The sequence below is a fragment of the Achromobacter sp. 18P8.1.1 genome (assembly GCF_057799415.1).
Map to the genome: position 1 here is coordinate 1 of NZ_JBYOKH010000049.1, position 51,027 is coordinate 51,027.

A 51,027-nucleotide genomic window follows, 5' to 3' on the forward strand; every position below is an offset into this window, starting at 1 on the left:
TGGGGGCCGCATAATTGCGGGGGTTTGGTGGGGTGCCGAAAGGGGGGGGGGCGGGGGGCCCCCCCGCCGCCGACGTGCTGCCCAAGGGCATGGCGCGGCGCGCCAGCGGCGCGCTGGTGCTGCGCCGGCCCGGCAGCGTGACGCTGGCGGCGCCGTTGCGCGATACGGCGGGCGTCACGCAAGGCGCCGTAATCCTGTCCACGCAACGCAATACCGAAGCATCACGGACGCTGGTCCAGGACAATCTGCGCATGCTGGTGCTGGTGACGCTCGTCGCCGGCCTGGGCCTGGCGGTGGCGTCCCGGCGCATCTTCGCGCCGCCGGGGCCGGTGCGCGGACGGCGCGGCCGTTTCGCCGCGCCCTTGCTGGCCCTCATGATCGCCCAGGGCGTGTACGCCGGGTACACCATCCATACCTTTCGCGGCGCCTGGCTGGACGTGACCCGAGGCAATGCCCAGGATCTGGCCGAAGGCCTGCAGCGCGACCTGAACCGGGTGCTGGCCTTCGGTGTCGAGATCGACAGGCTACGCGGCGTCGAAGCGCCGTTCGACAGGCTGATCGCCACCTTCCCCACCATCGCCCGCGTCGAGCTGGCCGACGCGCACGGTCAGGTGCTGACGCGCAGCGGCGCGCCGGACGCGCAGCCCCCTGCCGGCGCACCCGCGCCGGCAGGCGAACTGACCATCACGCTGCCGCTGGGCGCGGTCAACGCGCCGCCGCAGTCGCGCGGCAGCCTGATCATCCAGCTCTCCCAGGCGGTGATTGCCTCCAGCGTGCTGGCCCGCGCCTTGGACGCGGCCACGGTGATCGCCGTGGCCATGGTCGCCGCGATCGAAATGCTGCTCCTCCTATCGCTGCTGGCCGGACGCGGCCCCACGGCCAACGCCATCATGCAGGATGGCCGCGACGTGGGCCGCGCGACGCGGCCCGTCATGTTCGGCTTCCTGTTCGCCTGGGCGCTGCCGCTGGGATTCCTCCCCCTGTTCGCGCGCTCGCTGCCGGCCGATGGTTTGTCGCTGCCTCCCAACATCATGATCGCGCTGCCCATCTCTGCGGAAATGGCCTGCGGCCTGGTCGCCGCGCTGTGCGCGGGCCGCCTGAGCGACCTGAAAAGCTGGCGCGTGCCGGTATTGATCGGACTGGCGTTGAGCTGCGCGGGCATGCTCGCCTGCCTGACCGCCGCGACCTTGCCGCAGTTCATCCTGGCCCGCGGCCTGATCGGCCTGGGGTACGGACTGACCTGGATGGGATTGCAGGGCCTGGTGATGTCCCGCAGTCCGGCGGACTGCCGCGGCCGCAACATGACGGGCTTGGTCGCCGGGCTGTTCGCGGGGCATCTCTCCGGCGCCGCCGTCGGCGCGATGCTGATGGAGCAGCTGGGCCCGCATGCTGTGTTCGTTGCAGGAGCGGGCATGCTGCTCCCGCCCCTGGCGGGCGTGCTGCTGCTTCTGCGCCCGTACAACGGCCGCGCCTATCCCGCCCCCACGCTGGGCGCCAGCATGATCGCCACGACCGCGCGCGAACACCTGCGCCGGACCGCCCGCCTGCTGGGCAGCCGGGATTTCGCCCTGCTGCTGATCGCCAGCGTGACGCCGTTCTCGATGTCCCAGGTCGGCCTGCTTTCCTACGCGCTGCCGCTGTACCTGGAAGCGGAGGGCGTGGCCGCATCCAGCATCGGCCGGGTGCTGATGGTGTACGGCCTGGGCGTGATCTACCTGGGGCCGCTCATGGGCCAGCTGCTGGACCGGACCAGCGCCAAGAAGCGCTGGATCGTCCTGGGCGGCCTGATCGGCAGCGCCGGCATGCTGGGCCTGTACTTCAACAGCGGCCTGATCGCCGCGACGGTCGCCGTGCTGACGCTGGCCCTGGCCAGCTGCTGCCTGGGCGCGTCCCAGGCGCCCTACATGCTGGCCCTGCCGCAAGTGCAGGGCTACGGCACCGCCGGCGCGCTGGGCCTGATGCGCGCGTCGGACAAGCTGGGCCAGATGGCCGGTCCGCTGATCGTGGGCGCCGCGACCAGCACGCTTGGGCTGCACGGCGCGCTGGCGCTGCTGGGTGCGATCTATCTCGTGCTCACGGTGCTGTTCCAATGCTTCGCCCGCTGCGGTGCCAGGCCGCGCGCCAAGCAGTCCTCCCGCCAACTTCACAGGAGCCACTCATGAGCCAACAGGCCTATACCGAACTACTGAGCGCATTCTGCGAGCACGTACAGGCGGCGAACCCCGCCGATATCCTCGAGCACGGCAACCTGCACATCGGCGAAGTCGCCTTCACCCTGATCCATGACGACAGCCTCGGCCGCGACGACGTCCTCATCTATTGCGACTTCGGCCCGCTGCCGCAGGACGACCCGGCCAGGGAATACCTGGACCTGCTGCACACCAATCTTCAGCTCTATAGCGGATCGATCGGCAGCAGCTTCGCGGTCAATCCGGAGTCCGGCAACGTCCTGTTGCTGGCCTATCAACGGATGACGGATGCCACGCCGGAACGGCTCGCATCCCATCTTGCCATCCTGGCGGAACTGGCGCTGCTGTGGCGCCGTGGAGAAACCGTGCTGACGCGACTGGCGGTCCCCAGGCCCGATCCGCTGATGGATCCGCGCATGCACTCCTGATCCCGAAACATCATGGGAGGTACATCATGGTCAATATCACCGACAGCATCAACTGGGTAAGAGCGCAAATACAGGAACCTCACAGGTATGCGGTGCGCGCCAAGGAAGTCGTTGGCGCGGCCTGCTCGGGCGCGGTCTTCGGCGCCGTGAGCAAGGCGGTCAAGGACTACGTCAACTCACCGCAGGCCCAGTGCGGCGCGCTGAGCCGCGCGGCGTACTCCACGGCGGCCATCGGCGGGGCTGCGGCCCTCGTCGTCGGCGGCATGGCGGGCTACAGGATCGTGGAAAAGTATGCCGACGCGCAGACTGTCGGGAAATGGAAGGTCCTGGGCGGGTTGGGCGGCGCGCTGCTGCTTGGCGCCGGCTCCATGATTGCCGCGATACCGTTCCTCAAGCCCTCGGCATGCTCGACGGAACAGCTGGCGGAACAGCTGGCGCAACGGCTGGCGCCGTATCTGTCGAACGTTGCGGGCGCGGTGTCATCGAAGATCGTGCAGTCCTTTATCACCAACGTCAACAAGCGCGAATCCACGCGATGGCAGCCAGAAAACAACAAGCAGCAGATCACGGCGGACGCGCTGCAGATCGCCCGCTGCCTTTTCGACAGCCTGCCGAGGATGTCACTGTTGTCCATATCCGCGCTGACGGCCAGCTATGCCGCCGCCATCGGCTCGCACGCAAGCCTGGGCGCCGGGGGCAGTCTGCTCGGAAATTTGTATGACTGGGCCCGCAGCACGGAGTGTTATCGGAATCTCACCCACGATCAGGGCTATGCCGAGGGCAACCGCCACGTCGTGCCCGAGCCCTGCAAACAGCTAGGCATGAAGATTGCCCTCAGCCTGGCCGTCGCCTGGGCCGCGTCCAGCATCGCCCCGGGACTCATCGATGCGACGAACGCATCGACCGAAATGAAGCTGGTGACCTTCGCCCTGGTGGGCTGCGCCGTCAACGCCCTGTTCGCCGATCCCGCGAAAGGGCTGATCCGAACGCCCGCCGGGGGCGGGGCGGCGCAGCAGAACCTGGTCGCGGGGCCGCCCCCCCAGCAGAACGCAGGAAACGTGGCGCCACAGGTAAATCCGCCGCAGAACGATCAACAACCGCCGCAACTCGCCCTTGCCGGCGACCAGGACGACCAGGGCGGCCAGGGCGGCAACCCGCCAGAGCATAACGGGAACGCCATCGAATTGATGGGAATCAACAACAACAACGACAACAACAACAACAACGCAAGGCAAGCCTAGCCTATCGGCGGGCACGAACAAGGAGGAAATGGCGCAATGCCAACGCGCCATTCCTGAACGGATACCTCTCGCGGAGCATGCACCATGACGATCGGAAGAATCCCCACGGTTGATCCCGGCGCCACGCCACCGCAAGGCCGCCAACCTTCCCGTCCCGCCGACAAGCCTGCGGCCCGCCACGCCGCGCCCGCAGACCGCGCCACCAATCCGACTTCAAAGGGCAATCATGGGCATCGCCCTCAGCGCCTTTCTCTCCGTGCCATCGCAACACGCCCGCCTTGTCCTGGTAGACAACGCAAAGGGCGACCCAGCCATCGCCGGCGCCCGCCAGCCTGTGCTGCTCGTCAGGCTGCTCAGCTGCGTGCCGCTATTGAAGAATTTTCCAGCGCCCAGGCGCTACCGGATGGAAAACGCCCGCGCGACCGGGATGTTCCTGCACGCCCTGTCCTGCGAATACGGCGCGCAGGCCACATCCGGCATGCTGCGGCGCGTGAGGATATGCCCGGATGGCGCGCTGACGCCCAGGGTGATCTCGCGGGCCAGGAGCGATCTCGAACGGAACCGGCAAGGCCTGCCTCCAGCCGGCGTTCACGATCAGCCACCGCCCGGCTCTCACGCGAAATCCCTGTCCAGCCAAGGCCGCGACGCGTCGCGCGCCGCGCGCAACGGCAAGGAGCCGCCCTTGCCCCCTCTGCCCGGCCTGCCGAATCTGGGCAGCACCTGCTACGCCAACGCCGCGCTGAAGTTCGTCCTGAGCGCGTACGGCCCGCGGGCGATGCAACGCGCCCCCGACTCACCGCCGCTGCCGGCCAGCGCGACCGCGTCGCATCGGGCCATCGCGGACTTCATGGACGCGCTGACGACCCGATCCGATTCGCTGGAACCGGATCTGCGCCGACTCTTCGCCATGTTGCAGAACGCCCCTGAATTTGTGCTGTTCCGCAACGCATCGCCTTACATGCAGCACGATGCGACGGACTTCGCGGAAGGCCTGATCACGGCGATGGAACTGGACAACCTGCCCTCGCATCGGCTGCGGCTCTGCCGGATCCCTGGCGCCGGCCTGCCGACCGAACCCTATGGCCTGCCGACCAGCCTGATCAACGTCAGACTGGAACGCCATGACGGCGGCCTCGACCTGCAGGCGATCCTGAACAAATCCCTGCGCGACATTCCACCAGACTCGCCTGAGTCAGGCCCGTCCTGCGCCCACGGCCTGGCGGTGCGCAACATCGATGAGCTGCGGGGATTCAACCTGCGTATCGGATTTCCCACGGATGTCATCGACATACCCGCCATGCCCTTCCGCTACGACGGCACGGTCAGCCTGCGTATCATGGATCTGGAGGTGGAGCAGGAATACCTGGTCACGCTGGAACCCGTCGCCGTGGTCATGCACGATGGCGTGGCGAGCGCGAACCCTCTTGACGAGGAAACAAACGTCGGCCACTACTGGATGTACCGCAAGACGGCCGCTGGCTGGGAGCGCCACGACGATAGCGTCGTCCGCCCGGTACGGGAAGTTCCGTCCGGCGAGCAGCCGGTGCTGATCGGCTTTCGCGTGGTGGAGCGGAGCTGGCTGGAGCCCATCGCCATTTGAGCGGAAGGCGGAAATCCGGGCGGGCGCGTCCGGGGCGCGAGCCCGCTCTTCGCATGCGTCCAGGAGATCGAAAAGGTTCAGCCGGTCGCCTCGCGCGGCATCGTGCCGTTGCTGCCCAGCAGGTCCACGATCCATTCGGCGTCCTGCGCCGATTGCTGCGCCAGGCCGGCATTCAACAACAGGCGGGAAGCCATGACGGTGTCGGGCGGCTGTGGTGAATCCAGCGTGTGCGCGTAGTGGCTGGCGCTGCCCAATACCTTGCCGGCGGCCGACGCCATCATCGACCGGGCCGCCTGCATATTGCCGACGTAGGTCTGCGGGAAGCCCTGCCGCCGCAGGGAGCGCGCGCATGACGCCAGCTCCCTGCCGATGCGTTCTTCGTAGCAGCCGCGCAGGGCGCCGCGCATGAAATGGCTCAAGGGTTGTCCCGGTTCTTGGGTAAGAAAGAACCTGCTGGGCGCCACGTCGAACTTCCGTTGGCCGCAGCGCAGCCTGGTGACCAGCTCCAGCTTGTCTAGTTCCTGCGGAGTCAAGGCCTTGAAACCGGTCATCGCCGCCCGCGTCACCTCCGACGCATGACTGGCCGGGTAGCGTCCGGATTGATAATGCCAGGACAGGTTCTCCACCGTCTCCACCAGGCGCACATCGGGCGGATCCAGCGTCAGGTGGCCCGCCAAATCCAGGTCCGGCGCCTCATAGGCAAAGCCCGAGGCGGACCGCAGCGCCTGTTCGACATAGGGATTGTCGCCCGTGGAACGCGCACCATCCGCCGTGACGTCAGCCATGCTTGCCTGGACCTTGCGGGCCAGCAGCAGGAAGAAGAACGCCTCGGCATGGCCATAGCCCATGTTCCAGATAATGGTGGACAGCAGCGCCTGGGCCTTGGCGCGCAATGCGGGCGGCAGCGCGTTCAGCGCCTTCGCGGCCGCGTCCGGATGCCGGCGCAGATGGCTTAGCGCGGACTCGGCGAACGAATCGGAGTCCGGCAAGTGGAAGTCGCGGCACCGGTCCATCGCCTTCTCTATCGCGGCATCCAGCGTCCGCGCGAACGCCGGGTGATCCGCTTGCGGCCCCTCGACGGCCCGGCACAGTCCCCGGACCACGGCGTCCAGATTGCCTTCGTCGGCGGCCGGCTGTTCCAGAGCCGCGTACAGCTGCTCCATCGTCTCGCGCTGGTGTGCCACGGGGTCGATCCGCGTTTGCGCCGCCAGCGCCGTCCGGGGCGAGGTCGGCGCCGCATCCGGGCGCTGGGCAGCCCCGCCCGCCTGCGCCCGGATGCGCGGCGAAAAGCATGCCTTGATGCTCGCCCACAACCCGGCCAGGCCGGAATGGAAACGGCTGGCATATGACCGGCCGGCCCCCGAGGGCAACACGACAGCGAGCAGGCCCTGGATCCGGCCCGACGTGGGCCGCGCGGCCTCCTGGGCCGACTTGCTCGCGACGAGCGGGCCTGAAGGCGGCTTGATGTTGTCGCGGTTGATGGTCATCCCGTTCTCCCTGTGCATCCATGACGCCGCGTCGGCGGACGCGGTACGTTGATGGGCAGGTGCCATGAGCCAGGGAGGCAGGCGCCACCGCGCGCCCGCAGCCAGTTCATGAACCGCCATCCTTTGCAGGGATTGAGTGTGCGGCGCGGCCTCAACGGTTCCCGGCGGCGGAGCCGCTAGCCAGCGGGATGCTGCCGCTTAGTCCGGATATCGACGATGGGCTGGTAGACCAGATGGAACTCCCTGTCCCGTATCGCCCGGCGCAGCAGCTGAGACAGGTCGCGGGCCCGTCTCTCGCGCCACAGGATCACGCCGTGCAGCATCACGCCGGCGATCGCGGCGACCGCCCCCTCTGGGCGTTATGGAAGTGCTCCAACTCCTGCGCGTTCCGACCGGAATTTGCAGGCACGCTCAGCTTCGGCTTTGTTGTCCCATATGTTGTCCCATAAGCCGAGCAAAGAAAAAGGGTTAGCTCACCAGAAGTAAGCCAACCCTTTGATTTTATTGGTCGGGGCGGTGGGATTCGAACTCACGACCCTCTGCTCCCAAAGCAGATGCGCTACCAGGCTGCGCTACGCCCCGAAGGGTGGCAACTATACCAGAATCCCACCCGCGCTGGGAGCCGTCACCGCCCATCGGCCCCATCCAGCCTGCCTTCCGGCAATCCCCTGATTGACACCTATATAGTTCAAGCCTAAATTAATTGCCGCTTCTGGCGCATGACCAGAAGCCGCCTTCGGGCAAAAACACGCATAGACATCCATCGGGAAACACATGGCAAACGCCTCCGCTCCATCCGACTGGGCCGCGCCCCGGCGGACCACCTATACCGTGCTGTTCGTCTGCTGGCTGGCCATCCTTTTCGAGGGCTACGACGTGGGCGTGATGGGGGCGGTGCTGCCGGCATTGGCCGACGACAAGAACTGGAACCTGTCTTCGATACAGCTGGGCATGCTGGGCAGCTACGCGTTGGCGGGCATGTTCTTGGGCTCGTTCGCGGTCGGTACGCTGAGCGACCTGCTGGGGCGCCGCCGCATGCTGCTGGCCTGCGTCAGCCTGTTTTCGCTGACGATGATCGGCGCGGCCTGGGCGCCCACGCCCGCCTGGTTCGCGACGTTCCGCTTCATCGGCGGACTCGGCCTGGGCGGCGTGATCCCGGTGGCTGCCGCACTGACCATCGAATATTCTCCACCCGCCAAACGCGGTTTCAACTATGGCGTGATGTACTCAGGTTATTCGCTGGGCATCCTGTGCGCGGCCGCGGTGGCGATGGCTCTGCTCAGTCATTGGGGCTGGCGTTCGGTCATCGCCGTGGGCGCGCTGCCCTTGCTGCTGGTGCCGGTGCTGGCCAAGCTGTTGCCGGAATCGCTGGAGTACCTGCTGGCCAAGGGCGACGAAGCCGGCGCGCGCGCGCAAGCGCAGCGCCTGGGCATCGTGTCGCTGGATCCGTTCCGCCCCCGCGAGGTCACGGGCGACAAAGCCACGTGGCGCGACGTGATGGCGGCAGTGTTCTCGCCGCGCCACTTGCGCGCCACCCTGTGCTTCTGGGGCGCCCTGTTCCTGGGCATGATGCTGGTCTATGGCCTGAACACGTGGCTGCCGCAGATCATGCGCAAGAACGGCTACGACCTTGGCTCCAGCCTGTCCTTCCTGCTGGTGTTCAGCCTGGCGTCCGCCATCGGCGGCCTGGTGCTGGGCCAGTTCGCCGACAAGACCGAGCCGCGCAAGATCGTCGCCCTGTTCTTCCTGGTGGGCGCCGTGGGCATCTATTGCCTGACCTACAACAATCCGTTGGTCGTGAACTACCTGTGGGTGGCGCTGGCTGGCGTGGGCAGCATTTCCTCGTCGCTGATCCTGACGGGTTATCTGGCGGGCTACTACCCGGCGCACGCCCGGGGGGCGGCAACGGGCTGGGCGCTGTCGTTCGCCCGCATCGGCGCCATGAGCGGCCCGATCGTCGGCGGCTACCTGGCCGGACTGCAGTTGCCGCTGGCCTGGAACTTCATCGCATTCTCGTGCGCGGCCGTGCTGGCGGCGGTGTTCGTGGTCTTGATCCCCGCCCGCTACGCCGGCAATCCGCGGGCGGAATCCCCCCGCCAGGGCGCCAAGGCAGCCTTGCAGCGTTCCTGATTCCACCCTGCCCCCAATGCAAAACGGCGCGCCCATCAGGCGCGCCGTTTTGCATCTGGAACCGATCCGAAACGCGATCAGCCGAAACGGCCCGTGATGTAGTCTTCGGTTTCCTTGCGCGAAGGCTTCACGAAGATCTGGTCGGTCTGGCCGAATTCCATCAACTCGCCCAGGTACATGTAGGCGGTGTAGTCCGAGCAGCGGGCCGCCTGCTGCATGTTGTGCGTCACGATCACGACCGTGTAGTCGTTCTTCAGTTCGGCGATCAGCTCTTCGATCTTGGCGGTGGAGATCGGGTCAAGCGCCGAGCACGGCTCGTCCAGCAGCAGCACTTCCGGCTTGATGGCCACGCCGCGCGCGATGCACAGGCGCTGTTGCTGGCCGCCCGACAGGCTGTTGCCGCTTTGATGCAGCTTGTCCTTCACTTCGTTCCACAGCGCGGCCTTGCTCAGCGCCCATTCCACGCGCTCGTCCATCTCGCCCTTGGACAGGCGTTCGAACAGGCGCACGCCGAAGGCGATGTTGTCGTAGATGCTCATCGGGAACGGCGTGGGCTTCTGGAACACCATGCCGACCTTGGCGCGGATCAGCGAAATATCGGTCTTGGTGGTCAGCAGGTTTTCGCCGTCCAGCATGATTTCGCCTTCGGCACGCTGGCCCGGGTAGAGCTCGAACATGCGGTTGAACGTGCGCAGAAGCGTCGACTTGCCGCAGCCCGACGGGCCGATGAAGGCCGTGACCTTCTTCTCCTGGATCGACATGTTCACATTGCGGATCGCATGGAACTTGCCGTAGTAGAAGTTCAGGTTCTTGACCTCGATCTTGTTCTTGACGGCGGTAGCGGTGTTTTCCATTTCTTTTCCCTTGGCTCCGGCGCGCCACGCGCGCCGGCAAAGCGATCTTTACTTGCGGAACATGTTGCGGGCAATGATGTTGATGCCCAGCACCAGCAACGTAATCAGCGTGGCCCCTGCCCAGGCCAGGTCGTTCCAGTCCTTGAAGGGGCTGGCGGCGTATTGGTAGATCACGACCGGCAGGTTGGCCATCGGCGCATTCATGTTGAACGACATGAACTGGTTGGACAGCGCGGTGAACAGCAGCGGCGCGGTCTCGCCGGAGATCCGGGCAATGGCCAGCAACACGCCGGTGATGATGCCGGTCTTGGCGGCGCGATAGCACACCAGCGTGATCATGCGCCACTTGGGGCAACCCAGCGCCGCCGCGGCTTCGCGCAGGCTGTTGGGCACCAGCAGCAGCATGTTGTCGGTCGTGCGCACCACCACCGGAATCACCAGGATGGACAGCGCAAGCGCCCCCGCCCAGCCGGAGTAGTGCCCCACCTGCGCCACGTACACGGCGTAGATGAACAGGCCGATGATGATGGACGGCGCCGACAGCAGCACGTCGTTCAAGAAGCGCGTCGCGGGGGCCAGCCAGCCGCGCTGGCCGTATTCCGCCAGGTAGGTGCCGGCCAGGATGCCGACCGGCGTGCCGATCAGCGTGCCCACGCCCGCCATGACCACGCTGCCGAAGATCGCGTTGATCAGGCCGCCGGTTTGCCCCGGCGGCGGCGTGATCTCGGTGAACAGCGTGTACGACAGCGCGGGCGCGCCCTTGGTCAGCAGCGTCAGAATGATCCAGAACAGCCAGAACAGGCCAAACCCCAGGGTTCCGAGGGACACCGCCAGCATGATGCGGTTGACCACGCGGCGCCGGCGGTAGATGCCATTCTGCATATTGAGTACGGAGACAGCCATGATCTTTTCCTTGTGCTCGCGTCGGGTCAGGTCTTCTTGCCTTCGCCGGCAGACAGGCGAACCAGCAGCACCTTGGCCAGGGCCAGCACGATCGTCGTGATCAGGAACAGGATCAGGCCCAGTTCCAGCAACGCCGACTTCTGGATGCCGCCCGCTTCATTGAATTCGTTGGCCAAGGCCGACGCGATCGAGTTGCCCGGAGAGAACAGCGAACCGGACCACTTGAAGGCGTTGCCGATCACGAATGTGACGGCCATCGTCTCGCCAAGCGCGCGGCCCAGGCCCAGCATGATGCCGCCGATGACGCCCGACTTGGTGAAGGGCAGTACCACGCGCCACATCACTTCCCAGGTGGTGCTGCCCAGGCCGTAGGCCGATTCCTTCAGCATCGCCGGCACCAGTTCGAACACGTCGCGCATCACCGCGGCGATGAACGGGATGATCATGATCGACAAGATCAGGCCAGCCGTGAAGATGCCGATGCCGAACGGCGGGCCCGCGAAGATGCCCCCGATGACGGGCACGCTGCCCAGGGTGGCGATCAGGAAAGGCTGCACGTACTGCTGGAACACCGGCACGAAGACGAACAGGCCCCACATGCCGTAGATGATCGACGGGATCGCGGCCAGCATTTCCACGGCGGTGCCCAGCGGGCGGCGCAGCCAGGTCGGCGAAAGCTCGGTCAGGAAAATGGCGATGCCGAACGAGACGGGCACCGCGATGATCAGCGCAATGGCCGAGGTCAGCAGCGTGCCGATGATCGGCACCACGGCGCCGTAGTTCTGATTGACGGGATCCCAGTCGTTCAGCCACAGGAACGACAGGCCATATTTGGCCAGCGATTCGCGGCTGCCGTAGATCAGGGATACGAGAATCGCCGCCAGCAGGATGAACACCAGGAAGGCGAACAGGCGGGTCAGATTCTTGAAAAGCGCATCCATCAGCGCATTTTTATTTTGCTTCATAGGCGAAGGCGTGCCGGTAGTCACGGAGTCCGCCACGCTGGGCGAAAGCGGCACACTATTATCCATTACCGCGCTCATGGATGGACTTTCCTTAGGTAACCTGGGGGAACAACGGGAGGTCTTGCGGCAGACCGCCCCTTTTCTTCTGCTGGCAGAGTGCTAGGGGCGGCTGCTTGATGGGTTGCGCGCGAGGAGAGATCTGCGTTCTTGCCAGAGCTCTCGCGCGCTACACCCATCCTACTTCCAGACGGCCTTGCCGTCGGCAGCCTTCACTTCGCCCCAAGCGGCGCGGATTTCCTTGGTGACCGCTTCCGGCAGCGGCACGTAGTCCATCGTTTCAGCCGACTTGGCGCCGTTCTTGAACGCCCAGTCGAAGAACTCCAGCACGGCCTTGCCCTGAGCCGGCTTGTCTTGCGACTTGTGGATCAGGATGAAGGTGGCGGCGGTGACGGGCCACGAATCGGCACCCGGTTCGTCGGTCAGGACCACGCCCATGCCCGGCGCGCTCTTCCAGTCGGCGTTGGCGGCCGCAGCGGCGAATGCCTTCTGCTCCGGCTGAACGAACTTGCCTTCCTTGTTCTGCAGCTGCGTCCAGGCCAGCTTGTTCTGCTTGGCATAGGCGTATTCCACGTAGCCGATCGAGTTCTTCAGCTGGCCGACGTAGGCGGCGACGCCTTCGTTGCCCTTGCCGCCTTGACCGGTGGGCCACTTGACGGCCTTGCCTTCACCGACTTGCGACTTCCAGTCAGCCGACACCTTGGACAGGTAGTTGGTCCAGCCGAAGGTGGTGCCCGAGCCGTCCGAACGGTGCACGACGATGATGTCGGCCGAGGGCAGCTTGACGTCGGGGTTCAGGGCCTTGATGGCGCTGTCGTCCCACTTCTTGATCTTGCCCAGGAAGATGTCGGCCAGCACGGGGCCCGACAGCTTCAGCTTGCCCGGCTCGACGCCGTCGACGTTGACCACAGCCACGGTACCGCCGATCACGGCCGGGAATTGCAGCAGGCCGTTCTTTTCCAGGTCAGCCGCCTTCATGGGATCGTCCGAAGCGCCGAAATCGACGGTCTTGGCGATAATCTGCTGCTGGCCGCCGCCCGAACCGATCGACTGGTAGTTGACCGCGTTGTTGGTGGCAGCCTTGTAGTCGGAAGCCCACTTGGCGTAGATGGGGTACGGGAACGATGCGCCGGCGCCGGTCACATCGGCAGCCTGGACGGCGAAAACGGCGGCGCTCAGCGCGACGCCCAGGGAAACTTGTTTGAAGACACGTTTGAACATCAGGGTTCCTTCTGTGCTCGTTGGAGGAGTCTGGTCAGGCTTTTTCGGTGCCTGTCTTTCAGCGACCCTCGCATCTTAGAAGCCCAACGTGACAAGATAGTGACAGTCACATACGCTTCATGCGACACCATTTCCACCCCCGAAAAACACCGCGGCCGCCCTGAAAAACGGGGCGGCCGCGATATTCAGGGACGATTCCCCGTGTGACAGCTTGGTCGGTTACACGCCCAGTTTCTGCATCAGGTACAGATGCAGGTTGAAAGGTTCGCGGCGGCTCTTGACCCGGGCGTAATCGCCATCGGGCTGCTGCTGCCAGGCTAGCTGGTTGTCGCGCAGCGCATACGTGAACGCCTCGTCGACCACGCGCTTCTTCAAGGTCTTGTCATAGATCGGGAAAGCGATTTCCACACGACGGAAGAAATTGCGGTCCATCCAGTCCGCCGACGACAGGTAAACCGTTTCCTCGCCGTCCGCATAGAAATAGAACACCCGCGAATGCTCCAGGAAGCGCCCTACGATGGAGCGCACCCGGATGTTCTCGGACAGCCCCGGCACGCCGGCCCGCAGCGCGCAGACGCCGCGCACGATCAAGTCGATCTTCACGCCAGCCTGGCTGGCCTTGTAGAGCTCTTCGATGATCTGCTCTTCCAGCAGCGAATTCATCTTGGCCATGATGCGCGAACGCTTGCCCGCCTTGGCCGCGCGGGCCTCGGCGCGGATCAGCGCCACCATCCCGTCGTGCATGGTGAAAGGCGACTGCATCAGCGCCTTGAGCGAACGACGCGCGCCCAGCCCGGTCAATTGCGCGAAAACCTTGTCCATGTCCTCGCACAGCTTCGGGTCCGCGGTCAGCAGCCCGAAGTCGGTGTACAGCCGGGCCGTGCGCGGGTGGTAATTGCCGGTGCCCAAGTGCGCGTAGCGGCGCAGTCGGCCATTTTCGCGGCGCAGCACCACCGCCATCTTGGCGTGGGTCTTGTGCGCCACGACGCCGTACACCACGTGCGCGCCCACCTCTTCCAGCTTGGACGCCCAGTTGATGTTGGTCTGCTCGTCAAAGCGCGCCATCAGTTCCACCACCACGGTCACTTCCTTGCCGGCGCGCGCGGCGGCCAGCAGGATCTTCATCAGTTCGGAATCCTCGCCGGTGCGGTAGATGGTCTGCTTGATCGCCATCACGTCCGGATCCAGCGCGGCCGCCGTCAGGAAGTCGATGACGGGCTGGAAGGACTGGTAGGGGTGGTGCAGCAGGCGATCCTGCTCGGCCACGGCTTCGAACAGCTCGGACGGCTTGTCGCCCACCCGGTCGAAGGGGGCCGGCACCGGCGCACGGTAGTCCGGGAACAGCAGATCGGGCCGCAGATCCGAATTGCACAGCTGCATCAGGCGCGACAGGTTCACCGGCCCCGGCACGCGGTACGTGTCCTGGGCCGTCAGCGAAAACTCGCGTTGCAGGAAGGTTTCCAGCTCGACGGGCGTCAGCTTGTCGATTTCCAGCCGCACGGCGGCGCCGAAGTTTCGCTGCGACAGCTCGCCCTGCAGCGCATGGCGCAGGTTGGTGACTTCTTCCTCGTCCACGAACAGGTCGCTGTTGCGCGTGACCCGCCACTGGTAGCAGCCCAGCATCTCCAGCCCCGGGAACAGCTCGCCCACGAAGGCGCGCAGCAAGGAGGTCAGCAGGATGAAACCTTCGGGGTGGCCGGACAGCGCCGGCGGCATCTTGATCAGGCGCGGCAGCGCGCGCGGCGCCTGCACCACGGCAATCGATGCCTGGCGGCCGAAGGCATCGGCCCCGGCCAGCGACACGATGAAATTCAGGCTCTTGTTGTAGACGCGGGGAAACGGATGCGCTGGGTCCAGCCCAATCGGGGTCAAGAGCGGCATCACGTCGCGGTTGAACACGTCGCGCGCCCACTCCTGCTGCTCGGCGTTCCATTCGGACGCGTGATGCAGGGTGATGCCCTCGGCCTGCATGGCCGGCAGGATCTCGTCGTTCAACAGGTTGTACTGGCGCGCAACCAGGGCGTGCACCGCCTGCTGGACGTTTTCGAACGCCTGGTCGGGCGTCATGCCATCAGGGCCGACCATATTGGGCGACTGGCGCTGCTGCTCTTTCAGGCTGGAGATCCGGATCTCGAAGAACTCATCCAGATTCGAACTGACGATACACACGTACCGCAGGCGTTCCAGCAAAGGCGTCTTGGGATTTTCCGCCATCGCCAGCACACGGTCGTTGAATTTGAGCAGCGACAACTCGCGATTCATGAGCAAGGGCTCGCCAGGCGGGCGTGTGGGCATACCGGATTCCATACGTAGAGGGAGCGTGGAGTTTTACTGCAAATAAGTGACGGTTCTATGACACGACGCCAAATGCGTAGCGTACGCCAAAATCGGGACGTATAGCGCACGCCCAGTTTCCGCCAAGCCCCTGTTCCATAAGCGAAAACCCGTAGCTCAGGGCACTGTCATATGGGGTCTCTATAATCAGGCCACCTCAAAGCCTATATTACGAGCCGCATGGATCAACTTCTGGCCGCGGTGGACCTCGGGTCCAACAGCTTCCGCCTCTCCATCGGACGCATCGTTCAACAGGACGGTACGCCCCAGATCTATCAGATCGATCGTCTCAAGGAAACCGTCCGGCTTGCCGCCGGCCTGGATGCCGAAAAGCGCCTTGGCGACGACGCCATCGAACGCGCCATCGCCGTCCTGGAACGTTTTGGCGACCGCCTGCGCAGTTTCCACCCCAATCGCGTCCGCGCGGTTGCCACCAACACCTTCCGAGTCGCCCGCAACACGCGGGACTTCCTGCCGCGCGCCGAAGCCGCCCTGGGCTTTCCCATCGAAGTCATCGCCGGCCGCGAAGAGGCCCGCCTGATCTTCTCGGGCGTGGTCCACACCCTGCCCCCCTCGCCCAACAAGCGGCTGGTCATCGACATCGGCGGCGGTTCAACCGAAGTCATCATCGGCAAGGGACACGAACCCGGTCTGATGTCCTCGCTGTACATGGGCTGCGTCAGCTACAGCCGCCAGTTCTTCTCGGACGGCGTGGTGGATGCGCACCAGATGAAGCAGGCCGAACTGGCCGCCCGGCGCGAAATCGAAGTCATTGCCAAGCAGTACCGCAAGATGGGCTGGAAAGAGGCCTATGGCTCTTCCGGCACTGCCAAGGCGCTATTCGCGATCCTGACCGAAAGCCGCTTCTCCGACCGCGGCATCACCCGCGCGGGCCTGGCCAAGCTGAAAGACCGCATCGTGCGTTCGGGCCGGGTCATCCCGTCCGAACTGCCGGGCATCAAGATCGAACGCTCCGACGTGCTGCCTGGCGGGCTGGCCATCATGAGCGCACTGTTCGATGAACTGGGCATCGAGGTCATGCACACGGGCGACGGCGCGCTGCGCCTGGGCGTGCTGTATGACCTGCTGGGCCGCGACGACGAACACGACAAGCGCGACGAATCGGTGCGCCAGTTCATGAAGCGCTACCACGTCGACGTGAACCAGGCCCGCCGCGTGCGCCACGCTGCATTGACGCTGTTCGACGCCATGTTCCCCGAAGGCCCCGAACGCGCCGAGCTGCGCCCGGCCCTGGGATGGGCCGCGGACCTGCACGAGGTGGGCCTGTCCATCGCGCACAACGCGTACCACAAGCACACGGCGTACGTGCTGGAAAACGCCGACATGCCGGGCTTCTCTCGCGCCGACCAGCAGTTGCTGGCCCTGTTGGCCCTGGGCCATCAAGGCAAACTGACCAAGCTGGAACCGCTGATCCGCACGCGGCCGCAGTGGAAAGCCATCCTGAGCCTGCGCCTGGCCGTCCTGCTGTTCCGCCGCCGCGGCGAAATCGAACCGCTGCCGCTGACCGCCTCGGTCCGCGACAACTCCATCGTGGTGCGCGTCAACCGCGAATGGCTGGCCCAGCACCCGTTAAGCGACTTCACGCTGCGTGCGGAAGAAGCGGAATGGAACAAGGTGGGATTTTCGTTCGAATTGCTGGAATTCTGATGGGCTAGCGTCAAGCCGGCGAAAAGGCGGCTTGACGGTAAAAACAAAACGGGCGATGGCTGCAAAGCCATCGCCCGTTTTTTCTTCAGAACGGCGACAGATCCGTCTGGCGATGGAGCTGCTTGAGCTCCATGCGCAAGGGCCGCGTGGCCCGCCGTATCAATCTGATCTTCATACGACGGATCAGGCGGCGCATGATGATCAGCGCTGGCCGTTCACGGCCGCGGGTTGGTCCAGACCGAAGTGGCGGCGGTAACGCTCGTCCATGCGGTCCATTTTCAGCAATACCGGGAAGTCCGCGGCATTGAAATCCGGGTCCCAGGCGGGTTCGCCGCAAACCTTGGCACCCAGCTTCAGGTAACCCTTGATCAGCGGCGGCACCCGGGCCGGCAACGAGCTGTTCAGCTTTTCCACCGGATACCGGTGCAGCGGCATGACTCGCGGCTCGTTGTCCAGCGGCAGCTGCTTGGAAATCGTGCGCCAGACTTCCGCCGCGGTCACGCCATCGTCGCGCAGGCTGACGCTTGCGCAACCCAGCACGTATTCGTAACCGCCACGGCGCAGGTATTCAGCCAGGCCGGACCACAGCAGCATGATGACGGCGCCGTTGCGGTAGTCGGCGTGCGTACACGACCGGCCGACTTCGACCAGGTTGTCGCGGATCGAACCCAGGCCGGATAGATCGAATTCGGATTGCGAGTAGTACCCGCCCGCCTCCCGCGCCTTTTCAGGCGTCAGGATCCGGTACGTGCCGACGATGCGGCCCGTGTCCATTTCGCGGACCATCAGGTGTTCGCAGAAGGGATCGAAACGATCGTGTTCGATACCGTCCTGGGCGTCGGGAAATACCACGCCCATATCCTCAGTGAAGACCTCGTAGCGCAGACGCTGAATCTGCTCGATTTCTTCAGCTGTGCGCGCCAGGCCGACCGCCAGCACCTTCGGGGCGGCGCCCGTGAATGGTTCGGCGGGATTACGGCTTGGGTTGATGCGTGCTAGTTCCAGCATTGCGCGAAGCTCCTAGAGAGTCCAGTCAGTGTGGACGCCCTGTATGTCAAAGACTTGACCAATATGTTACGTGACTATGAAGTTTAATTCGGGGGAGATAGGTCAACTTTAGGCAAATCTCGACAAAACTTTACAATTAAATACCGGCCTTGAATGCACAAAAGCCACCCCCGCTGACGGTGGGTGGCTTTCGTCCAAATAGGCCTATCGCGCTTACCCCAGGCTGGCGGCAAGCTTCTCGGCGCACGACACGGCAAGGGATTCATCCTCGGCTTCGACCATCAGCCGCAACTTCGGTTCCGTCCCCGACGCGCGGATCAGGATGCGGCCCCGGCCGCCCAATTCGGCCTCGACCGCCTTGCGCGCAGCGGTCAGGCCGGCATGCGTCTTCCAGTCCTGGCCGGGGGCAAGCGGCACGTTGATCATCTTCTGCGGATACATGCGCAGATCGCCGACCCATTGCGCCATCGACACGTTGTTGCGGCGCAGGGCCGTCAGCACCTGCAGCGCGGCGATGATGCCGTCGCCTGTCGAATGGCAATCCAGGCAGAGCAGATGGCCGGAGCTTTCGCCGCCGTACAGCCAACCGCGCGACTGCATCTGCTCCAGCACGTAGCGGTCGCCCACGTTGGCGCGCTCGAAGCCCACGCCCAGGCGCTCCATCTCACGCTCGAAACCGAAGTTGGTCATCAGCGTGCCAACCACGCCATCCACCTTGTTGCGCTGCATGCGTTCACGCACGATCGCGTACAGGAGTTCGTCGCCGTTATAGATGCGGCCGTCGCCATCCACTACCTGCAGGCGATCGGCGTCGCCGTCCAGCGCGATACCCAGCTGGGCGCCACGGGCCTTCACTTCCTGGGCCAGCATTTCGGGGTGCAAGGCACCCACGCCCTTGTTGATGTTGAAGCCGTCGGGATGCACGCCGATGGCATGCACCTCGGCGCCCAACTCCCGGAACACGTGCGGTGCGATGTTGTAGGCAGCGCCGTGCGCGGCGTCCACCACGATCGTCATGCCGTTCAAGTCAAGATCGTTGGGGAACGTGCTCTTGCAGAATTCGATGTAGCGGCCCTGCGAATCGGCCATGCGGCGCGCGCGGCCCAGGCCCTCGGAGGAGACGCAGCCCAGCGGCTCGTCCAACGCGGCTTCGATGTCGGCTTCGATCTCGTCGGGCAGCTTCATGCCCTGCGCCGAGAAGAACTTGATGCCGTTGTCCTGGTACGGGTTGTGCGACGCGCTGATGACGATACCCGCCACCAGGCGCAGCGCCCGGGTCAGGTAGGCCACGGCGGGCGTCGGGATCGGCCCGGCCAGCAACACATCGATGCCCGCGGCCGACAAGCCGGCTTCCAGGGCGGATTCCAGCATGTAGCCCGAAATGCGGGTGTCCTTGCCAATCACGACCTGCGGACGGCTACCGCCGCGCGCCGCGTGTTCGCGCGCCAGCACGCGGCCAGCCGCGTAGCCCAGGCGCAGGGCGAATTCGGCGTTGATCACCGGACCGCCGACTTCGCCACGTACTCCATCCGTACCAAAATACTTGCGTCGAATCATGAACTGATTGCTCCTTGTTCAGCCGCGTGCCATACCTTAAGGGCATCCACGGTGGCGGCGACATCGTGCACACGCACGATGGAAGCCCCCCGGGACACACAGGCAAGCGCAGCGGCAATGCTGCCGGACAACCTGTCGCCAACGGGCCGGCCAGTGGCCTGGCCGATCATGTTTTTACGCGACAGGCCGATCAGCAATGGATAACCCGTGCTGCGCAGGCTCGATAGCCGGCGCAATAATTGAAAATTCTGGTCCGCCGTCTTGCCGAAACCGAAGCCCGGATCCAGCACGATACGGCGGGGATCGATCCAGGCCGCACGCAGCTTTTGCGCCCGCGCGCCCAGGAATAGACCGATTTCGCCGATCAGGTCTGTGTATTCGGGCGGGCTGGCCTGCATCGTGCGGGGCTCGCCCTTCATGTGCATCACGCATAGCCCGCAGCGCGATTGCGCCACGGCCTCGATGGCGCCAGGCTGCCTGAACCCGTAGATGTCGTTGATCATGTCCGCGCCTGCATCCAGCGTGGCGCGCATGACTTCCGGCTTGAAGGTGTCGATGGACAACGGCACGCCGCAATCGCGCAGCGCTTCGATCACCGGCAGCAGCCGATCCAGTTCGTCCGCCACCGAGACCGGGTCTGCGCCCGGGCGCGTGGACTCGCCGCCCAGATCCAGGATGTGCGCGCCTTCTTCGATCAACTGGCGCGCATGCGCCACTGCGGAATCCGTATCGTCGTGCTGGCCGCCGTCGGAAAAGGAATCCGGCGTGACATTGACGATACCCATGACAAGCGGGCGCTCGAGATCAAACTCGAAGCGCCCGCAAAGAAAGTTATTTGCCATAACTCAGGACAAAAAACCTCAGACAGCTGCTGCCGTGCTACCGCCAGCTGCCAGGCCGGTGGTCGGCGGCGTGTCGGTCGAATCCGACGGGCCTTGCGGCGTCTTCGGGGGACGCGGCGGACGGCCTTCGATGATGTCGTTGATCTGGTCTGCGTCGATGGTTTCCCATTCCAGCAGGGCCGACGTCATCACTTCGACCTTGTCGCGGTTCTCTTCCAGGATCTTGCGCGCAACACCGTACTGCTCGTCGATGATGCGGCGGATCTCGGTGTCCACCTTCTGCATGGTGGCTTCGGACATGTGCGTCGTCTTGGTGACGCTGCGGCCCAGGAACACTTCGCCTTCGTTCTCGGCGTAGACCATGGGGCCCAGTTCGTCGGTCATGCCGTAGCGCGTGACGATGTCGCGGGCGATGGCGGTGGCGCGTTCGAAGTCGTTCGAGGCGCCCGTCGTCATCTGGTCCATGAAGAGCTCTTCAGCGATGCGGCCGCCGAACAGCACAGCGATGGTGGACAGCAAGCGGCCCTTGTCCATGCTGTAGCGGTCGGTTTCGGGCAACTGCATCGTCACGCCCAGCGCACGGCCGCGCGGGATGATCGTAACCTTGTGGACCGGGTCGGTCTTGGGCAGCAGGCGGGCAACGATCGCGTGGCCGGATTCGTGGTACGCGGTGTTCTTGCGTTCCTCTTCGGGCATCACGATGGAGCGGCGCTCGGCGCCCATGATGATCTTGTCCTTGGCCTTTTCGAAGTCGGACATATCCACGGTGCGGCCATTGCGGCGCGCGGCGAACAGAGCGGCTTCGTTGACCAGGTTGGCCAGGTCGGCGCCCGAGAAACCGGGGCAGCCGCGTGCCAGGATGGTCGCGTCGACGTTAGGCGACAGCGGAACCTTGCGCATGTGGACCTTCAGGATCTGCTCGCGGCCACGGATATCGGGCAGCGGCACAACCACTTGGCGGTCGAAACGGCCCGGACGCAGCAAGGCCGGGTCCAGCACGTCGGGACGGTTGGTGGCAGCGATCACGATGACGCCCTGGCCGGATTCGAACCCGTCCATTTCCACCAGCATCTGGTTCAGGGTCTGTTCGCGTTCGTCGTTGCCGCCACCCAGGCCGGCGCCACGCTGACGGCCCACCGCATCGATTTCGTCGATGAAGATGATGCAGGGAGCGTGCTTCTTGGCGTTTTCGAACATGTCGCGCACACGGGCAGCGCCCACGCCGACGAACATTTCAACGAAATCGGAACCCGAGATGCTGAAGAACGGAACCTTGGCTTCGCCGGCGATGGCCTTGGCCAGCAGCGTCTTACCGGTACCGGGCGAGCCGACCATCAGCACGCCGCGCGGAATACGGCCGCCCAGCTTCTGGAACTTGCTGGGGTCGCGCAGGAAGTCGACCAGTTCCTGGACGTCTTCCTTGGCTTCATCGCAGCCGGCAACGTCAGCGAACGTGATCTGGTTGGTGTTTTCGTCAAGCATGCGGGCGCGGGACTTGCCGAAGCTGAACGCGCCGCCCCTGCCGCCCCCTTGCATCTGTCGCATGAAGAACACCCAGACGCCGATCAACAGCAGCATGGGGAACCACGACACGAAGATGCTCATCAGCAGCGATTGCTCTTCGCGCGGCTTGCCCGACACCTGCACGCCGTACTTCAGCAGATCGGAGACCATCCAGAGGTCGCCCGGCGAAGTCAGCGTATAGGCGCGGCCCGCGTCCGGGGTGACGTACAGCACGTCGCCCTGAACGTCGACCTTGCGGATACGTCCCGCCTTGGCGTCGTCCATGAACTGCGTGTAGGTCACGCCGTCCTGGGTCTGAGCGCGTCCGTCGAACTGTTTGAAGACGGTAAATAGCACGAGGGCTATCACCATCCAGACAGCGACTTTCGAAAATGAATTATTCAAGGTCGATCTCCTGCTTTCGATTCCGACCGGCGACCGCGCACCCGCATATGGCACAGTCACAAGTATGTCAATAGCCCATTCTACCCTGTTGGACCCGATTGCGTCCTGGGATCCCTGGGGCCCGTGTATTTACGTCTGATTCGTGATTTGTTAGGTCGTTGTCTCGCCAAGCAGGTAGCGTTTTTTTTGGGTTCCGGAGCAACAGGCCCCGGACCGGGGTTACTTCAGATCGCGGGCAACCAGAAAGGTTTCAGAGGACTTCGCCCTCGACGCCTTCGGCTTGCGCTCGACCACCCGCTTGAAGTGCTGCTTGAAGCTTTGCACGATCTGCGAAAAACCGCTGCCGTGGAAAGCTTTGACGATCAGCACCCCGTCGGGCTTGAGGTGAGCGCGGGAAAACTCCATCGCCAAGTCGCAAACATGCTGGATGCGCGCGGCGTCGGCAATCCCCACGCCTGACAAGTTGGGGGCCATGTCTGAAATAACAAGGTCCACCGCGTGCGATCCGACCATGTCTTCCAATTGTTTCAGGACTTCATCTTCGCGGAAGTCGCCCTGGATGAATTCCACGCCCGCAATGGGTTCCATGGGAAGCATGTCCAGCGCAATAATACGTCCGTCCACGACCCCGCCCGGCCCCGTCAGGCGCTCTCGCACCACTTGGGACCAGCTGCCGGGCGATGAACCCAGGTCCACGACCAGGTCGCCCCGGCGCAGCAGCTTTTCATTGTCCAGAAGCTCGATCAGCTTGAACGCGCCACGGGCTCGATAGCCCTTCTGTTGCGCCAGCTTCACATAGGGATCATTGATGTGCTGGTGAATCCAGTCTTTAGAGAATTTATTCTTGGCCATTACCGTACAATTCCACGCATGCCTATATTAGAACTTACCTCTCGTGAGCGCAGCGACCTTCGGTCCGCCGCCCACCCCCTGCGCCCCGTCGTCCTGATTGGCGACAATGGCCTGACCGAAGCCGTGCTCAAGGAAATCGACCTGGCACTGTCTTCGCACGGCCTTATCAAGGTACGCGCCGGTGGCGACGACCGCGAGGCCCGCGACACCATGTTGTCGACGATTTGCGACACTCTGTCCTGCGCCCCGGTGCATCACCTGGGCAAGACCCTGATTCTTTTCCGCCCGCTGGCCGGCAACGTCAAGCCTGCCGCGCTGGCCGCCAGGGAGCCCGAAGCCCCTGCCAAGCGCCGCGCCTCCGAGCCCTACACGCCCAAGAAGCTGGCCGCCGAAGGCAAGACCCTGGGCAAGCGTCCGCGCCGCAGCGAGTCCGAAGAGCCCAAGCCGGCCAAAACCCGCTTCGTGCCGCAGGACCAGCTCAATAAGAACGGCAAGCCCATGCGTCCCAGCAACAAACGCGCTACTGACAGCGGCCACGGCATTCCCCGTCGCGCCGGCAGCGCACTCAGCCTTCGGGCCGGGGCACGCAGCGGCACCAGCCGCAAGACGTCGAAAAGGTAAGGCTGGGCACAAAAACGGGCGCTTTACGCGCCCGGTCCACCATAGCGATCCGCGAATGTACCGCGGAATCCAGACGAACGCAGGGTTCGGACTATGGTGTTTTGACAGCTACCTGCTTGGGTGCATGCGTTAGATGTAACGCACGCCCAGAACTTCATACTCGCGAACGCCAGCCGGGGCCTTGACCTCGACCACATCGCCTTCGCTCTTGCCGATCAGCGCGCGCGCCACCGGGCTCGACACGGAAATCAGGTTCGACTTGATGTCGGCTTCGACGTCGCCGACGATTTGGTACGTCACGCGGTCGCCCGAATCCAGGTCTTCGATATCGACGGTGGCGCCAAACACGGCGCGGCCTTCGGCTTCCAGGGAAGACGGATCGATCAGATGGGCGTTGGAAAGCGTGCCTTCGAGTTCGGCAATCCGACCCTCGATGAAACCTTGGCGCTCGCGAGCGGCATCGTATTCGGCATTTTCCGACAGATCACCCTGCGCACGCGCCTCGGCGATCGCGTTAATCACGGCAGGACGTTCCACGGTTTTCAGCCGGTGGAGCTCTTCTTGCAAGCGCTCGGCCCCGCGCACGGTCAAAGGAATGGCAGACATGTCGTTTCCCAAACAAAAGTAGAAAAACGCCCCGAAGGAGCGTTCTCGGTGAAGGTCGTTACCCAGGCGCGCGCATGGGGTCTGTTGCCTTGTGGGCAGGACCTGCGGCGCGGACGACCAAAACAAAACCCCGGCTCGGGTCGGAACCGGGGCAATCAAGGTCATATTGTGGTCAAAGTCCACCGGAATTGCAAGCCGGGGCAGAAAACGTGCTTTTCGGCGCAATTCACCGCCGTAACCCGCTAAAACAGGCGGTTTTCCCAAAAATCCTTGCATGCGGCCCGTGACGCCGCCTGCACGCCCGCACCCACGCGTTGCATAAAAGATACTTGTCGATAGTTTTTTGTATTCCCAATAGTGGGTTTACAAAAAAACCCGCCCGACTACGTCGATAACGACGGTATAAATAACAAGTAGAAAGACTAATAACAATTAAATACAAAAAGCGGTAACCGGCGCTTCTCCTTATTTCAAGTGTTGCGGGCAACGCGGCAGATGCTGCCGCGCGAACGATGGATTGTGCGTGCTTGCAAGTTTCAGGCGGACGCATCGCAGTCATCCGGCTCGACGTCCGCCCCTTCAGCCGCAGGGCCGGTGGGCAACGCCTGCCTGCGCGCAGAGGATCGCGTTCATGAAAGAGGAGCTCTCATGCTGGAAAAATTGAAAGTCCGTACGGGCATGCTGCTGGTGCTGGCGTGCTTTGTCATCGCGCTGGCGCTGGCCTGCGGGTTGAGCTGGATGAATGCGGACAATAGCGTCCGCGAGATCGAAGACCTGAATACCGTGGCGGTGCACCAGGTCGATCCCCTATACGAAGCCAATGGCGCCCTGCTGCGCACGCGGTTGGCGCTGGACGACGCGCTGGCGGGCATCCTGGCCGGCAACGCCGAACAGGCCAGCACGGCCGAACAGGAGGCCGGGCGGGAACTGGCGCAGGCCCGCGAACGTTTCGCGCTATACATGGAAGTGCCCAAGAGCGAACGCGGCCAGGCGCTGGCGGTGATCCTGCAGGGCCGTTTCACGGAATATGCATCGCTGTTGGACACGCTAAGCGCGGCCATCAAGGAACGCGCGCCGGCCAAATACCAGCAGGACGTCGGCAAGACCCGCCAGGCCGACGCCAATTTCGTCAGGGACATGAAGACCTTCCTGGCCCGTGTGCAAGAGCGTAGCGACGGCGTGCTGGCCAGTTCGCAAGCCACCTATTCCAATGCCCGGATCTCGGCGATCGCCCTGCTGACGGTTGCGTTGCTGCTGACCGCCCTGTGCTGGACCTTCATCCGGCGCGGCGTGCTGCAGCCGCTGCAGGAGGCTGGCCGGCACTTCGACCGCATCGCCGGCGGCGACCTGACCACCCGGGTCGAAACCCGCTCCAACAACGAGATCGGCGCCTTGTTCGCCGCGTTGAAGCGCATGCAGGAGGGCCTGACGCGCACGGTGGTGTCCGTGCGCCAAGGCGTCGAGGAAATCAATGTGGGTGCGGCGGAGATCGCTGCCGGCAATGCCAACCTGTCGACGCGCACCGAGGAGCAGGCCGCAGCCCTGGAAGAAACCGCCGCGACGATGGAAGAGCTTGCCGCCACCGTCAAGCAGAACGCCGAAAACGCCGCCCAGGCGAACCAGCTGGCCGCGGTCAGCATGCAGGTCGCGCAGCGCGGCGGCGACAACGTGGGCCAGGTGGTCGCCACCATGCAGGGGATTTCGGAGAGTTCGCGCAAGATTTCCGACATCGTGTCGGTCATCGACAGCATCGCCTTCCAGACCAACATCCTGGCGTTGAACGCCGCCGTGGAAGCCGCCCGCGCCGGCGAGCAGGGCAAGGGCTTCGCCGTCGTGGCGGGCGAGGTGCGCACGCTGGCGCAGCGCGCCGCGCAGGCGGCCAAGGAGATCAAGGGCCTGATCGAAGCGTCCGTGGACACTGTCAAGGCCGGCTCGGCCCAAGTATCCGCCGCCGGCCAAACCATGCAGGAGATCGTGGCGTCGGTGCAGCGCGTGACGGACATCATGGGCGAAATCTCGGCCGCGTCGACCGAGCAGGCAGGCGGGATCGATCAGGTCACGATGGCCGTATCGCAAATGGACGAGGTGACGCAGCAGAACGCCGCGCTGGTGGAAGAGGCGTCGGCCGCCGCTTCCGCGATGGAGGAACAGGCGCGGCGCCTGTCGGAGGCCACCGCGGTGTTCAAGACACAATCAGGTCAGGTGATCGAGGCCGCGCCGGCCCGGGTGTCCGGGGTGAAGCAGGCGGCGCGGCTGTCCAGGTCCTGACCGCCGCGGCCGCCGTGCGCGGGGCTTGCGCCCGCGCCGGGGTCAGCCCGCCGCCGGCTTCCTGCGGCGCAGCAAGGCGTACAGGATGATGGCGCCGAAGGTGGCGGTGCCGATGCCGCCCAGCATGAAGTCGCCCAGCTTGATCGTGAAATCGCCCGCGCCCAGCACTAGTGTGACGGCGGCCACGATCAGGTTGCGGTTGTCGCTGAAATCCACCTGGTTGACCACCCAGATACGGGCGCCGGCGATGGCGATCAAGCCGAACACCACCACCGACATGCCGCCCAAGACCGGGCCCGGGATGGTCTGGATCAGCGCGCCGAATTTGGGCGAAAACCCCAGTACGACGGCAATCAGGGCCGCCACCACGAACACCAGCGTGGAATAGATGCGGGTTACCGCCATCACGCCGATGTTCTCGGCGTAGGTGGTGACGCCGGTGCCGCCCACGGCGCCCGAGACCATGGTGGCCACGCCGTCGCCGACGAAGGCACGGCCCAGGTAGCGGTCCAGGTCCTGGCCCGTCATGGCGCTGACCGCCTTCACGTGCCCCAGGTTTTCGGCCACCAGGATGATGGCCACCGGCACGATCAGCCCCATCGCCTCGGCCTTGAAGACCGGCGCGGCGAAATGCGGCAGGCCGATCCAGGCCGCGGCCGCCACCCCCGAGAAGTCGATGGGCTTGCCCATGCCCATGCCATTGGCCAGCACGGCGTACACCACGCAAGCCAGGATCAGTCCGACCAGGATCAAGAGGCGCTGGACCATGCCCTTCGTGTAGACGGCGATGCCGCCCACGCAGACGATGGTGACCAGGGCCATGAAGGTGTCGAAGCCCGAGGCGCCCATGGCGCCCTTGGCGGCAATCGGCGCCAGGTTCAGGCCGATCACGGCAACCACGGCGCCCGTCACGACGGGCGGCATGAGCGTATCGATCCAATTGGCGCCGCCACCGGCGCGCGCATTGACGATCCAGACGATGACGCCGATCAGCGTGTAGGCCAGGCCGCAGGCAATGATGGCGCCCAGCGCCACGCCGATATTGGCGTTGGCCCCGCCGCCGGCATACCCGGTGACCGCGATCACCCCACCGATGAAGGCAAAGCTGGACCCCAGATAGCTGGGCACGCGGCCGCCGACGAACAGGAAGAAGATCAGCGTGCCGATACCGGACATCAGGATGGCGACGTTGGGGTCGAAACCCATCAGCAGCGGCGCCAGCACGGTCGAGCCGAACATGGCCACCACGTGCTGCGCGCCCATGGCAACGTTCTTGGGCCAGGACAGGCGTTCGTCGGGCGCGATGATGACGCCCGGCTCGGCGTCGTCCGCCAGGCGCCAGCGCGGAAAATAAGAATTGGACATGGGTTTCCCAAAATAGGTGTTGGGTATGAGCGGGCGCCAGTGTAAAGGGGGCCGCGAACAGGCGGCAACGTTTAAGTTTGCCGCCAGAATGCCGTACTAGTGGAAACCCCGAAATCCAAACCGGCAGCAGGAGCAACCATGGCGACCACCCCCATCAACGGCATCTCCCGGAACAACTCGCTGGCCGACCTGTGGGCCGAGCGGATCCAGGCCAACAAGGAAGCCAAGCCGGCCACGGATGGCGAGGCGACCTCGCTGACCGCGGACGGCAAGATCCGCGTCAATACGCCGGGTGGGATGAACGTGGCCAGCACGAACGCCAGCGAAGAAACCGACAATGACGACGAATACACCCGTCAGATCAAGGAACTGCAAAAGCAGCTCAAGCGGGTCATGGACCAGATCGCCAGGGTCAAGGCCAGCGGGATGTCCGATGAAATGAAGGCGCAGCAGCTCATGTCGCTGAATGCGCAGGCCGTGCAGATCCAAGGCCAGATCGCGCAAGTGATGGCGCAGCAGGCGCGCGCCGCGCAAGGCGGCATCTCGACGACCGCCTGACCCGCAACGGCGGGTAACGGGCGCATCATCCAGGCGCCCGCGCTGATGAGGCGCATCAAAATTTCTGATTGGACGCATAGCAGGTCAGACATTACTGTCTCCGGACAAATCAAAAACTACGGAGACAAACCATGCATGCAATGCGCACAGCCCTTGCAGGAGCCCTGCTGGCCGCCTGCGCGGCACCGGCCCTGGCCGGCACCGTCACGGTCATCACGTCGTTTCCCAAAGACCTGACCCAGGCCTACAAGAGCGCCTTTGAAAAGGCCAATCCCGGCATCACGCTGGAAATCCTGAACAAGAATACGGTGTCGGGCATAGCCTATGTGCGCGAAACGCCCGCCGGCCAGCGTCCGGAAGTGTTCTGGGCCAGCGCCCCGGACGCCTTCGAAGTGCTGGGCCGCGACAAGCTGCTGGCCAAATCGTCCGACATGGCGAACAAAGACGTGCCGGACAAGATCGGCAACTACCCCATCAACGACCCGGGCGGCATGTACCTGGGGCAGGCGCTGGCGGGCTACGGCATCGTCTACAACACACGCTATATCGCGGCGCACAAGATTCCGGCCCCCGTGGAATGGAAGGACCTGTTGTCGCCGCAGTGGTTCGGCCATGTCGGCATCACCTCGCCGTCTCGCTCGGGCACGATGCACCTGACCGTGGAGACCATTCTGCAGGGCGAAGGCTGGGATGAGGGCTGGAGCACCTTGCTGCGCATGTCCGGCAACAGCAGCGCCGTCACCGAGCGGTCGTTCGGCGTACCGGACGGGGTGAACAACGGCCAGTTCGGCGCCGGCCCGGTCATCGACTTCTTCGGCCTGTCCAGCAAGTATTCAAAGTTCCCAGTCGAATTCGTCTACCCCTCCGAAACCGCCATCGTGCCCGCCAACATCGCGTTGATCGAAGGCGCGAAGAACACCGAGGAAGGCAAGAAGTTCATTGCCTTCACGCTTAGCCAGGCCGGCCAGGAACTGCTGCTTGAACCGAAGATCTCGCGGCTGCCGGTGCTGCCGTATTCGGCGCTGGCCGGCAAGGTGCCGGCGGGCTATCCCGACCCGGCCGAGATTGCCAAGCGCAGCAAGGTGCAGTTCAACGCCGACCTGTCGCAGACGCGCTACTACGTTGTGCAATCGCTGTACGACCAGACCGTCACGTTCCGCCTGAAGGAACTGCAGGCCGCCACCAAGGCGATCTACGACGCCGAAGCCAAGCTGGGCGACAAGGCCAAAAGCGGCCGCGCCGCCGAGCTGCTGGCGCAGGCGCGCAAGCTGACCTGGGCCCCGCTGGTCGACGGAAAGAAAGCTGCCGACCCGGCCTTCCTGGCGATCTTCGCCGGCAACAAGAAGGACGCGGCCGTGAACCAGCAGATCACCCAGCTGGAAGGCGAGTGGAACGGCAAGTCCAAGGCGAACTACGAAGAAGCCGTCAAGCTGGCCAAACAGGCCGCAGCGCTCTAACCCGCATGACGCGCGCGGCAGCGCACGGGACAGTTCCCGTGCGCTGCGCCGCGGTCCCCTGGCAACGATTTCGGGAATCTCGATGAATTCTTCGGGCCACTCACGCCTGCCCGCCGGCCCCGTATTGACGGCGCTGCTGGTGTTCGGCTTTCTGCTGCTTTTCCTGGCCGTACCCGTGGGCACGGTGTTCTACAGCGCCTTCGTGAACGCCGACGGCAGCCTCACGATGGGCCACTTCGGTGCGTTCTTCAACCAGCCGCTGATGAAGGAAGCCTTTTTCAACAGCCTGTACGTCGCGGGCTGGTCGGCGCTGCTGGCGTCGTTGATCGCCGTTCCGCTGGCGTACTTCACCGTGCGCTTCGAATTCCGCGGCGCGCTGATCATCCAGACGCTCGGCGTGCTGCCGCTGATCATGCCGCCCTTCGTGGGCGCGGTTGCGATGCAGCTGATCTTCGGCCGCTCGGGCAGCGTCAACCTGCTGCTGAACGACTGGTTCGGCTTCACGATCCCGTTCATGGAAGGGCTGAACGGCGTCATCTTCGTTGAGGCCCTGCACTACTTCCCGTTCATCCTGATGAACCTGGTGGTGGCGCTGCGCAACATCGACGGCGCCATGGAGGAAGCCGCCTTCAACCTGGGATCGCGCGGGTTCCGCCTGTTCCGTCGCGTGATCTTCCCGCTGGCGTTGCCGGGCTATGTGGCAGGTACATCGCTGGTGTTCGTCAAAGTGTTCGATGACCTGGGTACGCCACTGGTGCTGGGCACGACCAACATGCTGGCCCCGCAGGCCTATCTGCGCATCACGCAGGTGGGGCTGGAAGACCCGCTGGGGTATGTGATCAGCGTGATCATGATCGCATTCTCGATCCTGGCGCTGTGGCTGTCGGCGCGCGTGCTCAAGGGCCGCGACTACTCCACCCTGCAAAAGGGCGGCAACTCCATCCAGAAGCGCAAGCTGCGCCCGGTGGAAAGCGTGCTGGCCTATGGGTGGATCATCCTGGTGCTGATGTTGGTGCTGTCGCCGCACATGGGCGTGCTGCTGTTGTCGCTGGCCAGCGTCTGGAGCTTCGCGCCGCTGCCTGACGGCTATACGCTGGCTCATTACTCGGCGGTGTTCTCCGAATCCCAGGGCATGATCGCCAACACCCTGCTCTATTGCGGCCTGGCGGCGGGGGTGGACGTCATCCTGGGCACTGCCATCGCCTACCTGATGCTGCGCACCCGCCTGCCGGCGCGCCAATGGCTGGACTTCATGGCATCGGCGGCGCTGGCGATTCCCGGCATCGTGCTGGCGATCGGGTTTTTGCGCACGTTCCGCGGCATCGAGCTGCCCGGTACCGGCACCTTGCTGACTTCGTCGTGGATCATCATCATGATCGCGTACTCGGTCAGGCGGCTGCCCTACGCGCTGCGGTCATGCGTGGCGTCCCTGCAGCAGATCAACGTCTCGCTGGAAGAGGCGGCGCAATCGCTGGGCGCCACCCGCATGAGCACGATACGGCGCGTGGTGGTGCCCTTGATGGCCGGCGGCATGCTGGCAGGCTTCGTGACCAGCTTCGTGACGGCCGCGGTAGAACTGTCGGCCACCATCATGCTGGTCACGAAAGACAGCCAGGCGCCCATGAGCTACGGCATCTATCTGTATATGCAAAGCGCGGCGGGCCGGGGTCCGGGCGCCGCACTCGGCGTGCTGGCGGTGGCCGCGGTGGCCATCGGCACGTATGTATCGCACTTGCTGGTGGAGCGCGCGCAGTCGCGCCAGCGTCCGGCACGCAATGAAGGGGAATCCGCATGAAGAAAGTCAGCGTCGAATGCCGCAACATCCGCCTGTCGTATGGCAAGACGGAAGTGCTCAAGGATGTGAACATCAACATCGAGCCCGGCGAGTTCTTCGCCCTGCTGGGGCCGTCGGGGTCGGGCAAGTCCACGCTGCTGCGGCTGATCGCCGGCTTCAACCGGCATAGCGCGGGGCAGTTGCTGGTGGACGGCAAGGACATCAGCGGCACGCCGCCCTGGGACCGCAACATCGGCATGGTGTTCCAGAACTACGCGCTGTGGCCGCACATGACGGTGTGGGACAACGTGGCCTTCGGCCTTGTCGAACGCAAGCTGCCAAAGGCGGAGATCCGCGCCAAGGTGGAAGCAGCGCTTGAGCTCGTGGGCCTGTCGCAATACGGCAAGCGCCGCCCCAACCAGTTGTCGGGCGGGCAACAGCAGCGCGTGGCGCTGGCCCGCACCATCGTCATCGAGCCGCAGGTGCTGCTGCTGGACGAGCCCCTATCAAACCTGGACAAGAAGCTGCGCGTGCAGATGCGCCAGGACTTGCTTAGTTTGCAGCGGCGGCTGGGCATCACCACCATCTTCGTCACGCACGACCAGGAAGAGGCGATGACCACTGCCGACCGCATGGCCGTGCTGGACCACGGCGTGGTGCAGCAGATCGGCGCGCCCAGCACGCTGTTCGACTATCCGGTGAACCGCTTCGTCGCCAACTTCGTGGGCACGATGAACGTGCTGGAAGGCGATGTGCGCGAGCGCACGAGCGGCAGCGTGGTGCTGGCGGTGGAAGGCATTGGCGACCTGCACTTGCCGCTGACCGCCGAGGCGCCGGCGGCCTCCCGGCTGGCGGCCAGCTTCCGGCCCCACACGGTGCAGATCGAAATGGCCGACGGCCTGGGCGACGCACGCTACGTCTGGCTGCCGGGCGTTGTCGAAAGCAGCGAATTCCTGGGCGAATTCACGCGCTATCAGGTGCTGATCGGCGAACAGCGGCTGACCGCGGACCAGTCGCACCTGGCCGGGCTGTCGCCCTTCCCTGCCGGCGCGCCGGTTTCGATCGGGTTGGAACCTACCCAAGTCCGGCTGCTCGCGGCCTAAACTTGCGGCCATGGAAATCTATCAGATCCGCGCCTTCGTCACGGTCGCCCGGCTGGGCAACCTGACGAAGGCGGCCGAAGCGCTGTCGCTGACCCAGCCTGCGGTCACCGCGCAGATCAAGGCGCTGGAGCAGAGCCTGGGCGTGGCGCTGTTCGACCGCAGTGGCGGGCGGCTGGCGCTGGCCAAGGCGGGCGAAGTGTTGTTGCCCACGGCGGAATCCCTGCTGGTGCTGGGCGCGCAACTCAAATCCGAAGCGCAGCAACTGCAAGGCAGCCTGCACGGGGTGGTGGAACTGGGCGTGCCCAGCGAAATGCCGGATTTCCTGCGCCTGGGCGAATTGGCCTCCGCCGTGAACCAGCGGCTGCCGCTGGTGGAACTGAAGACCCAGACGCTACCTGCCGCCACGCTGGCCGAACAGGTCAGCACGGGCCGCCTTCCCGCCGCGCTGACGATTGCCGCCAACCCGCCGCGGGGTGTGCTGTGGCTGCCGTTGCGCAGCGTGCGTTACCGCATCGCCATGCCGAAGGAACATGCCGCGGTGCTCAAGCGCGGCGGCTGGCGGGAAGTGGCGCAACTGCCCTGGCTGGACGGACCGTCCGGCTGCCACACCCATCTGTTGCTGCGCGACATGTTCGAACGCCACGGCCTGTCGCCGCGCATCATCATGCAGCATGACGACCAGGCCAACCTGGATGCGCTGGTGCGCGCCGGCGCAGGCTGCGCGCTGCTGCGCGAGGAAACCGCCCTGGCCGGCGCCGCGTCCAACGATTTCATCGTATGGGGCCAGGCCCGCGTGGACGCCATGCTAGGCTTCATCCTGCCCTATGAGCGCGCTAGCGAGCCCGCGCTGGTCGCGTTAAGCTCGATCATTCAAACCATCTGGAAGCCGCGCGCGGCGATCACGCCGGCCCAGCTTTAAGCCTTACTCCGCATCACGATCCCAATGACTGAAATCTGGTTCATCCGCCATGGCGAAACCGACTGGAACCGCCAGCGCCGCCTGCAAGGCTGGCAAGACATCCCCCTGAACGAATTCGGCGTCAACCAGGCCAGCCTGCTGGCCGCGCGCCTGCGCGAAGAGGCCCGCCACACGCCGATTCACGCCATCTACAGCAGCGACCTGCAACGCGCCCACGCGACCGCCGTGCCCGTGTCCGAACAGCTGGGCCTGCGCGTGCGCGTGGAGCCCGGCATCCGCGAGCGCGGCTTCGGCGTGCTGGAAGGCCTGGACCACGACCGTATCGACGTGCAGGCCCCCGAGGCCGCGGCCGCCTGGAAAAGCCGTGACCCGTTGCGCCCGCTGGATGGCGGTGAAACGCTGGGCCAGTTCCAGTCGCGCGTGATCTCCACCGTGGACGACATCGCCAGCCGCCACGACGGCGAACGCATCCTGCTGTTCACGCACGGCGGCGTGCTGGACATCATCTGGCGCCATGCGTCGGGCGTGCCGCTGAACGCGCCGCGAGATGCCGCGTTGCTTAACGTCAGCATCAATCGCGTCGGCGTGCAGGGCCGCAAATGGGAAGTGCTGGACTGGGGCGATGTGGGGCATGTGGCCGATGAAGTCGGCGACGACGTAGTGCCGTAACGGGCAAGCGCCCGAAGCGTAAAGCGGGGCTTATCCCGCCTTACGCGGCTTGCGCGGCGCGTTGCGCGCCAGCTTGTCATACACGGCGTTGGGCAGCAGGCGCATCAGCTTGGCCACCACGCCCATCTGCCACGGAATCACCTTATACGATGTGCCACGCTCGATCGCCGCATGCGCGCGTTGCGCAAAGGCGTCGGCTTCCATCAGGAAGGGCATCGAATACGGGTTCTTCGCCGTCATGGCGGTCTTGATGTAGCCGGGGGCGATCGTCACGACCCGGATGCCGTCCGCCGCCAACTCCAGCCGCAGGCTTTCGCAGTAGGTCACCACCGCGGACTTGGACGCGCTGTACGCGCCCGCGCCCGGCAGGCCGCGCACGCCGGCCACACTGGCGATGCCCACCAGCCGGCCGGCACCCGCCACCCGCATGGCGCCCACGAACGGCTCGAAGGTCGCAACCGTAGCCAGCAGATTGGTGTCGACGATGGCTTTGAACACGTCATAGTCTTCGCCGTGCTCGGTCAGCGTGCCCGCGCTGATGCCGGCGCTGGCGATGACCACGTCCACCCTGCCCTGGCAGAACGCGATGAAATCCGCCGCCGCCGCGTGCAACGCGGCGCGGTCGCGCACGTCCACCGCGTAGCAGCGATGTTCGCCCGGCAGGCTGTCCGCCAATTCGCGCAGCGCGTCTTCGCGCCGGCCCAGCAAGCCCAGCGTGGCGCCCGCTGCGGCGTACTGCTGCGCCAAGGCGCGGCCCAGGCCACTGCTGGCGCCGGTAATGAAGACTCGGTTCATGGATCGTCGTAAGCAGAGATGAAAAAGGGGCGACCCTCTTTAACAAGGGCCGCCCCGGCATCCTACATCAAGCGTGCGCGGCTGGCTTCAAGCCGCGCGCCCGCTTTTCGCTTTAGTTCTTCAACAGAGATGCGTGCAGATCCTGCAACGGATACACCTGCAGGCCCAGGCCCTGGCGCAGATACTGCATGCCCTCGACCGCGGCGCGGGCGCCGGCGATGGTGGTGAAGAAGGTGACGCGAGCCGCCAGCGACTGGGTACGGATGGTGCGCGAGTCAACGATGGCGTTGCGACGCTCTTCGACCGTGTTGATGACCAGCGCGATTTCGCCGTTCTTCACCATGTCGACGATGTGCGGACGGCCTTCGGTGACCTTGTTGACCACTTGCACCGGAATGCCGGCCGCTTCGATCTCGGCGGCCGTGCCGCGCGTGGCGACCAGCTTGAAGCCCAGTGCGTGCAGGCCGCGCGCCACTTCCACGGCGCGGGGCTTGTCCTGGTTCTTCACGCTGATGAACACCGTGCCGGAATCCGGCAGGCGCACGCCAGCAGCCAGCTGCGACTTCACGAAGGCTTCGCCGAAGCTCATGCCCACGCCCATCACTTCGCCGGTCGACTTCATTTCCGGACCCAGGATGGTGTCCACGCCCGGGAACTTCACGAACGGGAACACGGCTTCCTTGACCGAGAAGTAAGGCGGCACGACTTCCTTCGTGATGCCTTGCGCCGCCAGTGTCTGGCCGGCCATGGCGCGCGCGGCGATCTTGGCCAGTTGCAGGCCGGTGGCCTTGGACACGTACGGCACCGTGCGCGATGCGCGCGGGTTCACTTCCAGCACGTAGACGTCGCCGCCCTGGATCGCGAACTGCACGTTCATCAGGCCGCTGACGTTCAAGGCCTTGGCCATCATCGTGGTCTGGCGCTTGATCTCGGCGATGACTTCCGCCGACAGCGAGTACGGGGGCAGGCTGCAAGCCGAGTCGCCCGAGTGCACGCCGGCCTGTTCGATGTGTTCCATGACGCCGCCGATGAAGACGGTTTCGCCGTCGGCCAGACAGTCCACGTCCACTTCGGTGGCGTTGTTCAGGAAGCGATCCAGCAGCACGGGCGAGTCATTGCTGACCTTCACGGCCTCGCGCATATAGCGCTCGAGGTCTTGCTGCTCGTGCACGATTTCCATGGCGCGGCCGCCCAGCACGTAGCTGGGGCGAACGACGAGGGGATAGCCGATTTCGGTGGCGTGGGCCAAGGCCTCGCCTTCGGTGCGGGCGGTGCGGTTGGGCGGCTGGCGCAGGCCAAGCTTGTTCAACAGCTTCTGGAAACGCTCGCGGTCTTCGGCGACGTCGATGGATTCCGGGCTGGTGCCGATAATCGGCACGCCGTTGGCTTCCAGGGCGCGCGCCAGCTTCAACGGGGTCTGGCCGCCGTACTGGACGATCATGCCGACCGGGTTTTCCTTGTGGACGATTTCCAGCACGTCTTCCAGCGTCAGCGGCTCGAAGTACAAACGGTCGGAGGTGTCGTAGTCGGTGGACACGGTTTCCGGATTGCAGTTGACCATGATGGTCTCGTACCCGTCTTCGCGCAGCGCCAGCGCGGCATGCACGCAGCAATAGTCGAATTCGATGCCCTGGCCGATCCGGTTCGGTCCGCCGCCCAGCACCACGATCTTCTTGCGATCGGTGGGCGCGGATTCGCACTCTTCCTCGTACGTGGAGTACATGTAGGCGGTGCGGGTGGCGAATTCGGCGGCGCAGGTGTCGACGCGCTTGTAGACCGGGCGCACGTTCAGCTGGTGACGCAGCTTGCGCACTTCGGATTCAGCTGAGTCCAGCAGGAAAGCCAGGCGACGGTCGGAGAAACCGCGGCGCTTCAGTTCCCACAGGGTGGCGTAGTCCAGGTCGGCCAGCGTCTTTTGTTCCAGCGCCAGTTCGATGTCGACGATTTCCTTGATCTGCGACAGGAACCACGGGTCGATGTGCGTGATGTTGTGCACTTCGTCCAGCGTGAAGCCTTGCGCGAAGGCATCGCCCACGTACCAGATGCGTTCCGGACCGGGCTCGCCCAGCTCGACTTGCAGCTTTTCGCGGTCGGTCGTCTTCTGGTTCAGGCCGTCGACCCCGACTTCCAGGCCACGCAGCGCCTTCTGGAACGATTCCTGGAAGGTGCGGCCGATGGCCATGACTTCACCCACGGACTTCATCTGGGTGGTCAGGCGCGCGTCGGCGGTGGGGAATTTCTCGAACGCGAAACGCGGCACCTTGGTGACGACGTAGTCGATCGACGGTTCGAACGAGGCGGGCGTTGCGCCGCCGGTGATTTCGTTCTTGAGCTCGTCCAGCGTGTAGCCCACGGCCAGGCGCGCGGCGACCTTGGCGATGGGGAAGCCGGTGGCCTTGGAGGCCAGCGCCGACGAACGCGACACACGCGGGTTCATCTCGATGACGATCATGCGGCCGTCGCGCGGGTTGACCGCGAACTGCACGTTCGAACCGCCCGTATCCACGCCGATCTCGCGCAACACCGCGATCGATGCATTACGCATGATCTGGTATTCCTTGTCGGTCAGCGTCTGGGCCGGCGCCACGGTGATCGAGTCACCGGTATGCACGCCCATCGGGTCCAGGTTTTCGATCGAGCAGACGATGATGCAGTTGTCCGCCTTGTCGCGGACCACTTCCATCTCGAATTCCTTCCAGCCCAACAGCGACTCTTCGATCAGCAGTTCGCTGGTCGGCGAAGCTTCCAGGCCGCGGCGGCAGATGGTTTCGAATTCTTCGGCGTTGTAGGCGATACCGCCGCCCGAGCCACCCATCGTGAAGCTGGGGCGGATCACGGCCGGGAAACCCGAGGTGCCGACTTCGGCCGCGATGCGGCGCTGCACTTCCCAGGCTTCGTCCATGCTGTGGGCCACGCCCGACTTGGCCGATTCCAGGCCGATGTCGGTCATGGCCTGCTTGAACTTCTGGCGGTCTTCGGCCTTTTCGATGGCGTGCTCGTTGGCGCCGATCAGTTCCACGTTGTGCTTTTTCAGCACGCCGTGGTGGGCCAGGTCCAGCGCGCAGTTCAGCGCGGTCTGGCCGCCCATGGTCGGCAGCAGCGCATCGGGCTTTTCACGCTCGATGATCTTTTCGACGGCTTGCCAGGTGATGGGCTCGATGTAGGTGACGTCGGCCGTTTCCGGGTCCGTCATGATCGTGGCGGGGTTGCTGTTCACCAGGATGGTGCGGTAACCCTCGGCCTTGAGCGCCTTGCAAGCCTGTGCGCCGGAATAGTCGAATTCGCAGGCCTGCCCGATGATGATGGGGCCGGCGCCGATGATGAGTATGCTTTTTAGGTCTGTACGCTTGGGCATGATGCAATCTTTACTTTTGGCCGGACATCAGGGCGATGAACTTGTCGAACAGTTCAAGGATGTCGTGCGGACCCGGGCTGGCTTCGGGGTGACCCTGGAAGCAGAAGGCCGGGCGATCGGTGAGCTCGAAACCCTGCAGGGTGCCGTCGAACAACGACACGTGCGTGACGCGCGCATTGGCCGGCAGGCTGGCGGCGTCGACCGCGAAGCCGTGGTTCTGGCTCGTGATGAACACGCGCTTGGACTGGAGGTCCTGCACGGGGTGGTTCGCGCCGTGGTGGCCCGTCTTCATCTTGAGCGTCTTGCCGCCCACGGCCAGGCCCATGATCTGGTGGCCCAGGCAGATGCCGAACACCGGCAGCTTCTTGTCCAGGAACGTGCGCGTGGCGGTGATCGCGTAGTCGCAGGGCTCGGGGTCGCCGGGGCCGTTGGACAGGAACACGCCATCAGGATTGAGCTTCAGGACTTCTTCGGCGCTGGTTTGCGCCGGCACCAAGGTCAGGCGGCAGCCGCGGTCGGCCAGCAGGCGCAGGATGTTGGTCTTGATGCCGAAGTCGTAAGCCACGACGTGGAACTTGGACTGGTCGGGCTTCGCGAAACCCTTGCCCAGCTGCCAGGTGCCTTCAGTCCATTCGCTGCTGGTCTTGACCGACACTTCGCGGGCCAGGTCCTGGCCGGCCATGCCGCCAAAGCCGCGAGCCAGTTCAACGGCGCGCTCGGCGTCGGTGCCGACGAAGATGCAGGCGCCCTGGGCGCCTTTTTCACGCAGGATGCGCGTGAGCTTGCGGGTGTCGATGCCGGAAATGGCGACGATGCCCTGCGCAGCCAGATAGTCGGGCAGGGATTGCGTGGAACGGAAGTTCGACACGCGGGCGGGACAGTCGCGGACCACCAATCCGGCGGCATAGACGCGATTGGCTTCCACGTCTTCGGCGTTGACGCCGGTGTTGCCAATGTGCGGATAGGTCAGCGTGACGATCTGACCGCTATAGCTGGGATCGGTGAGAATTTCCTGGTACCCGGTCATCGCGGTGTTGAACACCACTTCGGCAACGGTAGCCCCGTGCGCACCGATCGACACGCCTCGAAAAATGGTACCGTCCGCCAGAGCCAGAATTGCAGGAGGGAAGCGGTTGATCCCCTCGGGAAAAAGTTGCGGCAGCACAGTAAACCCCGGTTTTAGAATCGATAATCAAACCTTCGGATTATACCTTGACCCGGCGTTTTTCCCGGAGAACCGCGCCAAATAAGGCCGGAATCGGTGATTTACCCCTTTCGGCCCGCGCTGTCGCGCCATCGCGCTTAGGGTTGAGCCCAGGGCAGGCCTTTGGCTGACAGCAAGCCGCAAGCGGCAGTGATACGCTAGGGACACCTTCAACCCTTGCCGTTGTGAGCCGTATCTGTCCATGTCCAGCCAACTTGACGCCCTGCGCAATCACACCACCGTTGTCGCCGACACCGGGGATTTCGAAGCGATGAAGGCGTTGCTTCCCACAGACGCCACTACCAATCCGTCCCTTATTCTTAAAGCCGTCCAGCAGGACGCCTACCGCCCGCTGCTGGAAAAGACGGCGCGCGACCATGGCGGCGCCTCGACGCCCGAGCTCGTGGACCGCCTGCTGGTCGCCTTCGGCCGCGCCATCCTGAACATCGTGCCGGGGCGCGTGTCGACTGAGGTGGATGCCCGCCTGTCGTTCGATACCCGCGCCACCATCGAACGCGCCCGCGGACTGATCGCGCTGTATGAAGCCGCCGGCGTGCCGCGCGAGCGCGTGCTGATCAAGATCGCTTCCACCTGGGAAGGCATCCAGGCCGCCCGCGCCTTGCAGGCCGAAGGCGTACGCTGCAACCTGACGCTGCTGTTTTCCCTGCCCCAGGCGGTGGCCTGCGCCGACGCAAACGTGCAGTTGATCTCGCCCTTTGTCGGCCGCATCTACGACTGGTACAAGAAAAGTGCCGGCGCGTCCTGGGTGGAAGCCGACAACGCCGGCGCGCGGGACCCCGGCGTGCTGTCCGTGACGCGCATCTACCGCTACTACAAGCAGCACGGCATTCCCACCGAGATCATGGGCGCAAGCTTCCGTAATGCGGGACAAATCGTGGCGCTGTCGGGCTGCGACCTGCTGACGATCAGCCCTGACCTGCTGAACCAGTTGGCCAGCACGCCGGGCGACGTGCCCGCGCAATTACGCGCCGACGACACGGGCGAACCCATCGCACGCATCGGATCGGACGAAATCACGTTCCGCACCCTGCTCAACGACGACGCCATGGCCACCGAGAAGCTGTCGGAAGGCATCCGCCTGTTCGTGGCGGACGCGATCAAGCTTGACGCGCTGATCGACGCGCAACGCAGCTAAGGCGAATCGGGGGCCGCGGGCCTTGCCGGCACGCGCCCCCTTTTCCCGCCGCCCTAGCGGTGGTCGTGCGAATGCACTTGCAGCGCTTCCAGGAAGCGCGACACCATGTTGTACGCCGCGACCGTCGCGGTCAGCTCGACGATGAGCTTTTCCGACCCCATCGCCGCCCGCGCCGCCTGGAACACCGGTTCCGGCACCTGCACTTGGCGGGTCATCGCATCGGTGTAGGCCAGCACGGCCTTTTCTCGTTCGCTGAACAGGTCCGAGTCTTGCCAGGCGTCCAGCGCATCCAGCTGCGCTTGCGAAACGCCCTCTTTCAGCGCGATCGGCGCATGCTGGTCGGCCTCGTACGGCGCGCCGTTGATCGCCGCCACGCGCATGATCACCAGCTCGCGCAGGTCGCCCGGCAGCGTGCTCAGCTGGCGAATCGAGGTCAGGTAGTTCAACCAGCCGCCCGCTACCGCCGGGCTATGCAACAGCATCTGGTACAGGTGCAGCACGCTGCCACGCTCGGCAACGATGCGATCGACCAGGGGCCGTGCTTCGGGATGAGTCAGATCGGCGTAGGGAAGACGGGCCATGGGGCACTCCATATAGGTGACGGGGCTGCAAATGCACACATTCATACAATATATTTGACATAATGACAGCACATTGCGCGTCCCCGGTATATACCTAGAATGAATGCGCCCACCCAATCCGTTCCGCCCGTCACGCTCGCGAACTGCGATAGCGAACCGATACACGTACCGGGCGCCATCCAGCCGCTGGGCGCGCTGATTGCATTCGACGCGGACGGGAACTTGCGGTTCGCCAGCGAAAACGCGCCGGACGTGCTGGGTGCGCCGCTGACACTGGGCCAACCGTGCGCCCCCGGCGCGCTGCCTCCTGCGCTGGCCCATTACCTGGCCGTCTGGCTGGGCAACCCCGACCCCATCTTCGATCCGCTGACTATTGCGCTGAATCACGCCACCTTCGACGTGATCGGCCACCGCAACGCCGACGGCCTGACAATCATCGAACTGGAACTGCGGGTCGAGGACACGGGCATCGCCGACCCGGCGCGTATCTATCGCAGCATCGAACGGGTGCGCCGCCAGCGCGACATCCAGGGCCTGCTGGAAAGCGCCGTGCGCGAGGTGCGCCGCGCCACGGGTTTCGACCGCGTCATGGCGTACCGCTTCCACCCCGACGACAGCGGGGAAATCGTCGCCGAGCAACGCCACGAGTCGCTGGAAGACTGGGTGGGCCGCCGCTATCCGGCCGGCGACATCCCGGCGCAGGCGCGCCGCCTGTACACCGTCAACACCTTGCGCCAGATCGCCGACGCGCGCTATACGCCGATCCGCGTGCTGGGCGCGCCCGGCACCGAACCGCAGCCGCTGGACATGAGCTTTTCCGCGTTGCGCAGTGTGTCGCCCATCCATCTGGAATACATGGCGAACATGGGCGTGCAAGCGTCGATGAGCCTGTCGATCGTCATCGGCGGCCGGCTGTGGGGCATGATTGCCTGCCACCATCATTCGCCGCGCCCGATCCCCTACCCGGCCCGCCAGGCCTGCGAAGCGCTGGCGCAGGTGCTGTCGGCCGCGCTGGCCAATTTCGAAGGCAGCGAACGCGCCGGTGAAATGCGCCGCAATGCAGCGTTGGTCAGCGAACTGGCCGAACGCGTATCCGCATCGGAGAACCTGCACCTGGCGCTGTCCGCCGGCCCCACGACGCCCGCCTCGCTGATCCCGAACGACGCCGCGCTCTGCCTGTGGGGCAACAGCGTTACCGTGTTCGGCGGCATCGCGCCGCGCGGCGAACTGGCCGGCATCCTGTGCGCGCTGGACCAGAGCGGCCAGCGCCTGGTGCATACCGACAACATCGCCCGCGACTATCCCGGACTGCAGACCGACCTGGTGCCCTACGCCGGGCTGCTGGCCTGCAAGTTCGACCCCATGAACAACGGCTGGCTGATCTGGCTGCGCAAAGAACAGATCGAAACGCTGGTGTGGGGCGGAAAGCCGGAAAAACAGTACACCGTCGGCAATCTGGGGCCGCGCCTGACGCCGCGCGGCTCGTTCGATGCCTGGCGCGAAGTCGTGCGCAACACCTGCACGACCTGGTTGCCCGCCGAGCGGGATGCCGCGGACAACCTGCGCGACGAACTGTCCCACATCGCGACCAGCCGCGCCGCTGACGTGGACCGCGCGCGCACCGCGCTGCTGGCCATGCTGGGCCACGACCTGCGCGACCCGCTGCAGTCCATTTCCATGGCCGCCACGCTGTTGTCCAAGACGGATTCCGGGGCCCGCATGGGCGAACGCATCCGCTATTCCAGCGGCCGGATGCAACGACTTATCTCGCAGGTACTGGACCTGTCCCGCCTGCAGGGCGGCATGGGGCTGGGCATCGAGAAGCGGCTGTGCAACCTGAGCGATCTGGTCAACGGCCTGATCGATGAAAAGCGCCAGGCGTATCCTGGGCTGCGCATCGAGCCCGAGGTGGCATCCGGCCTGGAACTGATGGCCGATACCGACCGCATCGCCCAGGTGGTGACCAACCTGATGAGCAATGCGCGCCAGCACGGCGCCCCGCGCCAGCCCATCCATGTGCTGGCACGGCAGGTAGGCGACAATATCGAACTGCGTGTCGTGAACCACGGCGCGCCGATCGCGGAAGAGGTGCTGGCGCACCTGTTTTCGCCTTTCAAACCTGAGTCGATGGGCCATTCGCGTAACCGCAATGGCCTGGGACTGGGCCTGTACATCGCCGATCAGGTCGTGCGCGACCATGATGGCGAGATCGCGGTCGAATGCCGCGACGGCCTGGTCATTTTCACGGTGACGCTGCCGCGCGACCTGCGCGATGCGCCCGCCCTTTGATTTCTGGAGGTACCCTTTTGAACGACGTGCGCGCGATTCGCGTCCTGCTGGTTGACGATAATGAAATGGGCTCGGAGCTGCTTGCCGAGTTCCTGGCGCTTTCGGGCGTGGAAACGCGGTGCGCCGCCACCGGCGAAGCCGCCCTGGAACTGGCCGACAGCTTTGCCCCCGAGGCCGTGCTGGTGGACATCCTGCTGCCCGACATGGACGGCTACGAGTTGGCCGCCAAGCTGCGCGCACGCGGCAGCCCTCCCCGCATCTATGCGCTGAGCGGACTGGCCCGCCAGGAACGGCGCGACGACACCGACAGCATGTTCAACGGCTGGATCGAAAAGCCCGCCGACCCCGACGCGCTGCTGGCCATCCTGCGCCAGGCGCATTAGCGTGGCAACCCCGATGCCGACCTCCACGTCCCTGGAAACCCTGGCCGCGCACGGCGTGCGCCTGAAGGTGCTGGCCCAGGTCTTTCCCGTGCTTCGCCACGAGGTGGTCGGCCCGCTGTCGAACGCCACGCTGGCGGCCGCCATGTTGCGCCAGAGTCCTGAAGGCGCCAGCCCCGACGCCCTGCAGCAACGTTGCCACAGGCTGGCCGGCGATCTGACGGGCATGCTCGAAGACAGCGTCGCCATCGTTCGCGACCTGGATCAGTGGCTGGTCGACCAAGACGCGTCCACGTCGGCCGAGGCCTTGCTGCGTGAATGCCGTAAGCTCATGTTCTCGCACCTGCTGCTGTCCGGGCGCAGCGTCACCTGGTCCGAAGACATCGCCGCAGTGCAGTTGCCGCAATTCGCGTCGCGCTACCTGCTGCTGGCGTGGTTGCTGTGCCTGCTGCCAGCGCTGCCCGCCGGCGCGTCGCTGACGCTGGATTTTTCACAGGCGGATGCCTGGCACGCCCGTTTCTCCGCGGCTGCAGACTTCAGCGAAGTCCAGCCCACCGCTTTCGATCCGCAGGAAGTCGACCTTCTTGCGGCCGCATCAGGCTGGCGCCTGGAGCGTCAAACGCATCATTGGACGCTGCACCTGCCTGCCCCCACCCTCGACAAGTGAGTGGCCGACATGATTTCCCCCGTTCATCAGGTGCTTCGAGAAGGCACGCGTGACAGGCACGAAACGCTGGACCAGGGCCTGGCCCTGACCAGCGGCGACGTGGACCGCGCCGATTATCTGAATTACCTGCGCGCCTTGCTGGGCTGGCTGGAACCGCTGGAACAGCGGCTCTGGCAATTGGACTGGCCGGACAGCCTGCAAGCCCGTGCACGTGCGGGCAAGAGCGACTGGATTCGCGCCGACCTGGCCGATGCGGGGGATGCCGCGCCCGTGCCGCAATGCGCGGATGCACCGCGCGTGGATGCGGCGGACGCTTATGCCTTGGGTGTGGCCTACGTGGTGGAAGGGTCGCAATTGGGCGGACGCTTCCTGGCCAAGCACCTGGCCGACGTCACTCCTGCCCTGCCGCTGCGCTATCTGCGTGGCTACGGCGAACAGGTAGGGCCGATGTGGAAAGCGTTCCTGCAGTATCTGGACAGTGAGGCCGGGGCCCTGGGAAGCGAGGCCCATGCCCTGCAAGGCGCCCGCGACGCCTTTGACAGCCTGACGGCCTGGCTGCACAGCCGGCAGGCGCTGCGGGCCTGAGCCGCCTGGCCCGCCCGTGCGGCGGCTGATGCGCCGCCGCCGGACAGCCGGGCTACAGCTTTTCGGTTTCGCCCGATTTGGGCTGCCACTTCATCAGGCGCTTTTCACCGATGCCGACGATGTAGTCCAGCACCAGCGCGAACGCCGTCAGCACGACGATGCCCGCGAACACCGTGTTCACGTCGAACGTGCCTTCCGCTTGCAGGATCAGGTAGCCCACGCCGCTTGCCGAGCCCAGGTATTCCCCGACCACGGCGCCCACGAAGGCCAGGCCCACGGACGTATGCAGGCTGGAGAACACCCAGCTGGTGGCGGACGGCAGATAGACGTGGCGCAGCAACTGGCGTTTGCGCGCGCCCAGCATGCGGGCGTTGTCCAGCAAGGTGGGACTGACTTCGCGCACGCCCTGATAGACGTTGAAGAACACGATGAAGAACACCAGCGTGACGGCCAGCGCCACCTTGGACCAGATCCCCAGCCCGAACCACATCCCGAAGATGGGCGCCAGAATGACGCGCGGCATCGAGTTGGCGGCCTTGATGTAGGGGTCGAGGATGGCGCTTGCGCGCGGCGACAGCCCCAGCCACAGGCCGAAGCCCAGACCGGCGATGGTGCCGATGAAGAACGCCAGCACGGTTTCGGTCAGGGTCACCCACAGGTGCGTGTAGATATCCGCGTTGGTGACGAACCAGGCCCAGATGCGGCCCCAGACCTTCAGCGGCTCGCCGAAGAAGAACGCCACCTTGGAATCGCGCGATGCGAAATGCCAGACGCCCAGAATGACGACCAGCAGCAGCAGTTGCCAGAAGCGCAGGCTGGCGGAACCGGATTTGAATGACTTCGACATACCTCAGGCTCGCTTCTGTTGGGCATAGCCCTTGAGGACTTCTTCGCGCAGCACCGCCCAGATGGCCGTATGCAGCTCGACGAATCGCGGATGGGCGCGCACCTCGGCCACGTCGCGCGGACGCGGCAGGTCGATCACGAATTCGCCGATCGGATGCGTGCCCGGCCCTGCCGACAGCACGATCACGCGGTCGCTCATCGCGATGGCTTCGTCCAGGTCGTGCGTGATGAACAGCACGGCCTTGCGCTTGGCCATCCACAGCTCCAGCACTTCGTTTTCCATCAACTGGCGCGTCTGGATGTCCAGCGCGGAAAACGGTTCGTCCATCAGGATGATGTCCGGATCGCGGATCAGCGTCTGGGCCAGCATGGCGCGCTTGCGCATGCCGCCCGACATCTGGTGCGGATACCGGCTTTCAAAGCCGCCCAGGCCCACACGGCGCATCCACTCCCGGCCGCGCTCGAGCGCTTCGGGACGCGGCACGCCGGCGAAGTCCAGCCCGGCCACTACGTTGTCCAGCGCGCTGCGCCAGGGCAAAAGCGCCTCGCCCTGGAACATGTAGCCCGCTCGCGCGTTGATGCCCGTCAGGGGTTGGCCGAAGACCAACACCCGCCCCGACGACGGCGCCAGCAAGCCGGCGCCGACGTTGAGCAAGGTGGATTTTCCGCAACCGGTCGGCCCCACCACCGACACGAACTCCCCTGGCGCGATGGCCAGGGTCGTGTCGCTGACGGCGGTGTAGCGCTGTGACCGGTCGTCACGCGACACAAAGGTGCAACTGATATTTTCCAGCGACAGCGCGGCTTCAGCCATTGGCATACTTCTCATTGGCGCGGCGCGCGAAATCGTTGGTCCAGACCTTGGAAGGATCGATCTTCGCGCCGTCGAAGTCCGCCTGATAGGCAGCCAGGGCCTTCAACGCGGTCGCGGCGCCGTCTTCGGGGATCATGCCGTCGGGCGACAGACCTTCCAGGCTCTTGGCGATGGCGGCCTTGTAGACGGCCGGATCGCCCAGCAGATAGGTCTCCGGCACGATCTTGGCGATCTCGTCGGGGCCTGCCTTCTGGATCCACTTGTCTGCGCGGACCAGTGCATTGGTCAGTGCCTGGGTGGTGTTCGGATTGGCGTCGATGAACGCCTGCGGCGCGTACAGGCAACCGGCCGGCATGTTGCCGCCGAAGATGTCCTGGGTGTCTTTCAGGGTGCGCGTATCGACGATGATCTGGATGTCGCCCGGCATTTCCAGCATCGACACGACGGGGTCGGTGTTGGAGATGGCGTCGATCTGGCCGCTGCGCAAGGCCGTCACGGCACCGGCGCCAGCGCCCACGCCGATGATGGAGACGTCGGACGCCTTCAGGCCGTGCTTGGCCAGGAAGAAGCTGACCACCATGTTGGTGGACGAGCCCGGCGCGGTCACGCCGATCTTCTTGCCCTTCAAGTCGGCCGGGCCCTTGTAGTTGGGCAGGTTCTTCTTCGACACGCCCACGCCGATCATCGGCGCACGGCCCTGCAGCACGAAGGCGCGGTAGGCCTGGCCCTTGGACTGCATCGACAGCGTGTGCTCGAACGCGCCCGACACCACGTCGGCGCTGCCACCCACCACGGCCTGCAACGCCTTGGAGCCGCCTGCGAAGTCGGCGATGCTGACGTCCAGGCCTTCGTCCTTGAAGTAGCCGCGGGCTTCTGCGATGGACAAGGGGAGGTAGTAGATCAGGGGCTTGCCGCCGACGGCGATCTGGACCTTGGTCTTTTCAAGCTTCTGTGCGCGCACGATGGCGGGCGCCATGCCCATGACGCCGGCAGCGCCGGCCATCTTGAGCAAGTCACGGCGGGTAACTGACATGTGGTTGTCTCCTAATTGTCGGGTTTACCGATAGCGCCGGTCTTCGCCAGCTCATCAATAGCCGCTGAATCATACCCCAGCGATTTCAGGACTTCCTCGGTATGTTCCCCTAATGCCGGGCCCACCCAGCGCGTCTGGCCGGGGGTCTCCGACAGCTTGGGAACCACCGCCGGCAGCTTGACGGGACTGCCGTCGGCGAAGTGGTGCTGTTCGATCATCTGGCGCGCCAGGAATTGCGGATCGCTGAACATATCGGCCACGCTGTAGATCTTGCCGACAGGCACGTCCGCGCCTTTCAGTACGCCCAGCGCCTCGTCGATGCCGCGGCCGCCGCACCATTGCTGGATGGCGCCGTCAATCTCTTCGACGCGGCGCGCGCGCCCGTCGTTGCGCACCAGATCAGGGTCTTCGGCCAGATCGTCCCGGCCGATGGCGCGCATCAAGCGATGGAAGATGGCGTCGCCGTTGCCCGCGATGACGACGTTCTGGCCGTCGCGGGTGGTGTAGGTATTGGACGGCACGATGCCCGGCAGCGCGCCGCCGGTGCGCTCGCGCACCACGCCAGCCACGTCGTATTCGGGAACCAGGCTTTCCATCATGTTGAAGACGGCCTCGTACAGGGCCACGTCCACCATCTGGCCCTGCCCGGCCTGGCAGGCCTCGCCCGTCTTGCCGTTCCAGCGGCCGCCGGTGGCGTCGCGGTGGCGCAGCGCCATCATGGCGCCGATCACGCCATGCAGCGCGGCAATCGAGTCGCCGATGGAAATGCCGACACGCAGCGGCGGCCGGTCGGGATGGCCCGACACGTAGCGCAGACCGCCCATCGATTCGCCGATGGCGCCGAAGCCCGGCTGGTCTTTCATGGGGCCGGTCTGGCCGTAGCCCGACAGCCGCACCATGATCAAGGCGGGATTGATGGCGCGCAGTTGCTCAAAGCCCAAGCCCCATTTCTCCAGCACGCCCGGCCGGTAGTTTTCGACCACGACATCGGCGTCCAGCGCCAGCTTGCGGGCGATCTCCTGGGCACGCGGGTCTTTCAGATTCAGGGCAATGGATTGCTTGTTGCGGGCCTGCACCGTCCACCAGAGCGAATTGCCCTCGTGCAGATGGCGCCAGCTGCGGATGGGGTCTCCGCCGCCCGTGCCGTCAGGCCCATGCGGCGTTTCCACCTTGATGACATCGGCGCCGAATTCGCCGAAGATGCGCGCGGCAAAGGGGCCGGCGATGAGCGTGCCGAGTTCCAGGACCTTGAGTCCGGTCAGCGCTGACATGGTTTGTCTTCCTCACGTTTTCTGCCGCGCCGATACGTTGCCGGCGAGCTATTGTGATGCGGCGAGCCTCAGGTGGTTTTCCGCTCCATCAAGGCCCAGGCGATCGTGCCGGCATCCACGTATTCCAGTTCACTGCCGGCCGGCACACCGCGCGCCAGACGCGTCACGCGCAGGCCGCGTTCGCCCAGCGCTTCGCCCAGGAAGTGGGCGGTGGTTTCGCCTTCGGCGGTGAAGTTGGTGGCCAGGATCACTTCCTGCACCATGCCGTCGGTCGCCCGCTTGATGACCCGGTCGAAGTCGAGTTCGCGCGGGCCGATGCCCTCAAGCGGCGCCACCCGGCCCATCAGCACGTAGTACAGACCGCGGTAGCCGTGGCTGGACTCGATCATGTTCTGGTCGGCCGGGGTTTCCACGATGCACAAGAGCGAAGGATCGCGCTTGGGATTGGCGCAGGTGCCGCAGACCTCTTCTTCCGAAAAGCTGTTGCACCGCGCGCAATGCTTCAGATCCCGCACCGCGCCGGCCAGCGCCTGCCCCAGCATGTCCGCGCCTTGCGGGTCATGCTGCAGCAGGTGGTACGCCATGCGTCTGGCCGATCGCACGCCCACGCCGGGCAGGCGGCGCAGCGCCTCGATCAGCGACACCAGCGGTTCGGGTTCAGGCAGTAAGGGATCCATTGCAGCCCTGAGCGGCGTCGATCAGAAGGGCAGCTTCATGCCCGGGGGCAGCGGCATGCCGGCGGTAACGCCCGCCATCTTTTCCTGGGACGTGGTTTCAGCCTTGCGCAGCGCGTCGTTGAACGCAGCAGCGACCAAGTCTTCCAGCATGTCCTTGTCGTCGCCCAACAGCGACGGATCGATCACGACGCGCTTGACGTCGTGGCGGCAGGTCATGGTGACCTTGACCAGGCCGCCGCCGGAGGCGCCTTCGACCAGGATCTCGGCCAGCGCGTCTTGCGCCTTCTTCATGTTTTCCTGCATCTGCTGCGCCTGGCGCATCAGGCCGGCCAGTTGTCCTTTCATCATGATGGATGTTCCTTGAACGAGGGGAATAAGAGATTGCCGCCGCCTCAGGCAGCGGCCGGGGGATCAACGTGGCGGATGGAGCCGGGTACGACCTGGCCTCCGAAATCGGCCAACAACGCTTGTACAAAAGGATCGACGGCCACGGCGTCTTCCGCGGCCTGCTGGCGCGCGGCGCGCTCGGCCTTCGCCACGGCATGCGCCGTGGCGTCGCCCGTGACGCCGACTTCCACGTCCAGCCGGATGCCCTGACCGAAATGTTCGCACAAGACGGTTTGCAGGCGGACCCGGCTTTCGCTTTCGGCCAGCGTCTTGACAGCCACGCGCAGGACGATTGCATCGCCCTGCACGCCGGCCCATTCGCTCTGGCGCGCCAGTTCCGCCGCCAGTCCGGTGACAGGCAGGCGCGCGGCCAGTTCGGGCCAGCCGGCGGACGTCATGTCCG

General features: G+C 65.0%; 43 protein-coding genes and 1 tRNA gene. 19 read left to right on the plus strand and 25 right to left on the minus strand.

All coding sequences use genetic code 11. From position 1 onward, the window contains the following. The first annotated feature begins 74 nt into the window (after window positions 1-74). The 4 genes from AC27VE_RS24430 (at window position 75) to AC27VE_RS24445 (ending at window position 5,458) form a co-directional block, all read left to right on the plus strand. Window positions 75-2,162, plus strand: coding sequence for an MFS transporter (locus tag AC27VE_RS24430; protein ID WP_488705237.1), 2,088 nt, complete (start codon window positions 75-77; stop codon window positions 2,160-2,162). Continuing rightward, entirely contained in the window at window positions 2,159-2,617 is a 459-nt protein-coding gene (locus AC27VE_RS24435) for a CesT family type III secretion system chaperone (protein ID WP_488705238.1), read from the plus strand. Before AC27VE_RS24430 ends, AC27VE_RS24435 begins: the two co-directional genes overlap by 4 nt. Window positions 2,618-2,643: 26 nt before the next feature. After that, entirely contained in the window at window positions 2,644-3,858 is a 1,215-nt protein-coding gene (locus AC27VE_RS24440) for a hypothetical protein (protein WP_488705239.1), read from the plus strand. 226 nt (window positions 3,859-4,084) lie between these two features. Next, window positions 4,085-5,458, plus strand: coding sequence for a hypothetical protein (locus AC27VE_RS24445; protein WP_488705240.1), 1,374 nt, complete (start codon window positions 4,085-4,087; stop codon window positions 5,456-5,458). 77 nt (window positions 5,459-5,535) lie between these two features. Here the strand turns inward: AC27VE_RS24445 and AC27VE_RS24450 are convergent, their stop codons facing one another. Together AC27VE_RS24450 and AC27VE_RS24455 are read right to left on the minus strand one after the other, a co-directional pair. Beyond that, complete coding sequence (locus tag AC27VE_RS24450; protein WP_488705241.1) at window positions 5,536-6,945, minus strand: hypothetical protein; 1,410 nt, start codon at window positions 6,943-6,945, stop codon at window positions 5,536-5,538. Window positions 6,946-7,450: 505 nt separating this feature from the next. Beyond that, window positions 7,451-7,527 (minus strand) — tRNA-Pro (locus AC27VE_RS24455). Between the two features lie 192 nt (window positions 7,528-7,719). Between AC27VE_RS24455 and AC27VE_RS24460 the strand changes: the two genes are divergently transcribed. Continuing rightward, window positions 7,720-9,075, plus strand: a complete 1,356-nt coding sequence (locus AC27VE_RS24460) for an MFS transporter (RefSeq protein WP_488705242.1) — start codon at window positions 7,720-7,722, stop codon at window positions 9,073-9,075. Window positions 9,076-9,152: 77 nt separating this feature from the next. On the opposite strand, the gene pstB is transcribed toward AC27VE_RS24460, so the two are convergent. The 5 genes from pstB to ppk1 all read right to left on the minus strand — a co-directional run bounded on the left by pstB (window position 9,153) and on the right by ppk1 (window position 15,370). Next, window positions 9,153-9,929: a phosphate ABC transporter ATP-binding protein PstB gene (pstB, locus tag AC27VE_RS24465; protein ID WP_006222891.1), complete on the minus strand. Its 777-nt coding sequence runs from the start codon at window positions 9,927-9,929 to the stop codon at window positions 9,153-9,155. Window positions 9,930-9,977: 48 nt separating this feature from the next. Beyond that, window positions 9,978-10,832, minus strand: a complete 855-nt coding sequence (gene pstA / locus AC27VE_RS24470; protein ID WP_105559895.1) for a phosphate ABC transporter permease PstA — start codon at window positions 10,830-10,832, stop codon at window positions 9,978-9,980. A 26-nt stretch (window positions 10,833-10,858) separates the two neighbouring features. Continuing rightward, a complete protein-coding gene (pstC, locus tag AC27VE_RS24475) occupies window positions 10,859-11,875 on the minus strand; it encodes a phosphate ABC transporter permease subunit PstC (protein WP_035212374.1) in 1,017 nt (338 codons plus the stop codon). A gap of 159 nt (window positions 11,876-12,034) precedes the next feature. Beyond that, complete coding sequence (gene pstS / locus AC27VE_RS24480; protein ID WP_280028076.1) at window positions 12,035-13,075, minus strand: phosphate ABC transporter substrate-binding protein PstS; 1,041 nt, start codon at window positions 13,073-13,075, stop codon at window positions 12,035-12,037. 219 nt (window positions 13,076-13,294) lie between these two features. Continuing rightward, entirely contained in the window at window positions 13,295-15,370 is a 2,076-nt protein-coding gene (gene ppk1 / locus AC27VE_RS24485) for a polyphosphate kinase 1 (RefSeq protein WP_035212371.1), read from the minus strand. Window positions 15,371-15,589: 219 nt separating this feature from the next. On the opposite strand from ppk1, the gene ppx reads away from it, so the two are divergent. Beyond that, a complete protein-coding gene (ppx, locus tag AC27VE_RS24490) occupies window positions 15,590-17,077 on the plus strand; it encodes an exopolyphosphatase (protein WP_006222886.1) in 1,488 nt (495 codons plus the stop codon). A gap of 201 nt (window positions 17,078-17,278) precedes the next feature. Here the strand turns inward: ppx and AC27VE_RS24495 are convergent, their stop codons facing one another. From AC27VE_RS24495 to AC27VE_RS24515, 5 genes are all read right to left on the minus strand, one after another. Then, window positions 17,279-18,085 carry a GNAT family N-acetyltransferase gene (locus AC27VE_RS24495; RefSeq protein ID WP_315137705.1) on the minus strand — a complete coding sequence of 269 codons (807 nt, stop codon included), beginning with the start codon at window positions 18,083-18,085 and terminating at the stop codon, window positions 17,279-17,281. 213 nt (window positions 18,086-18,298) lie between these two features. After that, on the minus strand, window positions 18,299-19,642 hold the full coding sequence (glmM, locus tag AC27VE_RS24500; protein WP_488705243.1) for a phosphoglucosamine mutase: 1,344 nt from the start codon (window positions 19,640-19,642) through the stop codon (window positions 18,299-18,301). Next, a complete protein-coding gene (gene folP, locus AC27VE_RS24505; protein ID WP_488705244.1) occupies window positions 19,639-20,484 on the minus strand; it encodes a dihydropteroate synthase in 846 nt (281 codons plus the stop codon). The genes glmM and folP overlap by 4 nt, the downstream gene beginning before the upstream one ends. A gap of 18 nt (window positions 20,485-20,502) precedes the next feature. Then, the gene (gene ftsH, locus AC27VE_RS24510; protein ID WP_169271655.1) at window positions 20,503-22,392 is read right to left on the minus strand and encodes an ATP-dependent zinc metalloprotease FtsH; all 1,890 of its coding nucleotides are present in this window, start codon (window positions 22,390-22,392) and stop codon (window positions 20,503-20,505) included. Window positions 22,393-22,611: 219 nt separating this feature from the next. Continuing rightward, window positions 22,612-23,244: an RlmE family RNA methyltransferase gene (locus AC27VE_RS24515; RefSeq protein WP_488705245.1), complete on the minus strand. Its 633-nt coding sequence runs from the start codon at window positions 23,242-23,244 to the stop codon at window positions 22,612-22,614. 18 nt (window positions 23,245-23,262) lie between these two features. On the opposite strand from AC27VE_RS24515, the gene AC27VE_RS24520 reads away from it, so the two are divergent. Further along, a complete protein-coding gene (locus AC27VE_RS24520) occupies window positions 23,263-23,865 on the plus strand; it encodes a YhbY family RNA-binding protein (RefSeq protein WP_088590513.1) in 603 nt (200 codons plus the stop codon). Window positions 23,866-23,994: 129 nt separating this feature from the next. Here the strand turns inward: AC27VE_RS24520 and greA are convergent, their stop codons facing one another. Continuing rightward, window positions 23,995-24,471: a transcription elongation factor GreA gene (gene greA / locus AC27VE_RS24525; protein ID WP_006222879.1), complete on the minus strand. Its 477-nt coding sequence runs from the start codon at window positions 24,469-24,471 to the stop codon at window positions 23,995-23,997. 648 nt (window positions 24,472-25,119) lie between these two features. Between greA and AC27VE_RS24530 the strand changes: the two genes are divergently transcribed. Continuing rightward, window positions 25,120-26,739: a methyl-accepting chemotaxis protein gene (locus AC27VE_RS24530; protein ID WP_488705246.1), complete on the plus strand. Its 1,620-nt coding sequence runs from the start codon at window positions 25,120-25,122 to the stop codon at window positions 26,737-26,739. A gap of 42 nt (window positions 26,740-26,781) precedes the next feature. Here AC27VE_RS24530 and AC27VE_RS24535 read toward each other — a convergent pair whose 3' ends face one another. Continuing rightward, window positions 26,782-28,104: a solute carrier family 23 protein gene (locus AC27VE_RS24535; protein ID WP_488705247.1), complete on the minus strand. Its 1,323-nt coding sequence runs from the start codon at window positions 28,102-28,104 to the stop codon at window positions 26,782-26,784. A gap of 138 nt (window positions 28,105-28,242) precedes the next feature. Here AC27VE_RS24535 and AC27VE_RS24540 point away from each other — a divergent pair, with 138 nt between their 5' ends. From AC27VE_RS24540 to AC27VE_RS24565, 6 genes are all read left to right on the plus strand, one after another. After that, on the plus strand, window positions 28,243-28,662 hold the full coding sequence (locus tag AC27VE_RS24540; RefSeq protein ID WP_488705248.1) for a FlxA-like family protein: 420 nt from the start codon (window positions 28,243-28,245) through the stop codon (window positions 28,660-28,662). A 131-nt stretch (window positions 28,663-28,793) separates the two neighbouring features. Then, window positions 28,794-30,119, plus strand: coding sequence for an extracellular solute-binding protein (locus tag AC27VE_RS24545; protein ID WP_488705249.1), 1,326 nt, complete (start codon window positions 28,794-28,796; stop codon window positions 30,117-30,119). Between the two features lie 82 nt (window positions 30,120-30,201). Beyond that, window positions 30,202-31,914 (plus strand): ABC transporter permease, encoded by a 1,713-nt coding sequence (locus AC27VE_RS24550; protein ID WP_006222874.1) that lies wholly within the window; start codon window positions 30,202-30,204, stop codon window positions 31,912-31,914. Further along, window positions 31,911-32,996, plus strand: a complete 1,086-nt coding sequence (locus AC27VE_RS24555) for an ABC transporter ATP-binding protein (RefSeq protein ID WP_006222872.1) — start codon at window positions 31,911-31,913, stop codon at window positions 32,994-32,996. Before AC27VE_RS24550 ends, AC27VE_RS24555 begins: the two co-directional genes overlap by 4 nt. Before the next feature lie 10 nt (window positions 32,997-33,006). Then, complete coding sequence (locus AC27VE_RS24560) at window positions 33,007-33,915, plus strand: LysR family transcriptional regulator (protein ID WP_006222871.1); 909 nt, start codon at window positions 33,007-33,009, stop codon at window positions 33,913-33,915. A gap of 24 nt (window positions 33,916-33,939) precedes the next feature. Next, on the plus strand, window positions 33,940-34,584 hold the full coding sequence (locus AC27VE_RS24565) for a histidine phosphatase family protein (protein WP_088590508.1): 645 nt from the start codon (window positions 33,940-33,942) through the stop codon (window positions 34,582-34,584). Window positions 34,585-34,614: 30 nt separating this feature from the next. Here the strand turns inward: AC27VE_RS24565 and AC27VE_RS24570 are convergent, their stop codons facing one another. The 3 genes from AC27VE_RS24570 to carA form a co-directional block, all read right to left on the minus strand. Continuing rightward, complete coding sequence (locus tag AC27VE_RS24570; protein ID WP_088590507.1) at window positions 34,615-35,379, minus strand: SDR family oxidoreductase; 765 nt, start codon at window positions 35,377-35,379, stop codon at window positions 34,615-34,617. Window positions 35,380-35,491: 112 nt separating this feature from the next. Continuing rightward, the gene (gene carB / locus AC27VE_RS24575) at window positions 35,492-38,734 is read right to left on the minus strand and encodes a carbamoyl-phosphate synthase large subunit (RefSeq protein ID WP_006222868.1); all 3,243 of its coding nucleotides are present in this window, start codon (window positions 38,732-38,734) and stop codon (window positions 35,492-35,494) included. Between the two features lie 10 nt (window positions 38,735-38,744). After that, window positions 38,745-39,899 carry a glutamine-hydrolyzing carbamoyl-phosphate synthase small subunit gene (gene carA / locus AC27VE_RS24580; RefSeq protein WP_006222867.1) on the minus strand — a complete coding sequence of 385 codons (1,155 nt, stop codon included), beginning with the start codon at window positions 39,897-39,899 and terminating at the stop codon, window positions 38,745-38,747. Between the two features lie 241 nt (window positions 39,900-40,140). Here carA and tal point away from each other — a divergent pair, with 241 nt between their 5' ends. Next, complete coding sequence (gene tal / locus AC27VE_RS24585; protein ID WP_488705250.1) at window positions 40,141-41,094, plus strand: transaldolase; 954 nt, start codon at window positions 40,141-40,143, stop codon at window positions 41,092-41,094. A gap of 53 nt (window positions 41,095-41,147) precedes the next feature. Here tal and AC27VE_RS24590 read toward each other — a convergent pair whose 3' ends face one another. Beyond that, a complete protein-coding gene (locus AC27VE_RS24590) occupies window positions 41,148-41,675 on the minus strand; it encodes a carboxymuconolactone decarboxylase family protein (protein WP_488705251.1) in 528 nt (175 codons plus the stop codon). A gap of 99 nt (window positions 41,676-41,774) precedes the next feature. Here AC27VE_RS24590 and AC27VE_RS24595 point away from each other — a divergent pair, with 99 nt between their 5' ends. The 4 genes from AC27VE_RS24595 to AC27VE_RS24610 are packed head-to-tail and all read left to right on the plus strand — an operon-like array spanning window position 41,775 to window position 45,596. Beyond that, entirely contained in the window at window positions 41,775-43,964 is a 2,190-nt protein-coding gene (locus AC27VE_RS24595; RefSeq protein WP_488705252.1) for an ATP-binding protein, read from the plus strand. A gap of 26 nt (window positions 43,965-43,990) precedes the next feature. After that, the gene (locus AC27VE_RS24600; protein WP_234704744.1) at window positions 43,991-44,347 is read left to right on the plus strand and encodes a response regulator; all 357 of its coding nucleotides are present in this window, start codon (window positions 43,991-43,993) and stop codon (window positions 44,345-44,347) included. 13 nt (window positions 44,348-44,360) lie between these two features. Further along, window positions 44,361-45,011, plus strand: coding sequence for a hypothetical protein (locus tag AC27VE_RS24605; protein ID WP_427956339.1), 651 nt, complete (start codon window positions 44,361-44,363; stop codon window positions 45,009-45,011). A 9-nt stretch (window positions 45,012-45,020) separates the two neighbouring features. Then, window positions 45,021-45,596, plus strand: coding sequence for a biliverdin-producing heme oxygenase (locus AC27VE_RS24610; protein WP_488705253.1), 576 nt, complete (start codon window positions 45,021-45,023; stop codon window positions 45,594-45,596). Between the two features lie 52 nt (window positions 45,597-45,648). On the opposite strand, the gene AC27VE_RS24615 is transcribed toward AC27VE_RS24610, so the two are convergent. The 7 genes from AC27VE_RS24615 to AC27VE_RS24645 all read right to left on the minus strand — a co-directional run. After that, window positions 45,649-46,443 (minus strand): ABC transporter permease, encoded by a 795-nt coding sequence (locus AC27VE_RS24615; protein ID WP_006222859.1) that lies wholly within the window; start codon window positions 46,441-46,443, stop codon window positions 45,649-45,651. Between the two features lie 3 nt (window positions 46,444-46,446). Further along, window positions 46,447-47,256 (minus strand): ABC transporter ATP-binding protein, encoded by an 810-nt coding sequence (locus tag AC27VE_RS24620; protein WP_006222858.1) that lies wholly within the window; start codon window positions 47,254-47,256, stop codon window positions 46,447-46,449. Next, window positions 47,249-48,289 (minus strand): ABC transporter substrate-binding protein, encoded by a 1,041-nt coding sequence (locus AC27VE_RS24625; RefSeq protein WP_006222857.1) that lies wholly within the window; start codon window positions 48,287-48,289, stop codon window positions 47,249-47,251. Before AC27VE_RS24625 ends, AC27VE_RS24620 begins: the two co-directional genes overlap by 8 nt. An 11-nt stretch (window positions 48,290-48,300) precedes the next feature. Then, on the minus strand, window positions 48,301-49,560 hold the full coding sequence (locus AC27VE_RS24630) for a CaiB/BaiF CoA transferase family protein (RefSeq protein WP_488705254.1): 1,260 nt from the start codon (window positions 49,558-49,560) through the stop codon (window positions 48,301-48,303). Between the two features lie 68 nt (window positions 49,561-49,628). Next, window positions 49,629-50,237, minus strand: a complete 609-nt coding sequence (gene recR, locus AC27VE_RS24635; protein ID WP_088590499.1) for a recombination mediator RecR — start codon at window positions 50,235-50,237, stop codon at window positions 49,629-49,631. A gap of 21 nt (window positions 50,238-50,258) precedes the next feature. Beyond that, window positions 50,259-50,585, minus strand: coding sequence for a YbaB/EbfC family nucleoid-associated protein (locus AC27VE_RS24640; protein WP_006221090.1), 327 nt, complete (start codon window positions 50,583-50,585; stop codon window positions 50,259-50,261). Between the two features lie 44 nt (window positions 50,586-50,629). Further along, window positions 50,630-51,027, minus strand: a 398-nt coding sequence (locus AC27VE_RS24645; RefSeq protein WP_488705255.1) for a DNA polymerase III subunit gamma/tau C-terminal domain-containing protein, incomplete at its 5' end; no start/stop codon positions are given.

Bases quoted from the DNA above. Each gene is read 5' to 3' on its own strand.
- AC27VE_RS24560 (WP_006222871.1), top strand. From the start codon at position 33,007: ATGGAAATCTATCAGATCCGCGCCTTCGTCACGGTCGCCCGGCTGGGC.
- AC27VE_RS24495 (WP_315137705.1), bottom strand. From the start codon at position 18,085: ATGCTGGAACTAGCACGCATCAACCCAAGCCGTAATCCCGCCGAACCA.
- AC27VE_RS24630 (WP_488705254.1), bottom strand. From the start codon at position 49,560: ATGTCAGCGCTGACCGGACTCAAGGTCCTGGAACTCGGCACGCTCATC.
- pstS (WP_280028076.1), bottom strand. From the start codon at position 13,075: ATGTTCAAACGTGTCTTCAAACAAGTTTCCCTGGGCGTCGCGCTGAGC.
- pstA (WP_105559895.1), bottom strand. From the start codon at position 10,832: ATGGCTGTCTCCGTACTCAATATGCAGAATGGCATCTACCGCCGGCGC.
- tal (WP_488705250.1), top strand. From the start codon at position 40,141: ATGTCCAGCCAACTTGACGCCCTGCGCAATCACACCACCGTTGTCGCC.
- AC27VE_RS24570 (WP_088590507.1), bottom strand. From the start codon at position 35,379: ATGAACCGAGTCTTCATTACCGGCGCCAGCAGTGGCCTGGGCCGCGCC.
- AC27VE_RS24460 (WP_488705242.1), top strand. From the start codon at position 7,720: ATGGCAAACGCCTCCGCTCCATCCGACTGGGCCGCGCCCCGGCGGACC.
- ppx (WP_006222886.1), top strand. From the start codon at position 15,590: ATGGATCAACTTCTGGCCGCGGTGGACCTCGGGTCCAACAGCTTCCGC.
- pstC (WP_035212374.1), bottom strand. From the start codon at position 11,875: ATGAGCGCGGTAATGGATAATAGTGTGCCGCTTTCGCCCAGCGTGGCG.
- AC27VE_RS24450 (WP_488705241.1), bottom strand. From the start codon at position 6,945: ATGACCATCAACCGCGACAACATCAAGCCGCCTTCAGGCCCGCTCGTC.
- greA (WP_006222879.1), bottom strand. From the start codon at position 24,471: ATGTCTGCCATTCCTTTGACCGTGCGCGGGGCCGAGCGCTTGCAAGAA.
- AC27VE_RS24445 (WP_488705240.1), top strand. From the start codon at position 4,085: ATGGGCATCGCCCTCAGCGCCTTTCTCTCCGTGCCATCGCAACACGCC.
- AC27VE_RS24610 (WP_488705253.1), top strand. From the start codon at position 45,021: ATGATTTCCCCCGTTCATCAGGTGCTTCGAGAAGGCACGCGTGACAGG.
- folP (WP_488705244.1), bottom strand. From the start codon at position 20,484: ATGGCAAATAACTTTCTTTGCGGGCGCTTCGAGTTTGATCTCGAGCGC.
- AC27VE_RS24565 (WP_088590508.1), top strand. From the start codon at position 33,940: ATGACTGAAATCTGGTTCATCCGCCATGGCGAAACCGACTGGAACCGC.
- AC27VE_RS24625 (WP_006222857.1), bottom strand. From the start codon at position 48,289: ATGTCAGTTACCCGCCGTGACTTGCTCAAGATGGCCGGCGCTGCCGGC.
- AC27VE_RS24535 (WP_488705247.1), bottom strand. From the start codon at position 28,104: ATGTCCAATTCTTATTTTCCGCGCTGGCGCCTGGCGGACGACGCCGAG.
- pstB (WP_006222891.1), bottom strand. From the start codon at position 9,929: ATGGAAAACACCGCTACCGCCGTCAAGAACAAGATCGAGGTCAAGAAC.
- ppk1 (WP_035212371.1), bottom strand. From the start codon at position 15,370: ATGCCCACACGCCCGCCTGGCGAGCCCTTGCTCATGAATCGCGAGTTG.
- carB (WP_006222868.1), bottom strand. From the start codon at position 38,734: ATGCCCAAGCGTACAGACCTAAAAAGCATACTCATCATCGGCGCCGGC.
- AC27VE_RS24545 (WP_488705249.1), top strand. From the start codon at position 28,794: ATGCATGCAATGCGCACAGCCCTTGCAGGAGCCCTGCTGGCCGCCTGC.
- AC27VE_RS24640 (WP_006221090.1), bottom strand. From the start codon at position 50,585: ATGATGAAAGGACAACTGGCCGGCCTGATGCGCCAGGCGCAGCAGATG.
- AC27VE_RS24540 (WP_488705248.1), top strand. From the start codon at position 28,243: ATGGCGACCACCCCCATCAACGGCATCTCCCGGAACAACTCGCTGGCC.
- AC27VE_RS24515 (WP_488705245.1), bottom strand. From the start codon at position 23,244: ATGGCCAAGAATAAATTCTCTAAAGACTGGATTCACCAGCACATCAAT.
- recR (WP_088590499.1), bottom strand. From the start codon at position 50,237: ATGGATCCCTTACTGCCTGAACCCGAACCGCTGGTGTCGCTGATCGAG.
- AC27VE_RS24615 (WP_006222859.1), bottom strand. From the start codon at position 46,443: ATGTCGAAGTCATTCAAATCCGGTTCCGCCAGCCTGCGCTTCTGGCAA.
- AC27VE_RS24520 (WP_088590513.1), top strand. From the start codon at position 23,263: ATGCCTATATTAGAACTTACCTCTCGTGAGCGCAGCGACCTTCGGTCC.
- AC27VE_RS24605 (WP_427956339.1), top strand. From the start codon at position 44,361: ATGCCGACCTCCACGTCCCTGGAAACCCTGGCCGCGCACGGCGTGCGC.
- AC27VE_RS24435 (WP_488705238.1), top strand. From the start codon at position 2,159: ATGAGCCAACAGGCCTATACCGAACTACTGAGCGCATTCTGCGAGCAC.
- AC27VE_RS24590 (WP_488705251.1), bottom strand. From the start codon at position 41,675: ATGGCCCGTCTTCCCTACGCCGATCTGACTCATCCCGAAGCACGGCCC.
- AC27VE_RS24595 (WP_488705252.1), top strand. From the start codon at position 41,775: ATGAATGCGCCCACCCAATCCGTTCCGCCCGTCACGCTCGCGAACTGC.
- glmM (WP_488705243.1), bottom strand. From the start codon at position 19,642: ATGATTCGACGCAAGTATTTTGGTACGGATGGAGTACGTGGCGAAGTC.
- AC27VE_RS24440 (WP_488705239.1), top strand. From the start codon at position 2,644: ATGGTCAATATCACCGACAGCATCAACTGGGTAAGAGCGCAAATACAG.
- AC27VE_RS24530 (WP_488705246.1), top strand. From the start codon at position 25,120: ATGCTGGAAAAATTGAAAGTCCGTACGGGCATGCTGCTGGTGCTGGCG.
- AC27VE_RS24555 (WP_006222872.1), top strand. From the start codon at position 31,911: ATGAAGAAAGTCAGCGTCGAATGCCGCAACATCCGCCTGTCGTATGGC.
- AC27VE_RS24620 (WP_006222858.1), bottom strand. From the start codon at position 47,256: ATGGCTGAAGCCGCGCTGTCGCTGGAAAATATCAGTTGCACCTTTGTG.
- AC27VE_RS24550 (WP_006222874.1), top strand. From the start codon at position 30,202: ATGAATTCTTCGGGCCACTCACGCCTGCCCGCCGGCCCCGTATTGACG.